Origin of the sequence: Streptomyces sp. PR69, from assembly GCF_026420845.1 — a bacterium.
Lineage (GTDB): Bacteria > Actinomycetota > Actinomycetes > Streptomycetales > Streptomycetaceae > Streptomyces.
The window spans coordinates 112,416-168,232 of the sequence record NZ_JAOWCB010000014.1 but is presented as its reverse complement, the minus strand read 5'-3'; the positions used below and the strand labels follow the sequence as shown (position 1 = coordinate 168,232).

55 protein-coding genes (2 of these 55 cut by a window edge) are annotated in these 55,817 nt (G+C 71.8%); 23 read left to right on the top strand and 32 right to left on the bottom strand.

Annotated features, from left to right (window positions below; translation table 11 throughout):
* The 4 genes from proC to OF819_RS16325 form a co-directional block, all read right to left on the bottom strand.
* Positions 1 to 355, bottom strand: partial view of a pyrroline-5-carboxylate reductase gene (proC, locus tag OF819_RS16340; RefSeq protein ID WP_267244255.1) — the beginning only. It extends 455 nt beyond the left edge of the window; 355 of the gene's 810 nt are visible here — the first part of the coding sequence; the start codon lies at positions 353 to 355; its stop codon lies off the left edge, out of view.
* A 266-nt stretch (positions 356 to 621) separates the two neighbouring features.
* The gene (locus OF819_RS16335; RefSeq protein WP_267244254.1) at positions 622 to 1,212 is read right to left on the bottom strand and encodes an SMI1/KNR4 family protein; all 591 of its coding nucleotides are present in this window, start codon (positions 1,210 to 1,212) and stop codon (positions 622 to 624) included.
* A 4-nt stretch (positions 1,213 to 1,216) separates the two neighbouring features.
* Complete coding sequence (locus OF819_RS16330) at positions 1,217 to 1,744, bottom strand: hypothetical protein (protein ID WP_267244253.1); 528 nt, start codon at positions 1,742 to 1,744, stop codon at positions 1,217 to 1,219.
* Positions 1,741 to 2,361 (bottom strand): DNA/RNA non-specific endonuclease, encoded by a 621-nt coding sequence (locus OF819_RS16325; protein WP_267244252.1) that lies wholly within the window; start codon positions 2,359 to 2,361, stop codon positions 1,741 to 1,743. The genes OF819_RS16330 and OF819_RS16325 overlap by 4 nt, the downstream gene beginning before the upstream one ends.
* A 420-nt stretch (positions 2,362 to 2,781) precedes the next feature.
* On the opposite strand from OF819_RS16325, the gene OF819_RS16320 reads away from it, so the two are divergent.
* From OF819_RS16320 to OF819_RS16305, 4 genes are all read left to right on the top strand, one after another.
* A complete protein-coding gene (locus OF819_RS16320) occupies positions 2,782 to 3,186 on the top strand; it encodes a hypothetical protein (protein WP_267244251.1) in 405 nt (134 codons plus the stop codon).
* 211 nt (positions 3,187 to 3,397) lie between these two features.
* Positions 3,398 to 4,582: a transposase gene (locus tag OF819_RS16315; RefSeq protein ID WP_267244250.1), complete on the top strand. Its 1,185-nt coding sequence runs from the start codon at positions 3,398 to 3,400 to the stop codon at positions 4,580 to 4,582.
* Between the two features lie 91 nt (positions 4,583 to 4,673).
* On the top strand, positions 4,674 to 5,744 hold the full coding sequence (pdhA, locus tag OF819_RS16310; protein WP_267244249.1) for a pyruvate dehydrogenase (acetyl-transferring) E1 component subunit alpha: 1,071 nt from the start codon (positions 4,674 to 4,676) through the stop codon (positions 5,742 to 5,744).
* Positions 5,744 to 6,769, top strand: a complete 1,026-nt coding sequence (locus OF819_RS16305; protein ID WP_267244248.1) for an alpha-ketoacid dehydrogenase subunit beta — start codon at positions 5,744 to 5,746, stop codon at positions 6,767 to 6,769. Before pdhA ends, OF819_RS16305 begins: the two co-directional genes overlap by 1 nt.
* A gap of 60 nt (positions 6,770 to 6,829) precedes the next feature.
* On the opposite strand, the gene OF819_RS16300 is transcribed toward OF819_RS16305, so the two are convergent.
* The 4 genes from OF819_RS16300 to OF819_RS16285 form a co-directional block, all read right to left on the bottom strand.
* Positions 6,830 to 7,732: a LysR family transcriptional regulator gene (locus tag OF819_RS16300; RefSeq protein WP_267244247.1), complete on the bottom strand. Its 903-nt coding sequence runs from the start codon at positions 7,730 to 7,732 to the stop codon at positions 6,830 to 6,832.
* A 63-nt stretch (positions 7,733 to 7,795) separates the two neighbouring features.
* Entirely contained in the window at positions 7,796 to 8,383 is a 588-nt protein-coding gene (leuD, locus tag OF819_RS16295) for a 3-isopropylmalate dehydratase small subunit (protein WP_267244246.1), read from the bottom strand.
* 25 nt (positions 8,384 to 8,408) lie between these two features.
* Positions 8,409 to 9,809, bottom strand: coding sequence for a 3-isopropylmalate dehydratase large subunit (gene leuC / locus OF819_RS16290; protein ID WP_267244245.1), 1,401 nt, complete (start codon positions 9,807 to 9,809; stop codon positions 8,409 to 8,411).
* Positions 9,810 to 9,811: 2 nt separating this feature from the next.
* Positions 9,812 to 11,764 (bottom strand): FAD/NAD(P)-binding protein, encoded by a 1,953-nt coding sequence (locus OF819_RS16285; protein ID WP_267244244.1) that lies wholly within the window; start codon positions 11,762 to 11,764, stop codon positions 9,812 to 9,814.
* Between the two features lie 363 nt (positions 11,765 to 12,127).
* On the opposite strand from OF819_RS16285, the gene OF819_RS16280 reads away from it, so the two are divergent.
* From OF819_RS16280 to OF819_RS16260, 5 genes are all read left to right on the top strand, one after another.
* Positions 12,128 to 12,721, top strand: a complete 594-nt coding sequence (locus OF819_RS16280; RefSeq protein ID WP_267244243.1) for a cysteine hydrolase family protein — start codon at positions 12,128 to 12,130, stop codon at positions 12,719 to 12,721.
* Positions 12,722 to 12,739: 18 nt separating this feature from the next.
* Positions 12,740 to 13,927: a pyridoxal phosphate-dependent aminotransferase gene (locus tag OF819_RS16275; protein ID WP_267244242.1), complete on the top strand. Its 1,188-nt coding sequence runs from the start codon at positions 12,740 to 12,742 to the stop codon at positions 13,925 to 13,927.
* An 81-nt stretch (positions 13,928 to 14,008) separates the two neighbouring features.
* On the top strand, positions 14,009 to 15,190 hold the full coding sequence (locus OF819_RS16270) for a LeuA family protein (RefSeq protein ID WP_267244241.1): 1,182 nt from the start codon (positions 14,009 to 14,011) through the stop codon (positions 15,188 to 15,190).
* A gap of 152 nt (positions 15,191 to 15,342) precedes the next feature.
* Positions 15,343 to 16,023, top strand: a complete 681-nt coding sequence (locus OF819_RS16265; RefSeq protein WP_267244240.1) for an L-threonylcarbamoyladenylate synthase — start codon at positions 15,343 to 15,345, stop codon at positions 16,021 to 16,023.
* A gap of 4 nt (positions 16,024 to 16,027) precedes the next feature.
* Positions 16,028 to 16,846, top strand: a complete 819-nt coding sequence (locus OF819_RS16260) for a LuxR C-terminal-related transcriptional regulator (protein ID WP_267244239.1) — start codon at positions 16,028 to 16,030, stop codon at positions 16,844 to 16,846.
* Between the two features lie 72 nt (positions 16,847 to 16,918).
* Here OF819_RS16260 and OF819_RS16255 read toward each other — a convergent pair whose 3' ends face one another.
* The 10 genes from OF819_RS16255 to OF819_RS16210 form a co-directional block, all read right to left on the bottom strand.
* A complete protein-coding gene (locus tag OF819_RS16255; protein ID WP_267244238.1) occupies positions 16,919 to 18,202 on the bottom strand; it encodes an MFS transporter in 1,284 nt (427 codons plus the stop codon).
* 97 nt (positions 18,203 to 18,299) lie between these two features.
* Positions 18,300 to 18,689 carry a cupin domain-containing protein gene (locus OF819_RS16250; RefSeq protein ID WP_267244237.1) on the bottom strand — a complete coding sequence of 130 codons (390 nt, stop codon included), beginning with the start codon at positions 18,687 to 18,689 and terminating at the stop codon, positions 18,300 to 18,302.
* A gap of 86 nt (positions 18,690 to 18,775) precedes the next feature.
* Positions 18,776 to 19,789: a TauD/TfdA family dioxygenase gene (locus OF819_RS16245; RefSeq protein ID WP_267244236.1), complete on the bottom strand. Its 1,014-nt coding sequence runs from the start codon at positions 19,787 to 19,789 to the stop codon at positions 18,776 to 18,778.
* 308 nt (positions 19,790 to 20,097) lie between these two features.
* Positions 20,098 to 21,111 carry a type I glyceraldehyde-3-phosphate dehydrogenase gene (gene gap, locus OF819_RS16240; RefSeq protein WP_267244235.1) on the bottom strand — a complete coding sequence of 338 codons (1,014 nt, stop codon included), beginning with the start codon at positions 21,109 to 21,111 and terminating at the stop codon, positions 20,098 to 20,100.
* 258 nt (positions 21,112 to 21,369) lie between these two features.
* A complete protein-coding gene (locus OF819_RS16235; RefSeq protein WP_267244234.1) occupies positions 21,370 to 22,161 on the bottom strand; it encodes an ABC transporter permease in 792 nt (263 codons plus the stop codon).
* The gene (locus OF819_RS16230; RefSeq protein WP_267244233.1) at positions 22,158 to 22,946 is read right to left on the bottom strand and encodes an ABC transporter ATP-binding protein; all 789 of its coding nucleotides are present in this window, start codon (positions 22,944 to 22,946) and stop codon (positions 22,158 to 22,160) included. Before OF819_RS16230 ends, OF819_RS16235 begins: the two co-directional genes overlap by 4 nt.
* A gap of 63 nt (positions 22,947 to 23,009) precedes the next feature.
* A complete protein-coding gene (locus OF819_RS16225) occupies positions 23,010 to 24,176 on the bottom strand; it encodes an NAD(P)/FAD-dependent oxidoreductase (RefSeq protein WP_267244232.1) in 1,167 nt (388 codons plus the stop codon).
* Between the two features lie 45 nt (positions 24,177 to 24,221).
* Positions 24,222 to 25,139 (bottom strand): RNA polymerase sigma factor SigJ, encoded by a 918-nt coding sequence (sigJ, locus tag OF819_RS16220; RefSeq protein WP_267244231.1) that lies wholly within the window; start codon positions 25,137 to 25,139, stop codon positions 24,222 to 24,224.
* Between the two features lie 116 nt (positions 25,140 to 25,255).
* The gene (locus tag OF819_RS16215) at positions 25,256 to 25,756 is read right to left on the bottom strand and encodes a hypothetical protein (protein ID WP_267244230.1); all 501 of its coding nucleotides are present in this window, start codon (positions 25,754 to 25,756) and stop codon (positions 25,256 to 25,258) included.
* A gap of 33 nt (positions 25,757 to 25,789) precedes the next feature.
* Positions 25,790 to 26,113, bottom strand: a complete 324-nt coding sequence (locus tag OF819_RS16210; RefSeq protein WP_416370550.1) for an SH3 domain-containing protein — start codon at positions 26,111 to 26,113, stop codon at positions 25,790 to 25,792.
* A 139-nt stretch (positions 26,114 to 26,252) separates the two neighbouring features.
* On the opposite strand from OF819_RS16210, the gene OF819_RS16205 reads away from it, so the two are divergent.
* Positions 26,253 to 28,436 (top strand): protein kinase domain-containing protein, encoded by a 2,184-nt coding sequence (locus tag OF819_RS16205; protein ID WP_267244229.1) that lies wholly within the window; start codon positions 26,253 to 26,255, stop codon positions 28,434 to 28,436.
* A 262-nt stretch (positions 28,437 to 28,698) separates the two neighbouring features.
* On the opposite strand, the gene OF819_RS16200 is transcribed toward OF819_RS16205, so the two are convergent.
* On the bottom strand, positions 28,699 to 29,958 hold the full coding sequence (locus OF819_RS16200; protein WP_267244228.1) for a helix-turn-helix domain-containing protein: 1,260 nt from the start codon (positions 29,956 to 29,958) through the stop codon (positions 28,699 to 28,701).
* Positions 29,959 to 30,217: 259 nt separating this feature from the next.
* Between OF819_RS16200 and OF819_RS16195 the strand changes: the two genes are divergently transcribed.
* Positions 30,218 to 30,451 carry a hypothetical protein gene (locus OF819_RS16195; protein ID WP_323748931.1) on the top strand — a complete coding sequence of 78 codons (234 nt, stop codon included), beginning with the start codon at positions 30,218 to 30,220 and terminating at the stop codon, positions 30,449 to 30,451.
* Positions 30,435 to 30,779, top strand: a complete 345-nt coding sequence (locus OF819_RS16190; protein WP_267244226.1) for a hypothetical protein — start codon at positions 30,435 to 30,437, stop codon at positions 30,777 to 30,779. The genes OF819_RS16195 and OF819_RS16190 overlap by 17 nt, the downstream gene beginning before the upstream one ends.
* A 354-nt stretch (positions 30,780 to 31,133) precedes the next feature.
* On the opposite strand, the gene ilvD is transcribed toward OF819_RS16190, so the two are convergent.
* From ilvD to OF819_RS16170, 4 genes are all read right to left on the bottom strand, one after another.
* Positions 31,134 to 32,984 carry a dihydroxy-acid dehydratase gene (ilvD, locus tag OF819_RS16185; RefSeq protein WP_267244225.1) on the bottom strand — a complete coding sequence of 617 codons (1,851 nt, stop codon included), beginning with the start codon at positions 32,982 to 32,984 and terminating at the stop codon, positions 31,134 to 31,136.
* Positions 32,985 to 33,102: 118 nt separating this feature from the next.
* Positions 33,103 to 33,831: a TetR family transcriptional regulator gene (locus OF819_RS16180; protein ID WP_267244224.1), complete on the bottom strand. Its 729-nt coding sequence runs from the start codon at positions 33,829 to 33,831 to the stop codon at positions 33,103 to 33,105.
* On the bottom strand, positions 33,828 to 34,664 hold the full coding sequence (locus tag OF819_RS16175) for a sugar phosphate isomerase/epimerase family protein (protein WP_267244223.1): 837 nt from the start codon (positions 34,662 to 34,664) through the stop codon (positions 33,828 to 33,830). The genes OF819_RS16180 and OF819_RS16175 overlap by 4 nt, the downstream gene beginning before the upstream one ends.
* Before the next feature lie 24 nt (positions 34,665 to 34,688).
* A complete protein-coding gene (locus tag OF819_RS16170) occupies positions 34,689 to 35,621 on the bottom strand; it encodes a Ppx/GppA phosphatase family protein (RefSeq protein WP_267244222.1) in 933 nt (310 codons plus the stop codon).
* A gap of 89 nt (positions 35,622 to 35,710) precedes the next feature.
* Here OF819_RS16170 and OF819_RS16165 point away from each other — a divergent pair, with 89 nt between their 5' ends.
* Positions 35,711 to 36,493: a hypothetical protein gene (locus tag OF819_RS16165; protein WP_416370552.1), complete on the top strand. Its 783-nt coding sequence runs from the start codon at positions 35,711 to 35,713 to the stop codon at positions 36,491 to 36,493.
* A 2-nt stretch (positions 36,494 to 36,495) separates the two neighbouring features.
* Here the strand turns inward: OF819_RS16165 and OF819_RS16160 are convergent, their stop codons facing one another.
* Positions 36,496 to 38,607, bottom strand: a complete 2,112-nt coding sequence (locus OF819_RS16160; protein ID WP_267244220.1) for a BACON domain-containing protein — start codon at positions 38,605 to 38,607, stop codon at positions 36,496 to 36,498.
* A 252-nt stretch (positions 38,608 to 38,859) separates the two neighbouring features.
* On the opposite strand from OF819_RS16160, the gene radA reads away from it, so the two are divergent.
* Together radA and disA are read left to right on the top strand one after the other, a co-directional pair.
* On the top strand, positions 38,860 to 40,302 hold the full coding sequence (gene radA / locus OF819_RS16155; RefSeq protein ID WP_267244219.1) for a DNA repair protein RadA: 1,443 nt from the start codon (positions 38,860 to 38,862) through the stop codon (positions 40,300 to 40,302).
* A 44-nt stretch (positions 40,303 to 40,346) separates the two neighbouring features.
* Positions 40,347 to 41,498, top strand: coding sequence for a DNA integrity scanning diadenylate cyclase DisA (disA, locus tag OF819_RS16150; RefSeq protein WP_267244218.1), 1,152 nt, complete (start codon positions 40,347 to 40,349; stop codon positions 41,496 to 41,498).
* An 80-nt stretch (positions 41,499 to 41,578) separates the two neighbouring features.
* On the opposite strand, the gene OF819_RS16145 is transcribed toward disA, so the two are convergent.
* Positions 41,579 to 42,448, bottom strand: coding sequence for a hypothetical protein (locus OF819_RS16145; protein ID WP_267244217.1), 870 nt, complete (start codon positions 42,446 to 42,448; stop codon positions 41,579 to 41,581).
* A gap of 170 nt (positions 42,449 to 42,618) precedes the next feature.
* Between OF819_RS16145 and OF819_RS16140 the strand changes: the two genes are divergently transcribed.
* The 6 genes from OF819_RS16140 (at position 42,619) to cseC (ending at position 48,134) form a co-directional block, all read left to right on the top strand.
* Positions 42,619 to 43,392 (top strand): phosphatase PAP2 family protein, encoded by a 774-nt coding sequence (locus tag OF819_RS16140; protein WP_267244216.1) that lies wholly within the window; start codon positions 42,619 to 42,621, stop codon positions 43,390 to 43,392.
* A complete protein-coding gene (locus tag OF819_RS16135; protein WP_267244215.1) occupies positions 43,340 to 44,338 on the top strand; it encodes an A/G-specific adenine glycosylase in 999 nt (332 codons plus the stop codon). Before OF819_RS16140 ends, OF819_RS16135 begins: the two co-directional genes overlap by 53 nt.
* A gap of 195 nt (positions 44,339 to 44,533) precedes the next feature.
* Positions 44,534 to 45,193 carry a SigE family RNA polymerase sigma factor gene (locus OF819_RS16130; RefSeq protein ID WP_267244214.1) on the top strand — a complete coding sequence of 220 codons (660 nt, stop codon included), beginning with the start codon at positions 44,534 to 44,536 and terminating at the stop codon, positions 45,191 to 45,193.
* On the top strand, positions 45,181 to 45,864 hold the full coding sequence (locus OF819_RS16125) for a hypothetical protein (protein WP_416370549.1): 684 nt from the start codon (positions 45,181 to 45,183) through the stop codon (positions 45,862 to 45,864). The genes OF819_RS16130 and OF819_RS16125 overlap by 13 nt, the downstream gene beginning before the upstream one ends.
* A gap of 70 nt (positions 45,865 to 45,934) precedes the next feature.
* Positions 45,935 to 46,645: a two-component system response regulator CseB gene (gene cseB, locus OF819_RS16120; RefSeq protein WP_267244213.1), complete on the top strand. Its 711-nt coding sequence runs from the start codon at positions 45,935 to 45,937 to the stop codon at positions 46,643 to 46,645.
* Between the two features lie 85 nt (positions 46,646 to 46,730).
* Positions 46,731 to 48,134, top strand: coding sequence for a two-component system sensor histidine kinase CseC (gene cseC, locus OF819_RS16115; protein WP_267244212.1), 1,404 nt, complete (start codon positions 46,731 to 46,733; stop codon positions 48,132 to 48,134).
* A 69-nt stretch (positions 48,135 to 48,203) separates the two neighbouring features.
* On the opposite strand, the gene OF819_RS16110 is transcribed toward cseC, so the two are convergent.
* The 3 genes from OF819_RS16110 to OF819_RS16100 all read right to left on the bottom strand — a co-directional run bounded on the left by OF819_RS16110 (position 48,204) and on the right by OF819_RS16100 (position 49,983).
* Positions 48,204 to 48,650: a VOC family protein gene (locus OF819_RS16110; protein WP_267244211.1), complete on the bottom strand. Its 447-nt coding sequence runs from the start codon at positions 48,648 to 48,650 to the stop codon at positions 48,204 to 48,206.
* A 64-nt stretch (positions 48,651 to 48,714) separates the two neighbouring features.
* On the bottom strand, positions 48,715 to 49,134 hold the full coding sequence (locus OF819_RS16105) for a helix-turn-helix transcriptional regulator (protein WP_267244269.1): 420 nt from the start codon (positions 49,132 to 49,134) through the stop codon (positions 48,715 to 48,717).
* Positions 49,135 to 49,329: 195 nt separating this feature from the next.
* Positions 49,330 to 49,983, bottom strand: a complete 654-nt coding sequence (locus OF819_RS16100; protein WP_267244210.1) for a M23 family metallopeptidase — start codon at positions 49,981 to 49,983, stop codon at positions 49,330 to 49,332.
* Positions 49,984 to 50,608: 625 nt separating this feature from the next.
* Between OF819_RS16100 and OF819_RS16095 the strand changes: the two genes are divergently transcribed.
* The gene (locus tag OF819_RS16095) at positions 50,609 to 50,893 is read left to right on the top strand and encodes a hypothetical protein (RefSeq protein WP_267244209.1); all 285 of its coding nucleotides are present in this window, start codon (positions 50,609 to 50,611) and stop codon (positions 50,891 to 50,893) included.
* Between the two features lie 68 nt (positions 50,894 to 50,961).
* On the opposite strand, the gene OF819_RS16090 is transcribed toward OF819_RS16095, so the two are convergent.
* Positions 50,962 to 53,487 carry an ATP-dependent Clp protease ATP-binding subunit gene (locus OF819_RS16090; RefSeq protein WP_267244208.1) on the bottom strand — a complete coding sequence of 842 codons (2,526 nt, stop codon included), beginning with the start codon at positions 53,485 to 53,487 and terminating at the stop codon, positions 50,962 to 50,964.
* 443 nt (positions 53,488 to 53,930) lie between these two features.
* Between OF819_RS16090 and OF819_RS16085 the strand changes: the two genes are divergently transcribed.
* On the top strand, positions 53,931 to 54,755 hold the full coding sequence (locus OF819_RS16085) for an SCO3374 family protein (protein ID WP_267244207.1): 825 nt from the start codon (positions 53,931 to 53,933) through the stop codon (positions 54,753 to 54,755).
* On the opposite strand, the gene OF819_RS16080 is transcribed toward OF819_RS16085, so the two are convergent.
* From OF819_RS16080 to OF819_RS16070, 3 genes are all read right to left on the bottom strand, one after another.
* Positions 54,734 to 55,069 (bottom strand): histone-like nucleoid-structuring protein Lsr2, encoded by a 336-nt coding sequence (locus OF819_RS16080; RefSeq protein ID WP_267244206.1) that lies wholly within the window; start codon positions 55,067 to 55,069, stop codon positions 54,734 to 54,736. The genes OF819_RS16085 and OF819_RS16080 overlap by 22 nt on opposite strands.
* A 155-nt stretch (positions 55,070 to 55,224) precedes the next feature.
* Positions 55,225 to 55,746: an amino-acid N-acetyltransferase gene (locus OF819_RS16075; protein WP_267244205.1), complete on the bottom strand. Its 522-nt coding sequence runs from the start codon at positions 55,744 to 55,746 to the stop codon at positions 55,225 to 55,227.
* A gap of 9 nt (positions 55,747 to 55,755) precedes the next feature.
* Positions 55,756 to 55,817, bottom strand: the 3' end of a protein-coding gene (locus OF819_RS16070) for a BlaI/MecI/CopY family transcriptional regulator (RefSeq protein ID WP_267244204.1). Its footprint extends 334 nt past the window's final position; 62 of the gene's 396 nt are visible here — the last part of the coding sequence; the start codon falls outside the window, past its right edge; its stop codon occupies positions 55,756 to 55,758.

The following is a 55,817-nucleotide window of genomic DNA, read 5'->3' as shown; positions in this document are numbered from 1 at the left end:
TCGGCATGACGCGGACGACGGGGGTGTCGGGGGCGAGGCGCTCCTCGATAAACGCGGTGGTGATGCCCGCGGCCGCGCTGATGACGAGGCGGTCGCGGGTGACGTGGTGGGCGAGTTCGTCGAGGAGCTTGCCCATGTCCTGCGGCTTGACGGCAAGGATGAGGGTGTCGGCGCGCTTGGCGGCGTCCGCGTTGGTCACGGGCTCGACGCCGTACGTGGCACGGAGCTCTTCGGCGCGTTCCGGGCGGCGGGTGGTGACCAGAAGGTGGGCGGGCGGCCAGCCGGCGCGGATCATTCCGCTGAGAAGCGCCTCGCCGATCTTTCCGGTGCCGAGGACTGCGACTGTCTGGGTCATGCGGGTCACCTCGCCGGTGGGGATGTTCCGTGCAAGAACATCCTCGCACCGGCGGTGACGCGTCGGTGTTTCCGTCCGCCAAGCGGTACGCGGGTCAGAGGGCGCGAGACCTGCGGCCGCGACGGCGGACATGGTGGTGCGGGTACGGCGTGGCATCGGTTCCTCCCCCGGGTCAGCTGAGGTCAGCTGTGCTGATTCGCTCCCTGTACGCAGGGGGGACGAGCCGGATTGCACCCGGGGGTAGGAAATTCCTCGGATTCTTCGGACTACTGCTCCGTCTCGAAGCGGCCGTACGCCTCAAGCCGCTCGGCGGGGCCGCCGAGCCACTCGCCGTCGTCGGGCTCGAAGGGGATCGGCACGTCCTCCTCGGCTTCGGAGAGGAAATGCATCTCGACCGTGTCCCATACATAGGTGTGCAGGAACGCCGCGAAGCCGCCGTCGAAGTAAGCGAAGTCGTCGCCGCGGCCAGGACGCCCGGCGATCGTCCAGCGATCGGGGTCGTCCGAGGACGTCACCCAGTAGACGGCGTCACCGCCTGTGGTGTAACCCCAGGGCAGCCACCCGCCGGGCTCGGGGAACAGCGGAACGCGGGGAGGCAGCTTGAACTGCTCGGCGCGCCGTCGTGCCGCCGTCTGCTCCCGAGCGAGGATCGCGGCGAGTTCCTGCATGCTGTTCTCGACACCCGGCACACAGATGTAGAGGTAGTCCTCGAAGCCGCCGGGGCCGAACCAGTAGACGTACTCCTTGTAGTCCGCCGGAAGCCGGGTTCCGATCTCCGCCTCCGCGCGCTCCCAGTCCACCAGGTAGCGGCGCGGGGCGGAGAGTCCGGCGTCAGCGGCCAGCTGTTCGACGCTCACGGTGTCAGTCAGATTCCACCCTGGGCGTGCGGCCGGGAAAGTCGGGCGGAAGCCCTTCCGGAAGGATCCTCCCTTGCACCAGTCCGGCCAGGTATCCCGTGAGGCTCTCCCCGATCTCGACCCAATCGTCGCTGTGGCCGCTGAGCACGACGGGCCATCGGTCCGGATCGGCATGACCGGTCTTCCAGTACCACGTGTCCCCGTCGCGCGAATCTCCCCAGGGGATGACGCCGCCTTCCTCCGGGTACGGGACATAGCCGTGTGACATGTCGGACTCACGGAGACTTTCCAGATCCGAAAGGAACTCACGGGCCACAGAAATAAACTCGTGCTCCTTTCCGGGATCGGGAATATGCACCGACAGGAAGTCATCCAGGATGACCGATGAGTAGAACTCCGAGAGCTCCATGAAGTCCTGCGGCAGACGCACACCCAGCTCGCGTTCGATGTAGCCCCAGTCGATGCCTCTGGCTCCGGGAAGGCGCAGGTCCAGGAGTGCAGGCAAGGCCGATTCCAATTCTCGCAGAATCAACAGGTCACCTGATTTCCTGGCTTGTTGGCGACATACACGGCCCTGAAGATTTCGCCGGTGGGCGTCTCGGCCGTCATGGTGATGCCCGTGGGCATCTTGTCCACACCGTTTCCATGTTGCAGAACGCCAGAGTACAGGACGGGTTGACCGCTGTTCAGGGCGCTTGCCATGCGGTTTTCACACCGCTTCATCGAGGGGTCGTTCATCTGCCGGTACCCGGTGAAGACGTTTCCGGAAACCCACTCACCACTGAAATGGTCACCGATGATGTGAGTCCTGTGGTACTTCCACGCCTTGCCGTCACGCTCGGACTTCCAGCCGGGCGGCTCAGGGAAGTCCCGCGGACGCGGCGTACGGTTCTTCTTCAGGTCGCTGGGACATATGAGGGCGCCCGCACCGGTGGGGGCTCCGGCGATCGTGGGGCCGTACCGGAACCGCTCCGACCTGGGGCGATTGCAGGGGTTGTCGTCCGAGCCGCTTCCACCGTCTGCCGGGGTGCTGGGCTCCGGCGAGGGAAGCACATCGGAGTCTTCGCCGGTTTCACCGCTCGGCAGCATCTGGAAGTAGCCGCGCAGCTCCTCCAAGTCCATTTCCAGCTCTGCCTGGGACTCGGTCAAGGAGTCCTGGACAGCCGCCTCGTGCTCGGTGTCTGTGCGGGCGGTGCCCGCATCTGCGGGACGGGCATGGATCTGGCTGAGGACGGCCTTGAGGATTGCCGCCCAGGGCGGCGGCGGAGGCGTCTTCGGCTTCTCGGGGATCTTCGGTCCCCTCGGGGGCAGCGGGCCTCGGGGAGGCCACGGGTTGCCGTAGCCGGTGCCGGGGCCGGGGTCTCTGGTCTTCGTTCCGCCGCCTCGCGGCGTGGTGTCCACCGCTGCGGCTGCGGCTGCCGCAGCAGCCGCCTGGGCGGCGATGGCGTTCGAGAGGCTGCCCGTGTTCGTGTAACCGCCGGCGTAGGAGCGCGCGCGGCGGTGGCTTGAGCTGGTGCGCGGGCACCGGGTGGAGGACCGGGTGGCGGGGGCCGGGGCCGGCGTCGGAGGGTGGCCGGGTCGGCCGCCGCCGGAGTCGTGCTGATCGCGGGGGCGGCGATGGGGGTGCCGCCGCTGCTCAAGGACGGCGAGGTCCGCCAGCCGCCCGCGGCCCCGCCGAGCCCGACGGCTCCGGTGACGCCCGGCCCGACCGAACCGGCTGAGACGAGCCGCCAGTCCTATGTGCTCGATCTGGACGAAGGGCTGCTGACCGTGGTGCGGGACGGCCGGCCGACCCGCACGGCGGACACCGGCGGGACGACCTATCTGTATGAGTCCCCGTCCGTGTCGCCGGCATCCGGCGCGATCGGCGTCCCGGCCTCGGACGCCGAGTGGCTGTACGGGCAGCTCCGGGCGGGGATGTCATCACCCTGCGCCAAGCGGGAAATGAGAACCTGTTTACAGAGAGTTTGCTAGGTAAAAGATCTCCGAGGCCGGCGGCCGACCTGCGGACCGCACTGGAAAAGATCCAGCCGCGCAGCCTCAACACACGGCTGACGCCGAACAGTTGTCGGTCTTCAGGGTCGGCTTTCCGCCATGCGCCCGCCTCGTTCAAGGCCCGGGGCGCATATGAGCCGTTCGCTATGGTTCCGATGTCATCGCGGTAGTAATACGGAGGGATGCCGCAATGCGTGTGGAATCGTCGTTCACTGAGACGATCTTCGGGGGACTTACACGGGCGGATCAGCGGCACTGGGCGGGCGTCTACCTGGAGGGGCTGCTCAGCACTCCGGGCAAGAAGTCGATACGGCGGCTGGCCGCCACCCGCTCCGACGAGGAGTCGGCGGTGCTCTCGCTCCAGCAGTTCCTCAATGCGAGCCCCTGGGACTGGGAGCCGGTCCTGGAAGAAACGATCCGGTGGACCGAGCGCCGGGCGACCCCCGAGGCATGGACTGTCGGGGTCGCTCTGCAGCCCAAACGCGGACAGTACTCAGCAGGGGTGCACCGTCGCTTCGTGCCAACCGCCGGACGGAGCGTCAACTGCCAGATGGGCCTTGGCGTCTTCCTCTCCCTGGAGCAGGCCGCAGGGGGCCAGATTCCCGTGGACTGGCGGCTGTTTCTGCCCCGCCCCTGGTGCACGGATGCCAAACTGCGCGAGCGCGCGCGGGTGCCGGAGCAGGCCGGCTGCCGGCCGCCGTGGGCGTATGTGCTCGACCTGGTGGAGACGCTGGCCGCCCGCTCGGCCGGCACTCCGCCGCCGCTGGTCGCGGACCTGCGCGACCTCGACGACGTCGACCCGCTGCTGCGGGAACTGGCCGCGCGGGGACAGGAGTTCGTGATCGCCGTGCCCGACACCCAGCGCGTCGTCCCGCTGCTGGCGGCCGCCGGCCCCCCGGGGTCTCCCGGTGCACCCCCGGCGGCGGGCCCGGCGGGGGTGCGGGAGGTCCTCTCCTCGCCCGCGTGGCAGCGCGGTCGAGGCGGCGCACAGAGGCGGTCCATGGCAGCGGCGCGCCACGGGCGCGGACAGGGCTTCCTGGTGCGCACCGCAAGCGCCCCCGGGACGCCGGAGTCGGCGGGCCGTCACCCGCTGCGGCTGTTCACCGAAGGCTGGGCGCAGGGCGACCGGTCCCGGATCTGGCTGACGAATCTGCTCGACCGGCCCGCCGCCGGACTGCTGCGGCTGACAGCGCTTGCCGACGCGAACCGGCGGACCATGGACGAACTTGAGTCCGACTTCGGGCTGACCGCCTACGAAGGCCGTTCCTACCCCGGGTGGCACCACCATATGACGCTGATGTCCGTCGCCTACGCCTACGCACGGCTCGACGGCTCCCACCCGCGGTGCGCCGCGCCCCGGCTGCTGCCCGCCTGACCTGCCCCCGGCCGGGCCGCCGCACCCGTGACGGGCGGCGGCCGGGCGGCCCCGCGCAGGGCCGTGCCCACCCCTACCCAAGGAGCGATCCGTGGATCTCGTCCAGCTGCTGACCCCGGAAGGCGAGCGAGTCGACCATCCGGACTACCCCCTGCGGGCCGGTCCGCGGGAACTGCGCGGCCTGTACCGGGACATGCTGCTCACCCGGCGCTTCGACGCGGAGGCGGTCACCCTCCAGCGCCAGGGGGAGCTCGGCCTGTGGGCTTCGCTGCTGGGCCAGGAGGCGGCGCAGATCGGCTCCGGCAGGGCCACGCGGCCCGACGACTATGTCTTCCCCTGCTACCGCGAGCACGGCGTCGCCTGGACGCGCGGCGTCGACCCGCTGAATCTGCTCGGCATGTACCGCGGAGTCAACCACGGCGGCTGGGATCCCGACGAGAACAACTTCCATCTGTACACGATCGTCATCGGCCCGCCCCTGCTGCACGCCGTCGGCTATGCGATGGGTCTGACGAGGGAGGGCGCGGGCTCTGCCGTGCTGTCCTACTTCGGCGACGGCGCGTCCAGCCAGGGGGACGTGGCGGAGGCGTTCACGTTCGCCGCGGTGAACCAGGCCCCGGTCGTCTTCTTCTGCCAGAACAACCAGTGGGCCATCTCCACACCGGCCTCGCACCAGACCCGTACGCCGATCTTCCGGCGCGCGGAGGGCTGGGGCTTCCCCGGCGTCCGCGTCGACGGCAACGACGTCCTCGCCTGTCTGGCCGTGACCCGCTCCGCGCTGGAGCGGGCCCGCGCCGGCCAGGGGCCCACCCTGATCGAGGCGTTCACCTACCGGATGGGCCCGCACGCCACCTCCGACGAACCGCGCCGCTACCGCGCGGACGCGGAGGTCGCCCAGTGGGAGGCCAAGGACCCGCTGCTGCGGCTGAAGACCCATCTGCTGGCGCAGGGGCACGCCGACTCCGCGTTCTTCGCGGAACTCGCCGAGGAGGCCGAGCAGTTGGCCAGGCGGGTGCGCGACGGCGTGCGGGCGATGCCCGACCCGGACCCCGATCAGCTGTTCCGCCATGTGTACGTGGACGAGCACGCGCAGGTCCGCGAGGAGCAGCAGACATATCAGGCATACCAGGCGATGTTCGCTGGGGAAGGAGGGCGGGGATGATGCCGGTGACGCCCACGGCACACGCCGTGCGGCCGCAGGAGCGGCCCGCGCCGGAGAAGATGTCCCTGGCGGGCGCGCTGAACGCGGCCCTGCGCGACGCGCTGGACGAGGACCCCAAGGTCCTCGTCCAGGGAGAGGACGTCGGGCGGCTCGGCGGGGTGTTCCGGGTGACCGACGGACTCCAGGAGCGGTTCGGCGCGGACCGCGTCGTCGACGCCCCGCTGGCCGAGTCGGGGATCGTCGGCACCGCGATAGGCCTGGCGCTGAAGGGCTTCCGGCCCGTGGTGGAGATCCAGTTCGACGGGTTCGTCTTCCCCGCCTTCAACCAGATCGTCACTCAGCTGGCCAAGATGCACGCGCGTTCGCTGGGCAAGGTCCGGCTGCCCGTCGTGGTGCGCATCCCCTACGGCGGCGGCATCGGCGCCATCGAGCACCACAGCGAGTCGCCGGAGGCGTATTTCATGCACACCGCGGGGCTGCGGGTGGCCTCGCCGTCGAACGCCGAGGACGCCTACTGGATGCTGCGGCAGGCGATCGCCGCGGACGACCCGGTCGTCTTCCTCGAACCCAAGCGCCGCTACTGGGACAAGGGCGAGGTGGATCTGTCGGCCGCGCCCGCACCGCTGCACAAGGCGCGCGTGGCGCGCCGCGGAGCCGATCTGACCCTGGCGGCGTATGGGCCGTCCGTACGGCTGTGTCTGGAGGCCGCGGAGGCGGCCGCAGCGGAGGGACGCTCGCTGGAGGTCCTCGATCTGCGGTCGCTGTCCCCGCTCGACGCCGACACCGTGGAGTGGTCGGTGAAGCGGACCCGCCGGCTGGTGGTCGTGCACGAGGCGCCGGTCTTCACGGGCGCCGGGGCGGAGATCGCCGCCAGGGTGCAGGAACGCTGCTTCTACCACCTGGAAGCGCCGGTGCTGCGGGTCGGCGGGTTCCACGCGCCTTATCCGCCCTCCCGGCTGGAGGCGGAGTATCTGCCGGGCCTGGACCGCGTCCTGCACGCCGTCGACCAGTCGTTCGCGCACTGAGCGGGTGCGGCGAACTCCGGCGCGGGGAGGCGTCGGGGGCCGCCGAAGCCGACGGGCGCCTCAGACGCCCGTCGGCTTCGGCGGCAGCATCCAGTCCTGCTGGGCCGCCAGCGCCCGCGCCGTGGCGACGAACGCCTTGCTGGCGCGCTGGTCGCGGACCCGGGAGCCGACCGCGATGCCCAGTTCGCGGGTGACGACCGGGGTCAGCGGCAGGGCGCGCAGTTCCTGCGAGAGCACGGGCATGGCCAGCGAAGGCACCAGGGTGAGCCCGTGCCCGGCCGCCACCATGGCCAGCAGGGCGTTGAGGTCATGCACCCGGTGCACGATCCGCGGGGACAGCCCTTCGGCCTCGAACAGCGCCGTGACCATGGCCTCCATGGCCCCGACCGGCAGCAGGATCTCCTCCTGGGCGAGCTGGCGCACGCTCACCGCGGTGCCTGCCAGCAGTGGGTGCGCCGCGGGCAGCACCGCGTACATCCGGTCGTGCAGCAGCGGGATGGTGGTCAGCTCCGGCTTGGGCAGCACCACGATGCCGACGTCGACCTCGTACTCCCGCACCCACTCGGTGATCTGCATGTCGGTGCCGTCGCGCAGCTCGATCTCCAGCGCGGGGAAGCGGTGGCGCAGTTCGGTCAGCAGGGCGGGCAGCAGCCGGCAGGCGAAGCTCTGGCTGGTGCCCAGCCGTACCGTGCCGCGCAGGTCGTCGTGGAATTCCACGGCCACGTTGCGCATGCTCTCCGCGTGCTGGATCACCCCGCGGGCGTGTCGCAGCACCCGCTGGCCCACATCGGTCAGGCGCACGCCGCTGCGGTCGCGCTTCATCAGCCCGACGCCCAGCTCTGTCTCCAGCGTGGAGATGGCATGGCTGACGGCGGACTGGCTGACGTCGAGGACGCGGGCGGCGGCGGTGAAGCTGCCGGTGTCCGCTATCGCCACGAACGCCGCACACTGGGAAAGCTTCATGATTCGGGCAGCCTACCCGCGGGCGCGGAGAGGTCCTGAACCGTCCCGGGCACAGGCTGCCGGTCAGCCGGTGACCGGCAGCGCCGGGCGGCGTGCCGCCTCGTAGCGTGCGATGTCCTCCTCGTGGAGCAGGGTCGCGCCGATCGGGTCGATGCCGTGGAGAATGCGGTGGCGGATCTCGGGGTCAAGGGTGAAGGGAAAGGTCCGCCCGCCCGCCCGGACTTCGAGAAGCTCCAGATCCACGGTGACCGCGGCGGCCGGGTCCGCCTCCGTCAGCTCCCAGAGCCACTCCACGTCAGTCACCGGCAGAACCACCGTGACCAGGCCGTTCATCAGGGAGTTGGCGCGGAAGATATCGCCGTAGCGGGGGGCGATGACGGCCCGGAAGCCATAGTCCTGAAGCGCCCATACGGCGTACTCGCGTGAGGAGCCGGTGCCGAAGTCGCTGCCGGCGATCAGCACGGTGGCTGCGCGGTGCTCCGGCTTGCTCAGCACGAACTCCGGGTCGTCGCGCCAGTCGGCGAACAGCGCGTCGGCGTGGCCGTCGCGCGTGGTGCTGGCGCAGAAGCGGACCGGGATGATCTGGTCGGTGTCGACGTCGGTGCGCCGCAGCGGAGCGGCGGCGCCCTGGTGGACGGTGAACTTCTTCATGGGTGTGCTCCGTTGCTCGCTTTGGTCAGAGGTCGCCGGGCGCGGCCAGCCGGCCGGCGACCGCGGTCGCCGCGGCCACCTGCGGCGAGACGATATGCGTACGGGAGCCCTTGCCCTGGCGGCCCTCGAAGTTGCGGTTGTTGGTGGAGGCGGCGCGCTGGCCGGGGGCCAGCCGGTCCTCGTTCAGCGCGGCGCACATGGAACAGCCCGCGCCCGCCCGGAAGTCGGCGCCCGCCTGCGCGAAGATCCGGTCCAGGCCCTCCTCCTCGGCCTGCCGCCGCACTCGGGCGGAACCGGGGACGATCAGCATATGTATGCCGTCCGCTACCTTGCGGCCGCGGAGCACCCCGGCGGCGGCCCGCAGGTCCTCGATCCGGCCGTTGGTGCAGGAGCCGAGGAAGACGGTGTCCACGGCGATGTCGCGCATCGCCGTGCCGGGGCGCAGATCCATGTACGCGAGTGCGCGTTCGGCGGCCGCGCGTGACGCCTCGCCGGCGAAGTCGCCGGGCGCGGGCACCCGTCCGTCGAGCGGGACGCTCTGGCCGGGGTTGGTGCCCCAGGAGACGTACGGGCTGAGCGCGGACGCATCCAGCACGACCTCCTTGTCGAACACCGCGTCGTCGTCCGAGCGGAGGGTGCGCCAGTGGGCCAGCTCCTCCTCCCAGGCGTCGCCGGCCGGCATTCCGGGGCGGTCCGCGAGGTAGTCGAAGGTGATCTGGTCCGGGGCGATCAGCCCGGCCCGCGAGCCGGCCTCCACCGACATATTGCACAGCGTCATCCGGGCCTCCATCGACAGAGCGGCGATGGCCTCGCCCCGGTATTCGACGATATGGCCCTGGCCGCCCGCCGTGCCGATCTCGGCGATCAGCGCGAGGACCAGGTCCTTGGCGGTGACCCCGGCGGGGAGCCGGCCGTCCACGGTGACGGAGAGGTCCTTCATGGGGCGCATCGGCAGAGTCTGGGTGGCCAGCACATGCTCCACCTGGCTGGCGCCGATGCCGAAGGCCAGTGCGCCGAAGGCCCCGAGGGTGGTGGTGTGGGAGTCGCAGCACACGATCGTCATGCCCGGCCGGGTCAGGCCCAGTTCGGGCGCGATCACATGCACGATGCCCTGCCCGGGGTCCCCCAGGCGGTGCAGCGGAATGCCGAACTCCGCGCAGTTGGCGCGCATCAGCTCGGCCTGCCGCCGGCCCTCGGGGTCCTCGATCCGGCGGCGGATGTCGATGGTGGGGGTGTTGTGGTCCTCGGTGCCCAGGGTGAGGTCGGGGCGGCGCACGGTGCGGCCCGCGGCACGCAACCGGTCGAACGCCTGCGGGGTGTTGACCTCGTGGAGCAGTTGGAGGTCGATATAGAGCAGGTCGTCTCCGGCGTCCCCCTTGCGTACGACGTGGGACGCCCAGATCTTCTGTGCAAGTGTCGAGCCCATGGTCAGCGCGGTACTTCCTGTTCGGCGGCGGGTTCGGCGGCGGGTTCGGCGGCAGGATCCCGGAGCAGCGCATCGGCGGCGATGGCGTCCGCGTCCCGGACGAAGTCGGTCCAGAAGCCGGGGCGGCTGCTGCCCCCCTGCATAAACCAGCGGGTGTGTTCGGTGGGGATGCCCAGCACATACACCCCGGTGTCGGCGAGGCCGTCGCGGCCCACGGGATGGAAGGGGCTGCGGGTGACGTGGACGCCGCCGGTGTCGAAGGCGTCCTCGCCCTTGCCGTTGACGTAGCTGGTCCAGATGCCCTGCTCGACCAGGCTGCGGGTGAGCGGCGAGGGGTCCCGGTGCACGTCGGGCGTCGGGATCCGGGCGTCGATCACGGCGTCCACCAGGACGGCGGAGCCCGCCACCTGGGGGGAGTACACGCGGTAGCGGCCGCTGGCCGGGTCGGGCTCATAGCGCGTGTCAGGGCCTGCGATCCGCAGGCAGCCCGCGCTGATCAGCGCCTGCACCTGGGCCAGGCGCTCAAGCGGCGGGCCCGCGGCGAGGAAGGCGCTGCGCGGCACGTACCAGCCCAGGAAGTCGGTGCGGTGCGAGTCCGGGGCCAGCCCGGAGAAGTCGACCAGCGAGCGCATCACGGCCCGGGTGTCCCGCAGCACGTCGAGCGCGGCCTTGACGGGCGAGCCGACGTTGCCCTGCGCGGCGTGCGCCAGATCGGTGCGCAGCGCCTGGAGCAGATCCGCGGTGAAGGCGTCCGGGCTGGCGTACTCGCGGTGGGCGAAGGGCCGGGCCAGCTGGTCCAGGACGAGGGGCGGCAGCTCGTCGGCGACGCCGTGGCGCAGTGCGATCGCGCGTACGTCCGGCACGCGGGCGGCGGCCTCCGGCGGCTCCCCGTCGCCGGGCGTCGCGGGGCCGGCCGCGGCCAGGACCTCCTCGGTGAAGGCGGCGGCTGCCTGTGCGCCGTGGCGGCGGTTCAGCTCGGTGGCGTAGTAGACCAGATCGACCTCGGCGAGCAGCCAGGGCAGTGCGTCGGCGGTGAAGTCCAGCGGTTCGCCGGAGCGGCCCGCGCGCACCCGCTCCTCGGTGAACAGCAGTGTGGTGTAGCGGTGGTCGTGGTGCTTCTGGTTGCGGCCGCGGGCGGGCAGCGGCATGCCGCTGCGGGACCCTGCCACGATGACCGGCTCGGCGCCGCTGGGGCGGTAGACCAGCGAGCCGTCCGCGGCGGGCTCGAAGACGCCGCCGCGGCCGATGGTCAGCGAAGCCATCACGTCGTAGAAGGACAGCCCGAGGCCCAGCACCCCGGCCAGGGCGCCGGGCGCGATCCGGTCCAGCGGCATGTCCGCCGCCGAGTCCCCTGTGATGTACGTCAGTCCGGGGCGGCCTGCGGCGAACGCGGCGAGCTCGCGCTGCTGTCCAGCGGGCTCCGGCACGGCGTGGCCGGTGGTCAGCACCACCCGGTCTGCGGTCAGCCGCCGTCCGTCGGCGCAGCACAGCAGATACGTTCCGGTCTGCGTGCGCCGCAGGTCGACCACTTCGGCGGGCACGCGGTGCAGCCGGACGCCTTCGGGCAGGTGGTCCTCGACGGCCTTCAGCACGAACTGCATATAGCGGCCGTGCAGGGCGCGCGGGGCGTAGCCGCCCGGGCCGGGGCAGTTCGCCGGGTCGACGTCCTGCCACCACTGGGCGAGCGAGGGTCCGGCGCCGGGACGGGCGGGGCCGCCGTCCGGCTGTCCTGAGAAGGAGGAGACCTCGCCCGCGACGGTGTTCATAAGGAACCAGTCGGGCTGGTCGGTGCGCCAGACCCGGCCGCTGCCGACCTGCACCGGGTCGATCAGCCAGATCCCCACCCGATGCGCGGGCGGGTCGGCGGCCAGGCGGGCCGCCAGGCGCTCCACCACGCTCAGACCACGCGGGCCGCTGCCGACCACGGCGATCCGATGGATGTCCTCGTCCTTCACCCTGTACAACCTCTCAGAAAAGACATGACGAAGCGGCGGCGAACATTTCCGCACCGTTCTTCGCGCCCGTGAAATAAGCGGCTGGACCGCCCAGAGAAATCACCGTAACCCTTCTCAGATAGATGATCAACGCGCGTCCATTCATGCTTTACATGAATGGATCTCATGCATCCGCCGGACGCTAAAACCTGACAAAACAGCAGCTCAGAGCGGATTCAAGGGGCGACCATCAAGGGCCAGCGCGCCGTACACATGCCGCAATCGCATGCCAGAGCACAGATAGTTTGACTCTGCACTAGATGCTCCTATCTACTTTCCTGGCGAGCTGACAGGGGGTCAGTGGTATTTAGCTCGGGAGGGGTCATGGGCAATCGTCCCGCACTTCTTGTACTCGATCTGATAAATGAGATCGCGCACCCTGACGGGAAATACGGCGCGGAGGGGTTCGCCCAGCAGATCGCCGACCGGAGGGTCCTGGAGAACGCCGCAGCGGCGATCGGGCGAGCCCGCACCGCGGGCATCCCGGTGGTCCATGTGATCGTCGGCTTCTCCGCGGGGCACCCCGAATGGCCGTCCGGGTCCCCCGTCTTCCAGGCCGCCAAGCCGGACGACCGGCTCGTCTTCGGAACGTGGGCCACCGAAGTCCATCCGGCGCTCGCACCCGCGCCCGGCGAACCGATCGTGGCCAAGAGCCGGATCAGCCCGTTCTACGGCACCGGCCTCGACCTGCTGCTGCGCACCCAGGGCATCGACACGCTGCTGGTCGCCGGGGTCTCCACGGACATGGTCATCCTCGCTGCGGCCCGAGACGCGCACGACCGTGACTATGCGGTCGAAGTGCTTGAGGACGCCACCGCGGCCGACAGCCCGGAGATGCACGAGGCGGCCCTGAAGGTGATCGCCCGGACCGCTGTGGTGACCACCGCGGCCCAGGCCCTCGACCGCCACACCCGGTAGCGCGGACGGGTGCCGACCATGAAGAACCATGTCGCGACCCGCTTCTCGGGCATCAAGGAGTCCGCCACCTACGCCGTCCTCGAACTCGTTCGTGAACTGCGGGCCCAGGGTCTTCCGGTCCTGGACCTCGGCGGCGGCGAACCCGACTTCGCCACCCCGCGGCACATCGTCGCCGAGGCGAACCTGGCGCTCGACGAGGGGTTCACGCACTACTCGCCCAGCCGGGGCCTGCCCGAGCTGCTGACGGCGATCTCCCGGAAGCTGGCCGAGGACAACGGCATCGAGGCCGATCCCGCCGAGGGCGTCATCGTCACTCCCTCGGCCAAGCACGCGCTGTTCATCACGCTGATGACCCTGCTCGACCCGGGCGACGAGTTGCTTGTGCCCACACCCAGCTGGGTCAGCTACCAGTCCATGGCCCATCTGGCAGGCGCCCGCCCGGTGGCCGTGCCGCTCGGCGCGGACGACGGATTCCGCATCACCCGGAAGGCGCTGGAGGGACAGCTCTCCCCCCGCACCAAGGCGCTCCTCGTCAACAGCCCCAACAATCCGACCGGCCGCACCCTGGACGCCCAGGAGGCCCGCGTCATCGCGGACTTCGTCCAGGAGCACGAGCTGTTCGCGGTCGCCGACGAGATCTACGAGAAGATCCGGTACGCCGGGGCGCCGCATCTGAGCATCGCCGCCCTGCCGGGCTGCGCCGAGCGGACCGTGACCGTCAACGGCTTCTCCAAGGGCTACGCCATGACCGGCTGGCGGCTCGGCTACGCGGCGGGCCCGGCCCGGATCATGACCGAGATGCTCAAGGTCCAGCAGCACAGCGTGGGCTGCGCGGGCTCCTTCGTACAGCGCGGCGGACTGGCCGCGCTCACCGGCCCGCAGGAGCCCGTGGCGGAGATGGCCGCCGCCTACACCCGGCGCATGGAGCTGATCACGGACGGGCTGAACAGCCTGCCGGGCGTCGGCTGTGCCCGCCCCAGCGGCGGCTTCTACGCCTTCCCCGACATCCGCGGCACCGGTTTCGCGTCGTCGGAGGCGTTCGCCGGCTGGCTGCTGCGCGAGGCGCATGTCGCGGTGATGCCCGGCACCGCCTTCGGCCCCGGCGGCGAGGGCCACATCCGGCTCTCCTTCGCCACCTCTGAAGCAGTCATCGAGGAGGCCCTCGGCCGCATGGCGAAGGCGCTCGCCACAGCCCCGCGCCCCTGACCTCACGGCCGTGCGCCATCCGCATCTGACACGTATATCCACCCGTCCCGGCCCCGGGCCGGGACGAGAATCGAGGACGCCATGGCAGACCAGTCCCAGACGCGCCGCGTCTCCTTCTTCGACACCACCCTGCGCGACGGCGAGCAGGCGCCCGCCAACGCCATGGGCCCCAAGGACAAGCTCGACCTCGCCCTGCGCATCGAGGACCTCGGCGTCGACTACATCGAGACGGGATTCCCCGCCTCCTCGCCCAGCGACTTCGAAGCCACCCGCCTCATCGCCAAGCATCTGACCCGCGCCCGCTTCACCACCTTCTGCCGCGCCGTCTCCTCGGACATCGTCACCGCCGTCGAGGCGGGCGGCACCGCCAACCACCAGATCCAGATCGCCGCCACCGGCAGCAAGATGCACTGCGAGCACAAGCGGCGCATCACTCCCCGGCAGGCCGTCGAGGAGGTCGTCGAGGCGGTCGGGCTCGCCCGCTCCTTCGGCGTCGAATCCGTCTCCGTCGGCATCGAGGACGCCAGCCGCGGCGAGGAGGACCTGCTGCGCCCGATGACGGAACGCGCCATCGAGGCCGGAGCCACCTGCTTCGTGGTGGCCGACACCTCGGGCTCGATGACCCCCGGGGAGTACGCCGCCCTCATCCGCACGTTCCGCGCCTGGGCGCCGTCCCCCATCCGCATCGCCACCCACTGCCACGAGGACTTCGGCCTGTCCACCGCCAACGCCCTGGCGGGCCTGGTCGCGGGCGCCGACGAGGTCCAGGCCACCCTCGGCGGCATCGGCGAGCGCGCCGGCAACACCGCGCTGGAGGAGATCGCGGCACTCCTCGCCTACAAGCAGGACGTCACCGGGCTGCACACCGACATCGACTTGCCGAAGATGTATGAGGCTTACGGCGTATTGCGGCGCATCGTGAACCTGCCGGAGCCACGCAACAAAGCCATCTTCGGCACCTACGCCTTCGGCACGGCGGCGGGCATCCACCAGCAGGGGATGCTGCGCAATCCGGCCACCTACGAGTACGTCGAGCCCGAGCGGTTCGGCCGTCAGCGCTCCATCCTGATCGGCCGCCACTCCGGCCGCTCGGTGCTGCGCCATCTGCTGGACAGGATCGGCCACCCGGTCGACGACGGGCAGCTGGACACGCTCTACCGCATCCACATCGCCGAACGCGAAGGAGGCGACTGCGAGGACCTCGACGTCCTCCAGGCACGGCTTCAGCGCGAACTCAAGGGATGCGCCCTGGAGGCGATCTGACCTCAGGCCGAACATCTGGGGGCGCCCGCCCGACGGCGTGCGGGCGCCCCCAGAACGGCCCGTACCATCCCAACCGGGGACACCCGGCGGTCCTGCCCCGGACCCATCGCCGGGGCGCCCTCGCAAGGCTTCAGTACACAGGGGGAAATACCTTGACCCGCATCGTGCGATCCGACGACATCCACGGCCTGGTCTCTGCCGCGGACCGGCTGCGCCGGGGCGCGCTCGTCATCGCTCCCACGGACTCCGGGTACGGGTTGTTCTGCGACCCGTTCAACGACGTCGCCGCCGACAAGCTGCGGGCCGCCCGGCCCCGCTCCGCCGGAGGATCGCTGTCCCTGCTGGTCTCCGCGCCGCCCGAATGGCAGCGCTGGGCCTGCGCCCCGCACCATCCGGGCCTCCAGGCACTGCTCGACGAGGTGTGGCCGGGACCGCTCGGCGTCGTCGCGCCCGCCCGCCCGGTGCTGCCCTCCTGGCTGGTCTCCGGCACGGGCGCCGTGACCGTCGTGCACCACGCGAGCCGCACCCTCAACCTGCTCTCCCTCTACAGCGGGCTGCCCCTCGCCGCCGCCTCCGCCAGCGTGCACGGCCGCGACGGCGTCAGGACGGCCGGCCTCCAGGCCGTCCGGGCCGAACTGGAGAGCGCCGTCGACCTGATCGTCGAGGCCCCGGAAGGAGCCGTGGGCGACCCGCCGCCCACCGTCAGCACCGTCGTCTCGGTGGTCGGCCCCCGGGCGCGCCTGCTGCGTGCGGGAGCGGTCGGCGTCGATGTGCTCAGCCGCCGCCTCGGCGTCCTCGACGGCGACGGGGTCACCTTCGAGAGCGGGAGGTAGCACGATGCTCATCCGGTCACTCGGCGAACACTGGCCAGCCGCCGACGGAGCCGCCGCGCCCCCGGAGGAGCGCAAACCCGGAGTCGTCCTCGCCGAGCACGACCCGATCGCCCGCCGGGTGCTGGGCACGGTCCTGCGCGACGCGCCCCAGCTCGACTACATCTGCTGCGTCGACAGCCACCGGCCCGTCGCCGAGTGGCCGGTCGGCCGCGCCGACGTCGTCGTCATCGCCGTCGGCGCGCAGGACGAATTCGCGGCGGCCGCACGCACACTGGCCGCCGCCCGCAAGGTGCTGCTGGTCGGCACCGGCTGGACCCGGCCGCGCCTGGCGGCCGGGCTGGACGCGGGCGCCACCGGTTTTCTCGTCAAGGACACCGAGATCGGCCGCCTCGCCACCGCCGCGCACGCCGTCGCCGACGGGCACCTCGTGCTCTCGCCCGCCCTCGCCGGCCTGCTCGCCCACAGCCCCGGCGCGTCGTCCGCGCCGACGCCCCGCCAGGCCGCCGCCCCGCCGCGGGCCGCCGTCTCCGGCGTGCCCGGCGCCAGCGCCGGAACCGCCCGCGCCGCACGCCGGCCCGGCCCCGAACGCCTCCTGGAGTCCCTCACCCAGCGCGAGCGCGAGGTCCTCGACCTGCTCGCCGACGGTCTGTCCACCGCCGAGGTCGCGCGGGCCCTCACCCTGTCCCCGGCGACCGTGAAGAGCCATGTCTCCCACGCGCTCACCAAGCTCGACACCCGCAACCGGGTGGAAGCCGTGCTGCTCGTCCAGCGCATCCGCTACGCCACCGGACAACGCGACACCGGACAACGCGACGCGGGCTGACCCGCCCGCCCGGCGACGCTCCCGTGCCCCGCGACGCCGCGCGGGGCATGGGAGTTCCCGGGTCGCGTCACATCAGGTCCGTGCGGGGACCGCCGCCTTGCCCGGCGCCAGCGGCACGGCTGCCAGCGCGGCCACCGCCAGCAGGGCCCACACTGCCGTCCAGGATGTGCCGTCCAGCAGCAGCGGTATGAGCAGCGGGGTCAGAAACGCCCCGGTGAACGCCGTCGTGTTCTCCAGGCCCAGGGCCGTACCGGCCCGCTGCGCCCCGGCCATGGCCGCGATCTCCGTATAGGCGACCCCGTGCCAGGCGTTGGCCAGCAGTCCGCCGACCGCGAGGGCGGCCGCGACCAGCAGCACAGGCGCGGAGCTGAGCGCCGCCGCGCCCGCCATGGCGATGCCCGTGGTCACCCCGATGAACTTCACATAGGTACGCCGGTTCTTCTTGCGGTCGGTGTAGCGACCGCTCCACACGCGGACCGCCGCCCCGCCGATCTGCACCACGAGGATGGTGGCGCTGCCCACGACCAGCCCCGCTCCCTTGGCGTCATGCAGGAAGATGCCGGCGAAGGACAGCACCGCGATCTGCGGCATCGTCAGCAGCGCGCTGGCCAGCGCCAGCCGCCAGCAGTCCCAGCGGCGCAGCGGCGAACGGGTGTCCGCCGGTGCGGCGGCGGTCGCCGCGCCGGCCGTCGCCGGGAGCTCGTCGGGCTCATGCAGCCACCGCCAAGTCGCGGCCAGCGTCACCAGGCAGAAGGCGGCCAGCACCGCGAAGACCGGGCGGAAGCCGTACCCGTCCGCCAGCCATGGCAGCAGCGCCGCGCCGATCGCGCCGCCCGCCGGGATGGCGGTCTGCCGGATGCTCATGGCGAAGCCGCGCTGGCCCTCGTGGAACCAGACCATCACGGCACGCCCTGAGGAACCGTTGACGCTGCCGCCGAGCAGGCCGACCAGCAGCATGCAGAAGGCCAGCAGCGCCACGCCCGGAACCGAGCCGCCCGAGGGCACGGCGAAGACGGCCATGAGGGCCAGCACCGCACCGGTCGACGCCAGTCCGGTCATCAGCACCCGGCGGTCGCCGTACCGGTCGGTCAGCAGGCCCCACAGGATCTCGGAGACGGCGACCCCGAGCAGGATGCCGCCGAGCACGATGCCCAGCTGGCTGGTGGACAGGTGGTACTCGGACCGCATCACCGTGCCGGTGACGGGGATGCCCGCGAACGCGGCGGAGAAACTCGCCTGCGCCGCGACGCCGATGCCGAGCACGGTCCACCGGTGGTTCGGGCCGAACCGGCCGGCGGACCGCACCTCGGGCGCGCCGCCGGGGGCGTCGGTTGCGGTGGGCGGGGAGACGGACACACTCACTCCTTCTGGAGCGCACTTCAAAGCGGGGGAAGTTCAAAGCGCGGGGAAGAGGGCCGCCGGGCGGGATGCGCCCGCCCGGCGGCACGGCTGATCAGACGGGCTGGACGGGCTGTTCCCACACCACGAGCGCGAGACAGCCCTTGGGGCTGCGCGGGGCGTGCACACTGCCCGGCTCCAGCACCAGCAGGCTGCCCGCCGGGTGCAGGCCCCCTTCCGTCTCCAGTTCACCGCTCAGCACATAGATCAGCTCAAAGCCCGGGTGCCGGTGCGACCGGGCCTCTGCCCCCGGCAGATAGCGCACCACCGCGGCGGCCGGGCCCTGCGGCCCGGTCTGCTCGGTGGAGTACAGACGGTGTATCTCGGCGCCGACGCGGCCATCGCTGACCAGGGGCTCGAACTCCAGCTCGGCCAGGCCGAACTCGCCTGACGGCAGGTTCGCGAAGAGCGTCGGCAGCTGCTCGGCAAGGGTGCTTGCGGACATGCGGGGTGGGTTCCTCGGGTGTGCGGTGGTGGTGCGCGCCTGGAGCGACGCGTACGGGGGAATCGGCGGGCGGTGCGGCGGGCTGCTCAGGCGCCGTCGCCGACGCGGCCGGGCACACCGTCGATCCACTTGTCGGAGTGCCGGTCCATGGCCGCCTGGTCCCTGAAGGCATAGGTCTTCAGCAGCCAGCGCTGCCGGGCCGCCTCAGGGTCGTTGATCTCCATCTTGTCCCGGCTGTGCAGGCCGTCCTGGTTGGCGAAGGCGAACAGGTCGCCGGTCAGGATGCGGTGCCGCTGCTTGTCGGCGCGGACCAGGGCGTTCTTCAGGGCGAGCAGCGCGTCCTTGGCGGCCTCGGGCGCCGAGGACGTGACCGTGGTCGTGGTGTCCAGGTAGCGGAAGCTGTGCTCGTTCTCCAGGATGGCGTGGTCGTCAGAGACCGACAGGGCGCCGTTGTTGTCGCGGGAGAAGACGTCGTACGGAGTGTGGAAGTACGGCTGGCGCAGCACCTGCTGCTGCTCCTCGGTGAGGTGCGCGAGCAGCTCGCGGCCGTCCACGAAGCCCGTGTAGATGTAGTCGGTGGCCGGGGTGCGCATGCCCAGCAGCGAGATGTAGTCGGCGCGCACCGGGTGCGCGGTGCGGTCGTTGTGGTAGACCAGCTCGCTGTCGCTGAACCCGGTCTGCATCCCGCTGTACTTGTTGATGGCGATGACGTCGATGAAGAAGTCGCCGTTGAAGCGGGTGCCGTAGGACAGCAGCGGGGTGCCCAGCAGCTGGTTGAAGAGTTCGAGCAGCGCCTCGCCGACGTAGGTCTTCTTCTTCAGGTGCTTGTCCGCGACCGGGTCGTCCAGGTCGAGCACCGGGATCTCCGCGTCCAGGGGCACATTGCGCAGCACATGGGCCTGGCCGACGCCGCTGTGCCGGTCGGCGCGGATGCGCTCGCACACCTCGGCGAAGAAGGCGGGAACCTCGCCGCGGTCGATGACGTCGGTCACCGCACGGCTGAACGCCACATAGTCCTCGTACGGGCTCTTGCCGATGCTCTCCAGCACAGCGAAGAGCTCCCCGCGCTCGGCATCGGACAATGCGTAGATGGGTTCCATCGATAACCAATTCTCTGCGCGTGGCACAAAAATGCGCCGGTGGTTCCGTTCTCCTCGATTCTCGGATTTCGACCGGCCGTCCGGCATCGTCCGGCAGTGGATCTTCCGCGGGCGCATCGTCGGAAAGTGGAGCCGCCACGGCGGAGTCCTCCACCAAAGGTGGAGCCGGTGAAATGAATCGGTGGAATGAATCGGTGGAACCAGCCGGCGGAACCAGTCGGTGGAATCCGGGAAACGGGCCCCGCATACGACGGCGGCCGCTCCCCCGGCGTCAGTGCAGGGGAAGCGGCCGCCGTGTGCGGTGTGTCTCAGAGCGTGTCGCCCACCAGGAGGGCCAGGTCCAGGGTGCGGTGCGAGAAGCCCGTCTCGTTGTCGTACCAGCCCACGACCTTGACGACCGAACCGCCGCCCGGACGGTCGCTGACCATCGTCAGCCCGGCGTCGAAGGTGCAGGAGGCGGGGGAGCCCACGATGTCCGAGGAGACGATCGGCGCCTCGGTGTACTCCAGGAACCCGGCCAGCTCACCCTCCGCGGCCTTGCGGAACGCCTCGTTGACCTCGCCGGCGGTGACGGCGGCCTCCAGTTCGACGGTCAGGTCGACCACCGACCCGTCGATGACCGGCACCCGCATGGACAGGCCGTCGAGCCGGCCGTCGAGCCGGGGCAGCACCTTGCCGATGGCGCGCGCCGCGCCGGTGCTGGTGGGCACGATGTTCGCGGCGGCCGCCCGGGCACGCCGGTAGTCCTTGTGGGGGACGTCCTGGAGCCGCTGGTCGCTGGTGTAGGCGTGGACGGTGTTCATCAGGCCGCGCAGCACGCGGTAGTGGTCGTCCAGCACCTTCGCCAGCATCGCCGCGCAGTTGGTGGTGCAGGAGGCGTTGGACAGCACGGTGTGCTCCGGCCCGACGGCGTCGGAGTTGACGCCCATCACCACCGTCAGGTCCTCGTTCCTGGCCGGGGCGGAGATCAGCACCCGCCGCGCGCCCGCGTCCAGGTGGCGGCGGGCGGCGGCCGCGTCGGTGAAGACGCCGGTCGACTCGACCACCACGTCCGCCCGCAGCTCGGCCCACGGCAGGTCGGCCGGGTCGCGCTGCTGGAGCACCCGTATCCGGCGGCCCGCGACCTCCAGGCAGCCGTCCGCCACCCGAACCGCGTCCGGCAGCCGGCCGTGCACGGAGTCGTACTGGAAAAGATGGGCCAGCAGCTCCGGATCGGCGAGGTCGTTGACGGCGACGACCTCCACATCGGTCCTGCCGAGGGCGGCGCGCGCCACGGTGCGGCCGATGCGGCCGAATCCGTTGATGGCCAAGCGCAGAGTCATCGTCCGGTTTCCCTTCTCGGATTCCGCAGAGCGAATCCTGACGTGTGCGGCGAAGGTCCAGCCGAAATCCAGCAGAAATCCAGCCGGGCATCCACCGAATTGCCGTCGGATTCCCGGCGGGCGATGACGGATGCGGCATGGAAACGGTGGACCAGATTCCGGAGTCTACGCACCGTGCCGGCCGTTGACGCGCAATCGGCGGGGAGGCTGCCGATTCGTTCGCCGACTTCGGCAAGTTGACGGGGAATTCCGGCACGCCTATGCGGTACGGCGGCGCAGCGTGGCCGCGCCCAGGGCGAGGACCAGAACCGCGCAGCCCGCGACGACGAGGACGTCCCGAAGGAAGTCGCCGGTGGCGTCCGGGTGGCGCAGGACCTGGGTCATGGCGTCGACGGCGTACGACATGGGCAGGACGTTCGAGACCGCTTCCAGGACGGGCTGCATGTTCGCGCGGGCGGTGAACAGTCCGCACAGCAGCAGCTGAGGGAAGATCACGGCCGGCATGAACTGGACCGCCTGGAACTCGGAGGCGGCGAAGGCGGAGACGAAGAGGCCGAGGGCCGTGCCGAGCAGGGCGTCGAGGAGTGCCACCAGGAGCAGCAGCCAGGGCGAGCCGATGATGTCGAGGCCCAGGGCCCAGAGTGAGAGTCCGGTGGCGAGGAGGGACTGGACGATGGCGATGAGGCCGAAGGCCAGGGCGTAGCCCGCGATGAGGTCGCCCTTGCCCAGGGGCAGGGCGAGGAGCCGCTCCAGGGTGCCGGAGGTGCGTTCGCGCAGGGTGGCGATGGAGGTGACCAGGAACATCGTGATCAGCGGGAAGATACCGAGCAGCGAGGCGCCGATGGAGTCGAAGGTCTGCGGGCTGCCGTCGAAGACATAGCGCAGCAGGACGAGCATGACGCACGGGACCAGCAGCATCAGCGCGATGGAGCGGGGGTCGTGGCGCAGCTGGCGCAGCACCCGGGCGGCGGTGGCGAGGGTGCGTGCCGCGGAGGGCGCGAGGCCCCCCTGAGGGGAGGCGGCGGAGGGCGCGGAGCGGGTCGTGGTCATCGGCGGTTCTCCCGGGGGGCGGCGGCGTCGCGCGCCGCGGCGTCGGCCTGGTCGACCAGGTGGAGGAAGGCCTGTTCGACGGTGTCGCAGCGGGTGCGGGTACGCAGGGCGTCGGGGGTGTCCTCGGCGAGGAGCTGCCCCTCGCGCATGAGCAGCAGCCGGTGGCAGCGCTCGGCTTCGTCCATGACATGGGAGGAGACGAGGATCGTCGTGCCGCGTTCACCGGCGAGGCGGTGGAAGAGGTCCCACAGGTCGCGGCGGAGTACGGGGTCGAGCCCGACGGTCGGTTCGTCGAGGACGAGGAGTTCGGGCGTACCGAGGAGGGCGACCGCGAGGGAGACGCGGCTGCGCTGGCCGCCGGAGAGCCTGCCGGCCAGGGCGTCGGCGTGTGAGGCGAGGTCGACGTCCTCGATGGCGCGGGTGATGTGCTGACGCCGGATTTCGGCGCGGCGGCGGCCCGGCAGCAGCACGGAGGCGAAATAGTCGAGGTTCTGCCGGACCGTCAGGTCGTCGTAGACGGACGGGGCCTGGGTGACATAGCCGATCCGGCTGCGGAGCGAGGCGTCCCCGGCGGGGCGGCTGAGGACTTCGAGGGTCCCGGTGACTCTGGCCTGGGTGCCGACGAGAGCGCGCATCAGGGTCGACTTGCCGCATCCGGAGGGCCCGAGCAGACCGGTGATACGGCCGGGCCAGACGGTGAAGTCGAGCCCGCGCAGGACGGTGCGGTCTCCGCGTACGACGGTGAGGCCGCGGGCGAGCACGGCAGCACCAGAAGAATTCATCATGTGATGAATAATCCTCCTGGTGCTGCCGGCCGTCAAGCCATGGCAGGCGTCACAGGCCGGGAATCACAGGCCGGGAATCAGCGGAATCGCCGACGGGCGGCGCGCGGCCAGCCGCAGGAAGCGGACCGTGGAGCGGACCACCTGCTCCTTGGCGCGGGCGGCCGTCCGGCCGGTGAGCACCCGGTCGCGGGGCGAGTCGTCCGGCCGTACGAACTGGATCAGCCCGTCATGGCGGCCGAGGCTCACACACTGCGCCGTGAACCCGAAGCTCAGGGGCTTCGGGGTGCGGCCCCGCGCCTCGGCCAGGATCGACGACGCCACATGCGACCCGGTGGGCAGAGCGGTGGCGCAGGCCATGCGCAGCGCGCCGGGCGCGGGCGCGTGGGAGGCGGCCGCGTCCCCGGCCGCGTACACCTCGGGGTGGGTGAGGGAGCGCAGCGAGGCGTCGACCGCGATCCGGCCGGACCCCTCCGGGTCGAGGGCCAGTCCGGCGGCCGCGGCGAGGGCGGTGTTGGGGACCATGGAGGCCGCCCACACCACGGCGTCGGCGTCCACCTCTGACGCGTCCGTGACCCGGCGGCCCTCCTCGACGCGGACGCCCCGCGCGGCGAGCACCGTATGGATGTGGTCCCGGCCGCGGCCGGAGCAGCCGGCGGCGAGCGGACCGGCGGACAGCAGCCGCACCGACCACTCGGGGTACGCCTCGGCCAGCTCGGCGGCCAGCTCCACGCCGGTGAGCCCGCCGCCGACGACGGCCAGGCCGCCGGGGCCGTCCGCGAGCCGCTTGCGCAAGGCCTCCGCGGATTCGGCGCTGTAGGCGCGTTCGTCCGCGGCGTCGCCCTGCGGGCCGAAGGGGCGGCCGGGAGGCTGGCCGGTGCGGCTGCCCAGGGCGTAGACAAGCCGGTCGTACGGAACGATCCGGCCGTCGTCCGTGGTCACCTGACGGGCCGCCGGGTCCAGGGCCGTGGCGCGCGCCGCCAGATGCCGCACGCCGGTGCCGCGCAGCAGCTGTTGCAGGGGGTGCGTGACATCCGGGCGGCCCGCGGCCAGCTCATGCAGGCGGACGCGTTCGGTGAACCGGTCGCTGGGGTCCACCAGGAGCACATCGGCGTGCGGGGCCAGTCGCAGAGCGGCCAGCAGACCTGCGTAGCCCGCGCCGAGCACGACGATCTGCTGCCTGGTCCGCTGCCTGGTCGAGTTCTGCCGTGTGGTGTTGGCGTTGGTGTTCATGCAAGGGGGACGACGCGGGCGCGCCGAGTGTGACAGCCCCGTACGTCACAGACTTCCCAGGCTCCCGAGATCCAGATGGCGGAGCTTGTCCGGGTTGACGACGGCGTCGATCTCGGTGATCCGCCCCCGGTGCACGGTGAAGCCGAAGACTGCCGCCTGACCGCTCGCCGAGTCGGTGAAGACCAGGCCCGGCGCGCCGTTCACCTCGCGGACGACCACCCGCATCGTGGCGGGGTCGAAGCCGCGCATCAGACCGTGGGCGTAGCGGGCCACCTTGTCGCCGCCCAGCACCGGACGCCGCGCGGCCGTGATCTTTCCGCCGCCGTCGGAGCGCCACACCACCTCGGGGTCGAGCACTTCCAGCAGCCCCTCCAGATCCCCGCCCATGACCGCGGCCAGAAAGGTGTCGACGGCCCGGCGGTGCTCCGTGCGGTCGACGGAGCGGCGCGGAGCCTCGGCCCGCACCCGGCGGCGGGCGCGCGAGGCCAGCTGCCGTACGGATTCCGGGGTGCGGCCGACCACCTCGGCGATCTCGGGGAAGGAGACGGCGAAGACGTCATGCAGGATGAAAGCCGTGCGCTCCGCGGGAGTGAGCCGCTCCAGCACGGTGAGCAGCGCGATCCCCACGGATTCATCGAGGGTGACGCGGTCCGCGGGGTCGGACGGGCCCGCCGCGGCCGGGCCGCCGGCGCCCGTCCCCGCCGCGACGACCGGCTCCGGAAGCCAGGGGCCGACATACGCCTCACGGCGGGCACGGGCCGAGCCCAGCTGGTCGTAGCAGATCCGGCTGACCACGGTCGTCAGATACGCGCGCGGGTCGGCGGCCTCGCCGTCCGGCAGGGCCTGCCAGCGCAGCCACGCCTCCTGCACGGCGTCATCGGAGTCGGCGACCGACCCGGTGATGCGGTAGGCGATCCCCCACAGTCGGCTGCGCTGCTCCTCGAATTCGGCCAGCTCGGCCATCTCCTGCCCCTCTCCCTCGTGCGACTGAACGTACTGCGGACAAGGGGATGACGACGCGGCCGCCCGGAGTGTGACGCCGGGGCGGCCCGTGTTCCGGGGCTGCACGTGTGCCGGGGTTACCTGCGCTTGGGCTTCTTGCGCGCCGCGGGGTTCCCGGCGCGGCTGCCGCGCCGCTTCTCGTACTGCCTGCGGGCCGTCTCGTACTCCTCGCGGTGCAGCTTCTCGCCCGGGGCCTCGGCCAGCGAGCGGAGGAAGTAAGCCAGCAGCGAGCCGACGAAGCCGATCGCCTTCAGGCTGCGCAGCGAGTCATCGGCGGGCGAGCCGCTGGGGCGGCGGGTGAAGCCCTCCCACGTCTTGCGGAAGGCGATGGCGCTGCACACCGCGAACATGGCGATGACCAGGCCATTGACAAAGCCGCCGACCTGGGCGATCGACAGCCCTTCATAGGCGAACCGCAGCACCAGACAGCCCGCGACGGCGGCGGCGAGCGAGCCGGCGGCCACACCGATGCGGCGCAGCCCGTAGCCGCCGTCGTGGGCGACCCACGTGACGCCGAAGAAACGGATCGGCTCGGGCTGCGGCCCGGCGGGGCTGGAGTGCTGCTGGTTCTCGCTCACAGGGGCGATTATCCCCTGTGGGCGTCCCGGCTCTCAGTTGCAGCGGACCGCGACATAGCCGTCGCTGCCGGTGTAGACATACGCGTCCGAGACAAACTCGCCGTTGCCGATGTTGTCCCAGATGTTGGAGGTGCCGTACGGGCCGCGGACCCACTCCCCCGGCTTCTGGCAGTTGATCGGCACACGCGCGCCGTACGGAAGCACGCGGACGATGCGGTAGTTGGTGCCGGGGCCGCTGCGGACGTTGAGGCGGACGCCGGGGGCGACCGGATAGCGCTTGGCCGCCAGAGTCTCCGCGGCCATGCCCGCGGCCCCGGCTCCCGCCGCCGCTGCTGCTTCGAAATCTTCGACGGACATCCTTGGTCCCCCCGCTGTCGGCATCCGCGCGGTTCCCTCCGCGCTCGCCGCGAGGCTAGCAAGCGATGGCTGGATCGCACGCGTCATCGACTAGGCTCCGAGCGTCGCGCTTGCGCACGAAACACACGGGGGTGGGCCCATGCCGCCGCGGCGCAGCATCGAGCCGGTCGAGACGGTCAGCGGCTCGTTTCCGGAAGCGGAGCCCTTGCAATACGCCGGGCAGTACCGCCTTGAGGCATGCCTCGGCACCGGCGGCATGGGCGTCGTACACCGGGCCGCCTCCGATTCCGGGCTACGGCTCGCGGTCAAGGTCATTCATGCCGAGCACGCCTCCGACCCGGAGTTCCGCGCACGGTTCCGGCAGGAGGTGACGGCCGCCCGGCGGGTCAGCGGGGCGTTCACGGCCTCCGTCGTCGACGCCGACCCCGACGCCGAACGGCCCTGGATGGCGACGCTGTTCATCGACGGGCCGACCCTCGCCGAGCAGGTGAAGCGGAACGGTCCGCTGGACGCCGAGCAGCTGCGCAGACTCGGCGCCGGGCTCGCGGAGGCGCTGCGCGACATACACCGGGCGGGCGTGGTGCACCGCGACCTCAAACCAAGCAATGTGCTGCTCGCCGAAGACGGACCGAAAGTCATCGACTTCGGGATCTCCCGGCCCGCGGACAGCGAACTCCACACGGAGACGGGAAAGCTGATCGGCACACCGCCGTTCATGGCCCCCGAGCAGTTCCAGCGGCCACGCGAAGTGGGGCCGGAGGCCGACGTCTTCGCGATGGGCGCGGTGCTGGTGCACGCGGCCACCGGGCGTGGGCCGTTCGACTCGGACAGCCCGTACATCGTGGCGTACCAGGTCGTGCACAACGAGCCGGATCTGGCGGGCGTCCCCGCCGGGCTCGCGCCGCTGCTGCGCCGGTGTCTGGCGAAGGACCCCGCCGAACGCCCCACGCCGGGAGAGGTGATGGTCGCGCTGCGGGCCTTCTCGCCCACGGCGGCGCACGACACCCAGGCGTACATCCCGGCGCAGCGGGAACCGGACGGCGCGGGCAGGGCGGACGGAGCGGATTCCGGCGGCCCGGAGCCCGCGCCGCCCGGACCGCGGCGCCGGGCCCGCTGGCTGGCGGCGGCCGCGGCGGCGTTCACCCTCGGTGCGGCCGGGGCGATGGGCCTCGTCGCGCTGCACGGCGAGACGGACGACGGCGCGGCCGCCCACCCCTCGGCCTCGGCTGGGCAGTCGGCCCCCGGGCCGGGCTTCCGGCCCTGGAGCATCACCCTGGGCGGCGACGGCGACGGCGACGGCGACGGAAGCCGGACGCCCGTGTGCTCCGCATCGGGGGATTCGCTCTACTGCGCCGCTCCCGGCGTGAAGGCGGCGCGGCTCAGCACGGCCGACGGGCACGTCCTGTGGTCCGTACGGGCCGACGGCGGCGGGGCGCAGACCGACGAGGGCGGCGCGCCCGTGCGCATGGGCGGACTGCTGCTGGTGACCGCCCCCGGCGGCGGGCGGCTGGAGGCGCTCGACCCGGAGTCCGGCGCGGTGCGCTGGCAGCTGGAGACCGCCTCGTACGCGACCGTCGAGTACGCGGGCGACGACACCGTGCTGCTCGTCGCGGCCGACGGGCTGGTGCGGGCCGTCGACGCGGCGACCGGCCAGGAGCGCTGGGCCCGGCGGCACGGCGGGGTCGGCACACAGTGGACCGCCGCCCCGGCGGGCGGCGGGCCCCTCGTGGCCGCCACCCCGGCCGTGGACGGCGCGTCCACACTCATCACCGCGGTCGACCCGGTCAGCGGGGACCCGCTCTGGCAGCGGCGTGCGCCCGGCGTACTGAGCCCCGCGGGGCGCACCGGCAGCGCGCTGTTCCTGCTGGCAGCCGACAGGGACGGCTTCACCGACGCGGTGGTGCGCGTCGACGTCCCGTCCGAAGGACGGGACATCCGGAGAATCCCGCTCTCCGCCCCGCTCGACCAGGCCCAGGCCGCCGTGGTCGACGACACCGTGTACCTCAGCGGGGCGGGCGGCTCGCTCCTCGCCGTCAGCGGGGAGCGGCAGCTCTGGCGGCGGGAGCTCGGCGTCACCCATCTGTCCCGGCCCGCCGGCGACGGCAACGGCGTGTACGTCTCCGCCGGGGACGGGCGGCTGCTCGCGGTCGACGCGGAGAGCGGGGTGCTGCTCGGACAGACGCGCCCGAGGATGGCGGACGGTCCGCACACCTTCCCCTCCGTGCTTCCGGCCCCCGTCACCGCCGGCCCCGACCGCATCGCCGGGACCGCCCCCGACGGCTCCGTCTTCGCCCAGGAGGCGGGGGACCCCGGGGGCTGGTAGCCGCCGTTCCCCGCGCGTGCGGGTTTCCGGCCCCCGGGCCGGGCGGCCGCCCGTGCGTGCGGGCCGCCCGGGGCCCGGGCGGGCGCCCTTCCCACCCTCCCGCCCGTTTCCAGCACCCCGCCGGGCAGCCGAACAGCAGTCGGCCCACACCGTGGCCGGGGCCGATCATGCTGGGTGGTGTAGGTGCCTCAGGCGGACAGGACCCCACCCCTGATCGCCTCTGGCAAGTTCGCTGAGACCGCCAGTAGCCAAGCAGGCTTATCTACGCGGCAAGCAGGTGCCCATAGTCGTCGAGCAAGCTGCATACGTCCGGTGCGTCCGCGTGCGTTTGCAGGTGCCGCAGCATGACGCGTGAGCGCTCGGCGGTTCGCTCGCTCGCCACCTCGGCGGACAGCACCCGACGCGCCTCCTGGGCAGCCTGCTCAGGCTCATTCGCGTCGGCCAGGGCCACGACAAGCCACGAGCGGTACAGGGCGACTTCCCGCGCGTGCGTCGCGTCGTAGCCAGCCAGGGCGCTGCTGAGCAGCGGCACGGCTCGCAGTGGTCGCCGCAGTTCCGTGTAGACCCGCGCGTCCATGACGCTGAGTTCCTCGTCACTGACCCAGTAGGACCACTGAGGGGCCTCGCCGCTGGCCTCTGCTGAGAGCGCCTCGTGCGCCTCGCCGAGTGCCCGCATCGCCGGTTGGGACTCCCCGGCTCGGGTGTGCGTCCAGGCGATGCGGTCGTAGAACAGCGCCCGCGCCTTCGGATGAGCGTCCGGCCCCGCCTCGTCCAGCGCTGCGCGCGCAAGATCGACGCCTTCCTGTTCCCGGCCGATGTTGCTCCACTGGTAGGCAAGCGAGCCCGCAAGGTGACCGACGAGAGCCCGGTCCCCTGCTTCACGCGCGGCGGAGATGCCCAGCCGGTACGCCTTCTCGGCTCGGTCGTGGTGCCCGGCATCGCTCGCAATCCATCCAGAGATCTGGGCGAGCTCGCCAATCTGGATGAGGAGCCCACGCCCAACATCCTCCGTGTGGCTGCTCTCCCGATAGAGACGCACAGCAGAGCTCAGCTCGCGGAACGCGGGGGCAAGCAGGTCGCCTCCGGCCAGCACATCGTCGGCCAGCCTCAGCCCATGAACCCTGCCCGCAAGACTTGTCACACTGTCCATCGCAATGCGCTGTCCGCCACCGGACTCCAGAGGCAACAGCAGATCGTCCGGCGGCAGCAACTGGCCGAGCGTCTCGGCAGGGCTGAGCGCCTCGGCAGGGCTGAGCGCCTCAACGGGCAGCGGCTCCCCACGCGCGTATGAAGCTGCACGCTCAAGGTCCCCCGCTGGTGCCCCAAGTGCCTGGGCGATCATCAGTAACCAGCCGTCCGGCACTCGTTCGCCGCGCTCCCATCGGGACACCTCATTCCGCGTCAACGTGGACAGCCCCGACAGCGCACACAACTGGTCGGCAAGCTGCCGCTGGCTCTTCCGCGCCTCGCGCCGCAGCCGCGCGAGATAGGCCCCGAACTGCTTCCGTCGTTCGTTGCTCACCCTGGCCCCCTCTCGAATTCCAGTCTGGCCCCTCCCTGGCCCCCTGTCTGGCCCCCTTCACCGATCAACGGAGGCGATTCGATGAGGAAACGCAGTACCCCGGCGACCGCGCGAACGGTCCCGGGGCGTGGCCAACGCTGATTGGAGCGTCAACATGACTGACCTTATCCGTGTGCTCGCCGGGTGGGCGAGAGTGACCTCTGGGCCCCGTGGCGGGGGTCGGCATCGTGCCCGCCGGGCCGTCCGGGCGCATCCCCCCGTGTCCGGCAGTCCGGCGGGGCTTCCTGCGGTGCGGTCGCCCTACGGACTGGATGAGCCGCTAAACGGGAGCGAGACCGCGCTCGTCCGGCCCTATCTGGTGGCGTGGGAGCGTGGGCAGGAGCGGGCCCGGCAGCAGAGGCGGCGGCTGACGCTGGTCCTCGCGGCGGACTTCGGCATCGGCCTTGACGCCCACGTGGTCGGCGCGGGGGTGCCTGATGGCCAACTCCCCTGAGTCCCCTGCGGCAGAGGCGTGTGAGATCTGCGGGTCGACCACGGGCCCGCTCGCCGTGGTGACGACCGGAACGGCGGGTGGTGTGTGGCGCCGCGCGGTGTGTCAGTCGTGCGCGGCGGCCGGTGTCGGCAGGCTGCCGGTGAGGATGTGCGTACGGTGCAACGCGCTGACGTCGCGGCCGGTGGTCGTCTCCGAGGTGCACGCAGGCTCCGGGCCCGGCTTCAACGTCTACACCTGCCCCGAGTGCGCACCGCACTTCCCGGTGCTGCCGGACGCGCTGGACCTGCTGGAGTCCGGATGGCGCAAGCGGATGGAGGGCGGGCGGTGAGCGCGGCTCGTACGGTCGCCCAGGTGCGGGCTGATGCGGAGCGCTCCGGGCGGTCCGGTGAGTGTGAGTTGGGCGAGCACTCCTTCTGCCACCCGCAGGACGTGTACGCCAGCGGCGCCCGCCACCCTGGTGAGCGGCCGCTCTTCACCCTCCGGTGCGCGTGCGCCTGCCACAAGGCCCCTCCGCCGAAGGGCCGGTAGCGGCCCGTGCGGCCGCGCCGTCCAGGAGACCGGGCCCGTCTGGGGCGGCGGGGCCGGGGCACGGGCGGAGGGGCCGTGCAGGGTCGCCCCCGCTGGGGCCCCCACGCCCCCAGGACGGGGAAAGGGCCCGCGCCCCGCGGAGACCGTCTGGGCGTCAGCCCAGCTTCGTAACGTCCCGCACCGCACCCTTGTCCGCACTCGTCGCCATCGCCGCATACGCCCTCAGCGCCGCCGACACCTTCCGCTCCCGCGCCTTCGGCCCGTACACCCCGCCCCGCGTCTCGCGCCGCGCCGCCAGCGTCGTCTCGTCGACGAGGAGCTCGATCGACCGGCCCGGGATGTCGATGCGGATGCGGTCGCCGTCCTCGACGAGGGCGATCGTCCCGCCGGACGCCGCCTCCGGGGAGGCGTGTCCGATGGAAAGGCCGGACGTGCCGCCCGAGAAGCGCCCGTCGGTGATCAGCGCGCAGGTCTTGCCGAGCCCGCGGCCCTTGAGGAAGGACGTGGGGTAGAGCATCTCCTGCATGCCGGGCCCGCCCTTGGGGCCCTCGTACCGGATGACGACCACGTCGCCGTCCTTGACCTGCTTGTTGAGGATCTTCTCGCAGGCCTCTTCCTGGGACTCGCAGACGACGGCCGGGCCCTCGAAGGTCCAGATCGACTCGTCGACGCCGGCGGTCTTCACGACGCATCCGTCCTCGGCGAGGTTGCCCTTGAGGACGGCCAGCCCGCCGTCCTTGGAGTACGCGTGCTCGGCGGAGCGGATGCAGCCGCCCTCGGCGTCGTCGTCGAGGGCCTCCCACCGCTCGGACTGCGAGAACGCCTCGGCGGAGCGCTTGCAGCCGGGGGCCGCGTGCCACAGTTCGACGGCTTCGGCGGAGGGGGAGCCGCCGCGCACGTCCCAGGTCTTCAGCCAGTCGGCCAGCGAGGGGCTGTGGACGGCCTGCACGTCCTCGTTGAGGAGCCCGGCCCGGTGCAGTTCGCCCAGCAGGGCCGGGATGCCTCCGGCGCGGTGCACGTCCTCCATGTAGTACGTGCGGTCCTTCGCCACGTTCGGCGCGACCTTCGCCAGGCACGGCACGCGCCGCGAGACGGCGTCGATCTCGGTGAGGCCGAAGGGGACGCCGGCCTCCTGGGCCGCGGCCAGCAGATGCAGGATCGTGTTGGTGGAGCCGCCCATGGCGATGTCGAGGGCCATGGCGTTCTCGAAGGCCGCGAACGAGGCGATGGAGCGCGGCAGGACGGTGTGGTCGTCCTGCTCGTAGTGGCGGCGGGTCAGCTCGACGACGGTCCGGGCGGCGTTCTCGTACAGCGCGCGCCGTGCGGTGTGCGTGGCGAGGACCGAGCCGTTGCCGGGCAGGGAGAGCCCGATGGCCTCGGTGAGGCAGTTCATCGAGTTGGCGGTGAACATGCCGGAACAGGACCCGCAGGTCGGACAGGCGTTCTCCTCGATACGGAGGATGTCCTCGTCCGAGACGGAGTCGTTGACGGCGTCGGAGATCGCGTCCACGAGGTCGAGCGTGCGGACCGTGCCGTCGACGAGGGTGGCGCGGCCGGACTCCATGGGCCCGCCCGAGACGAAGACGGTGGGGATGTTGAGGCGCAGCGCGGCCATCAGCATCCCGGGGGTGATCTTGTCGCAGTTGGAGATGCAGATCAGGGCGTCGGCGCAGTGGGCCTCGACCATGTACTCGACCGAGTCGGCGATCAGGTCGCGGGAGGGCAGCGAGTAGAGCATGCCGCCGTGGCCCATGGCGATGCCGTCGTCCACGGCGATGGTGTTGAACTCGCGCGGCACGGCCCCGGCCGCCTTGACGGCCTCCGAGACGATCCGGCCGACCGGCGCGAGATGCGTGTGCCCGGGCACGAACTCCGTGAAGGAGTTGGCGACGGCGACGATCGGCTTGCCGATGTCCTCGCTCGCTACGCCCGACGCCCGCATAAGGGCGCGGGCGCCCGCCATGTTGCGGCCGTGGGTGACAGTGCGGGACCTCAGCTCGGGCATCGCGCTCGCTCCTTAGACGGACCTTGCCTTGGACGGACCCGGGAGAGAAGGGTCCTAGTCGAGCCTACGCCCCACGCCCAAGATCTGGACAGCGCGTCCGGTATACGGGATGCCGGACTCACTCCTCGGTCAGATACCGCTGCAGCGTCGGCGCGACCATCCGCACGATCTCCTCCGTGTCCGCGGACGCCAGCGGCTCCACCTGCACCACATACCGCAGGATCGAGATGCCGATCATGTGGGAGGCGGCCAGCTCCGCGCGGAACCTGGGGTCCGGCACGTCCAGCTCCGCCGCCACCCGCTCCAGCAGGCGGCGCAGCACGAAGGTGCGGAGCACCTTGGCCGCCGCCTCATGGGTCAGCGCGGAGCGCAGCACGGCCAGCATCGGGCCGCGGGTCGCCGGGTTCTCCCATACGCCGATGAAGAAGCGGGCCAGCCGCTCGCCGAGGCCCTCCGGGCCCTGGCCCAGCACGGCCGGGACGACCAGGGCGGGCTCGAAGGAGACCTCGATGGCGGCGGCGAAGACATCGTCCTTTGCGCCGAAGTAGTGGTGGACGAGGGCGGCGTCGACCCCGGCGGCCCTGGCGATGCCGCGCATCGTGGTCTTGTCGTAGCCGCGCTCGGCGAATTCCGTGCGCGCGGCTTCGAGGATCCGCTCACGCGCGCCGGGTCCGCTGGCCGCCTCCGTACGGGCGGGCCGGCCGCGCCGCCGGGGCGCCCGGGGACTGCCCCGGTCTGCGCTCCGGTCATGGCCCCGGTCTTCGCTCCGGCGCCCTCCGGGGTCTTCGCCCAGCCCGTCACCCCGGCCCTCACCCCGGCCCTCGCCCCGGCCTTCGCCGCCGGTCATGAGCGCGGGACCCGTGCCGTGGACGCCAGGTGCAGCCGGGTGAAGGCGAGGGCTTCGGCGAGGTCGGCCTCGCGCTCCGCCGCCGACATGGCGCGCCGGGTGTTGACCTCGATGACGACGTGCCCGTCGAAGCCGGTGCGGGCCAGCCGCTCCAGCAGCTCCGCGCACGGCTGGTCGCCGCGCCCCGGCACCAGGTGCTCGTCCTTGGCGGAGCCCTTGCCGTCGGCGAGGTGGACATGGGCGAGCCGGTCGCCCATCCGGTCTGCCATCGCCAGGGTGTCCGTGCGGGCGGTCGCGGTGTGGGACAGGTCGACGGTGAAGTGCCGGTAGTCGTCCTTGGTGACGTCCCAGTCGGGGGCGTACGCGAGCATCTCGCGGTCGCGGTAGCGCCACGGGTACATGTTCTCCACGGCGAACCGGACGTCCGTCTCATCCGCCATGCGCCAGATGCCGGAGACGAAGTCACGGGCGTACTGGCGCTGCCAGCGGAACGGCGGGTGCACGACCACGGTCGACGCGCCGAGCTTCTCGGCCGCCGCCTGGGCGCGCTGCAGCTTGACCCACGGGTCGGTGGACCACACCCGCTGGGTGATCAGCAGACAGGGCGCGTGGATGGCGTGGATGGGCACCTGGTGGTAGTCGGACAGCCGGCGCAGGGCCTCGATGTCCTGGCTGACGGGGTCCGTCCACACCATGATCTCGATGCCGTCGTAGCCGAGGCGCGCGGCGATCTCGAACGCGGTCGCCGTGGACTCCGGATAGACGGAGGCCGTCGAGAGGACGACCTTCGCGTCCGGGATGCGCACCGCTGGGTCTGCCGCTGGTTGAGCCACGGGAGACAGATTACGGGTCCCGCGTCATTCGACCGGGAGGTGGTCGAGACGCCGCAGGATGACGCCCTCGCGCAGCGCCCAGGGGCAGATCTCCAGGGAGTCGGCCCCGAAGAGGTCCATGGCGCCCTCCGCGACCACGGCCCCGGCCAGCAGCTGGCGGGCCCGGCCCGCGGAGACGCCGGGCAGCTCGGCGCGCTGCTCGGCCGTCATCGCGGCGAGCCGGGGCACCCAGTCCTCCAGCGCGGAACGGCTCAGTTCACGCTGTACGTACAGACCCTCGGCGGAGCGGGCCGCGCCCGCGATCCTGGCGAGCTGCTTGAACGTCTTCGAGGTGGCCACGATGTGGTCCGGTCTGCCGAAGCGGCTGAACTCGCCGACCGTGCGCGCGATCTCGGCGCGTACATGGCGGCGCAGGATACGCACCTCCTGCGGGTCGGGCGGGTCGCCGGGCAGCATGGCCGCGGTGAGCCGGCCCGCGCCGAGGGGGAGGGAGGCGGCGGCGTCGGGCTCCTCGTCGGTGCCGTACGCGATCTCCAGCGAGCCGCCGCCGATGTCGAGCACGAGGAGCCGGCCCGCGGACCAGCCGAACCAGCGGCGGGCGGCGAGGAAGGTGAGCCGCGCCTCCTCCTCTCCGCTGAGGACGGTGAGGTCGACGCCGGTCGCGTCCAGGACCTGGTCGAGTACGTCGTCGGCGTTGGTCGCCTCCCGGACGGCGGAGGTGGCGAAGGGCAGGACCTCCTCGCAGCCCTTGTCCTCGGCCGCCTGAAGGGCGTCGCGGACGGTGCCGATGAGCCGCTCGACGCCGGCGGGGCCGATCGCGCCGTGCTCGTCGAGCAGCTCGGCCAGGCGCAGCTCCGCCTTGTGGGAGTGGGCGGGCAGCGGACGTGCGCCCGGGTGGGCGTCCACCACCAGCAGATGAACCGTGTTCGAACCGACGTCGAGGACTCCGAGTCTCATGGACCGAAACGCTACTGCGGTTGCGCGCTTAGGCTGGACTCGTGCCTAAGACGAAAAAGACGAAGCGGGGCAAGGTCCCCCAGCAACCTGTGCATGATGTGACTGCTGAGCAGGTTGAGCAGGTTGAGGAGGACGAGAAGGGCGGGTTGGACTTTCCGCGCGCCTGGGTGGAGTTCGCGGACCCGGAGGACGACGAACAGGTCTTCCGCTGCGATCTGACATGGCTCACCTCACGGTGGAACTGCATCTTCGGCAGCGGCTGCCAGGGGATCCAGGCGGGCCGTGCGGATGACGGCTGCTGCACGCTGGGCGCGCACTTCTCGGACGAGGACGACGAGCAGCGGGTCGCCGGGCATGTGGCACGGCTCACACCGGACCTGTGGCAGTTCCACGACGTGGGCACACAGTCCGGCTGGGTCCAGACGGACGACGACGGCGAGCGCCAGACGCGCCGCTGGAAGGGCTCCTGCATCTTCCAGAACCGCCCCGGCTTCGGGGCGGGGGCGGGCTGCGCGCTGCACATCCTGGCGGTGCGGGAGGGGCGGGAGCCGCTGGAGACGAAGCCGGACGTCTGCTGGCAGCTGCCGGTCCGGCGTACGTACGAGTGGATCGACCGCCCGGACGACACGCGTGTCCTGCAGATCTCGATCGGCGAGTACGACCGGCGGGGCTGGGGGCCGGGCGGGCATGACCTCCACTGGTGGTGCACGTCGGCGGCGTCGGCACATGGGGCGGGGGAGCCGGTGTATGTGACCTACCGCCCGGAGCTCACCGAACTGATGGGCAAGGCGGCGTACGACGTCCTCGCCTCCCTCTGCGAGGCCCGCCTGGCCCCCTCGCTCCCCCTGGTGGCCCCGCACCCGGCGGACTGACCTCAGCCCGAGGCGGACGGCTCGGACGCGGGCGGGGAGTCCGACGACGGTGCGTCCGAGGACGGCGGAGGCGTCGGCTCCGGGTCGGAAGACGGCGAGGAGGAGGACGGCGGGTCCGAAGCCGGCGGGGGCGTCGGCTCCGGGTCCGGGGCAGGAGAGGAGGACGGCGGCGGGTCCGAAGCCGGCGGCGGCGTGGGATCCGGATCCGGGGCAGGAGAGAAGGACGGCGGCGGGGTCGAGGGAGCCGGGCGCGCCCGACCGCGGCCGTCGATCTCCACCACCGCGCCCGACGGGTCCACCCCCACCCGTGCACTCCACGGCCCCTCCGGCTCCAGTCGCCGGTCCACCGTGACGTACACGGTGACCGGCTCCCCCGGCCGCAGCACCCCGGACGCCCGGCTGACCTGCAGCCAGGGCGCGTCCGACCACAGCGACCAGGACACCGGCGCGCCGCCCGACGCCCTGAGGGTGATCCGGGTGGAGTCCCCGGCAGGCTGCGCCTCGACGGTGAGGCGCCCGGGCGCCGCCTGTCCCGGCCGGGTCGGCGGTGCGGGCGTGCCCGAGCTGATGACCTCCACCGACACATCGGGGGACGCCCCGCCCGCGGTGAACCGGTGGTCCGGCTGCGACTGGGCGTTGCCCGCGTTCTCGTAGTGGTCGTAGTGGTCGTACGGATCGCCGTCCAGGCCCCGCGGCCCGTCCGCCTCCCGCGCGGAGACCGTCGTCCCGCCGTGGCTCTCGCCGGTCAGCGGTGCGCCCCGGTACGCGGCCCACAGCGCCAGCACCGGCGCGGCGACGACGGTCGCCACGACGGTGGTGGTCAGGGCACGCGCCCGCAGCCGCTCCCGCCGGGCGGCGCAGTCCTTGGGGTCCATGGGGTACCCGCCGGGGCCGAAGCGCGGGGCGCTCGCGCGTGCCCGGGGGACCCGCAGCATCGCCGCGTACACCGCGGCGCGGGGCGCGGCGGCCAGCGGCAGCGTGGCCGGGGTGACGGCGGTGCCCGGCCATGGGCCGCCCGCGCCCACCCGCTCGGCGACGCGGCGGCAGCGCGGGCAGTCGTCGACGTGCCGCACCAGCTCCTGGCGGAGCGCGGCGGACAGCACCACCCGGCTGTCGCCGGTGAGCCGGGCGATGGACGGGCAGTTCCCGCTCTCGACGACGGCGAGCGCGGCACGCGTGCGTTCCACCTCGCAGGCGGCCGTCGCCAGCAGCTCGCGCGTCGCCAGCGGATCCATGCCGAGGACCGCGGCGACCTCGCGCGGCGCGAGGCCGTGCCGGATGGCCAGTTCGAGCGCCTCTCGCTGCTCGGGGCTGGTGCCGGCCGCCTCCGGCCAGGCCAGCAGCGCCAGTTCCTCGCGACGGCGTGCCGCGGTCTCGCCCCTCTCCGCCGCCCTGCCGCCGCCCTGTGCCCGCCCATCGCGGGCGTCCCGGCCATCGCGACGAGCCCGGCCGTCCCGGGGGCCCGGGGCGCCCTGACTGCCGGGAGCGTCCCAGGCATCCCGGCCGCCCCGGGCGTCCTGGCCACCCCGGCCGCCCCGGTCGTCGCAGGCGTCTCGGCCGACGCCGTCGCCCCCGGCGCCCTGGTTGTCGCGGGCGCCCCCGCAACCCCAGCCGCCCCGACCGTCGCGGCTTCGCGCGCTGCCGCCGGCGGCGGCCTCCGACAGCCCGCCTGACCCGGCGGCGGCCCGCCGGGCGTCCCGGTCACCCGGGACCCCGCCGACGGGGCGCCCCGGGCGCCGTCCGGCGTGCGGCCCTTGGCGTCCCGCCCCCGCCTGCCGCTGCCGTTCGCGCCGTTGCTCGGCGAGCCGGCGCAGACAGACCCAGCGCGCCAGCGCGTACAGCCATGCCTTCCGCCCCGCCTCGTCGGACGGACAGCGGCTCCGTTGGCGCTCGGCGATGGCGAGCACATCGCCGAGCAGCGCCGTCGCGGCGTCGTGGTCGCACATGACGGAGAGGCAGTAGGTGAACAGGCCGTCCAGATACGGGTCATAGCGCTCGTGACACTCGCGCCGCGCCGCCGTGGACGACCGCTGCCCCCTGGTGCGGCTCGCGCGTCCGTGCGCCCGGTGTGCGCCGGTGGTGTGCGTGGGTGGTTCCAGCCTGCTGCTTGTCACGCCGCGACCGTAGGGCCAGAAGCACACCCGCTTCACACCCCTTGAATGCTTTTAATCATTACGGGTGAACAGGTCCCCCAAAGGAGTAACGCGAATTTGCTCTCGGCTCGTGCGCCACGCGGTTGCCCGCAGATGCCGGCGTCATCCGCTGCCGCTCGCGCCCCGGCCGCGCCCCCGTCCGCGCCCCGCCGCACCACGGCCACGCCCCGTCCGCGCCCTGGCCTGTCAGTGGGGCCCGCTACGGTTTGGCGCATGGCTGCCCGTACGAAATCCGCGAAGGACCGGCCGTCCTACCGCTGCACCGAGTGCGGTTGGACGACCGCCAAATGGCTCGGCCGCTGCCCCGAATGCCAGGCCTGGGGCACGGTCGAGGAGTACGGCGCGCCCGCCGTCCGCACCACCGCCGCGGGGCGCGTCACCTCCGCCGCGCTCCCCATCGGCCAGGTCGACGGCCGCCAGGCGACCGCCCGCTCCAGCGGCGTGCCGGAGCTCGACCGGGTCCTCGGCGGCGGCCTGGTGCCCGGAGCCGTGGTGCTGCTCGCCGGCGAGCCGGGCGTCGGCAAGTCCACCCTGCTGCTCGACGTCGCGGCGAAGGCCGCCGCCGAGGACCACCGGACGCTGTATGTGACGGGCGAGGAGTCCGCGAGCCAGGTCCGGCTGCGCGCCGACCGGATCGGCGCGCTCCACGACTGTCTCTATCTGGCGGCGGAGACGGACCTGTCCGCCGTCCTGGGACACCTCGACGCGGTCAAGCCGTCCCTGCTGATCCTCGACTCGGTGCAGACCGTCGCGTCCCCGGAGATCGACGGCGCGCCGGGCGGCATGGCCCAGGTGCGCGAGGTCGCGGGCGCGCTGATCCGCGCCTCCAAGGAGCGCGGGATGGCCACGCTCCTGGTGGGCCATGTCACCAAGGACGGCGCGATCGCGGGGCCGCGGCTGCTGGAGCACCTGGTGGATGTGGTGCTCTCCTTCGAGGGCGACCGCCATGCGCGGCTGCGCCTCGTCCGCGGTGTGAAGAACCGGTTCGGGACGACGGACGAGGTGGGCTGCTTCGAGCTGCACGACGAGGGCATCACCGGGCTGGCCGACCCCTCGGGCCTCTTCCTCACCCGGCGCGACGAGCCCGTCCCCGGCACCTGTCTCACGGTCACGCTCGAAGGCCGCCGCCCCCTGGTGGCCGAGGTGCAGGCGCTGACGGTCGACACGCAGATCCCCTCCCCGCGGCGGACCACCTCCGGCCTGGAGACCTCGCGGGTGTCGATGATGCTGGCCGTGCTGGAGCAGCGCGGCCGGATCACCGCCCTGGGCAAGCGGGACATCTACAGCGCCACCGTCGGCGGGGTGAAGCTCTCCGAGCCCGCTGCGGATCTCGCCGTGGCGCTCGCGCTCGCCTCGGCCGCCAGCGACACCCCGCTGCCGAAGAACCTGGTGGCGATCGGCGAGGTGGGCCTCGCGGGGGAAGTGAGACGCGTCACGGGCGTCCAGCGGAGGCTGGCCGAGGCGCACCGGCTGGGCTTCACCCACGCCCTGGTGCCGGCCGATCCGGGCCGGGTCCCGCCCGGGATGAAGGTGACGGAAGTCGCCGACATGGGAGACGCGCTCCGAGTGCTCCCGCGCGGCCGGAAAGCCGGATCCCGGGCCTCCGCGCGCACCGAGCACGCAGAGGCCCCCCTCCAGGCGGATGCGCGCCGGTAGACTTTGCCCTGGTCTCGCCTGTCCGTACGAGCCGGAGGAGCGCAGTGGCAGCCAACGACCGGGCAGCAGCACCCGGAAAGTCCGGCGGAGGCTCCGGCAATGAAGCGCTGATCCGCGCCGCCCTGAGCGCGGTCGCCCCTGGCACGGCGCTGCGGGACGGCCTGGAGCGCATCCTCCGCGGCAACACGGGCGGACTGATCGTCCTGGGCATGGACAAGACCGTCGAGTCGATGTGCACAGGCGGCTTTGTGCTGGATGTGGAGTTCACCGCGACGCGGCTGCGCGAGCTGTGCAAGCTGGACGGCGCGCTGATCCTCGACAAGGACATCACCAAGATCCATCGCGCCGGGGTGCAGCTGGTGCCGGACGCCTCCATTCCGACCGAGGAGACCGGCACCCGCCACCGCACCGCGGACCGCGTCTCCAGGCAGTGCGGCTTCCCGGTCGTCTCCGTTTCGCAGTCGATGCGGCTGATCGCGCTGTACGTGGACGGGGAGCGCCGGGTCCTGGAGGAGTCCGCCGCGATCCTCTCCCGGGCCAACCAGGCGCTGGCCACCCTGGAGCGCTATAAGCTCCGTCTGGACGAGGTCGCCGGCACGCTCTCCGCGCTGGAGATCGAGGACCTGGTCACCGTCCGGGACGTCTCGGCGGTGGCGCAGCGGCTGGAGATGGTGCGCCGGATCGCCACCGAGATCGCCGAGTATGTGGTCGAGCTGGGCACGGACGGCCGTCTGCTCGCCCTCCAGCTCGATGAGCTGATCGCCGGGGTGGAGCCCGAGCGGGAGCTCGTCGCCCGCGACTATGTGCCCGAGCCGTCCTCCCCCAGAGCCGCGCCCGGGAGGGGCCCCCAGCGGTCCCGTACGGTCTCCGAGGCGCTCGCAGAGCTGGACTCGCTCACCCATGCCGAGCTGCTGGAACTGCCGATAGTGGCCCGCGCGTTGGGCTACAGCGGTTCGCCGGAGACGCTGGACTCGGCGGTCTCCCCGCGCGGTTACCGGCTGCTGGCCAAGGTGCCGAGACTGCCGGGCGCGATCATCGAGCGGCTGGTGGAGCACTTTGGCGGACTGCAGAAGCTGCTGGCCGCGAGCGTGGACGACCTCCAGACGGTCGACGGCGTGGGGGAGGCGCGGGCGCGGAGCGTGCGGGAGGGGCTGTCGCGGCTGGCGGAGTCCTCGATCCTCGAGCGTTACGTCTGATCGGCAACCGGGGGTCCGCCCCCAGGCCCCCGGTCCTCAAACGCCGGACGGGCTCCATGTGGCTGCGCCCCCAGTTCGCGCTAGTCCTTCTCCAGACGGAACGGCGCCGGCAGCAGCTTCGCTCCACCGACCTCCGCCTCCACCAGATAGTTGCCGGGCGGCGCCGTCCCCGGCGGCGGGGTCGCGCACTGCGGTGCGGTGCGCTTGCGGTCCCAGTCCACGGTGTGGGTGATGCTCGCGTGCGCGGGCACCTTCAGCAGCAGGCTGCCGGGCTCCAGACCCGCGCGGCTCGGGCAGTCCTTCGTGGACCACACCGTGTCGTTCTTGCCGTCGGTGGCGTCGACGACCGTGATCACAGCCGCCCGCGGTCCGAAGTCCTGCTTGCAGGTTGTTCCCGAGGTGTTCGAGGCGACCAGCTGGAAGCGGGGCTTCTCGCCTGGCTCGTACGCGACCTTGACGCTGCGGAGCGTCAACTTCAGTGCTCCCTGGGCGCAGTCGGGCAGACTGGAGCCCGCCGGGACACGCTCGCCCGCCGCGCCGCCGCCCTGGCCGCCCGCGCCACCGCCGCCGCCCTGGCCGGAACCGGAGCTCGAACCAGAACCGGAACCGGAGCCGTTCGAACCATTTGAGCCGTTCGCGCCGTCAGCGCCGGCCGTATCTCCCGTGTCTCCCGCGTCCCCCGTGTCGCCGGACTCGTCCCGCCCGCCCGGCTGCTGGCTGATCGCGGGACCGGAACCGGAGGGGCCCGGCGTGATCGTCGAGGGAGTGGGCTCCCCGGCGCCTCCCGCCTTGCTGTCGTTCTTGCTTCCGTCGCCGCCTCCGCCCCCGAAGGAGCTGACGGCCCATACGGCCAGCAGCACGACCAGCGCGAGCAGCGCCGCCGCGACTGCCCTCCGTCGCCAGTAGATGGAGGAGGGAAGCGGCCCGATCGGATTGCGCAGAGATCCCACGGTCAAACTCTACGAGAGATCTGTGGCAACTCCGTTCCCACCCGCCGCCTGACTTTCCACGGAACTCCGTTTCCCCGCCCCGGCTTTCATCGCCTCCGGCTTTCGTCAAGGGCTGTTCCAGCCGATGGCGCGCGACAAGCGGCCGCGGCTACCGCGTACGGTCATTGACCATGGACAGCAGCATCACGCGCGGCCTCTACCGCGACATCGCCGACTTCGCCCACAGCACTCCCGGGTGGGTGCAGCAGTTCGCCGAGATCTTCACCGATGCGGGACTGCTGCTGCTCGCGGTGCTGTTCGTCGTCGCCTGGCAGCGGGCGCGCCGGTCCGACGCACGGGCGTTCGCCGTCGCCGTCCTCGCGCCGCTCGCCACCGCCGTCGGCTATGTGGTCAGCGAGTCGCTGAAGTCCCTGGTGAACGAGGAGCGTCCGTGCCGCACGGTCGTCGAAGCGGCCGGTTCGCTGGCGACCTGCCCGCCGTACGGCGACTGGTCCTTCCCCAGCAATCACGCGGCGATCGCCGGCGCGGCCGCGGCGGCGATCGTCCTCGCCTGGCCGCGCAGGCTGCGCATCGCGCTGCTCACCGTGCCGCTGGCGCTGCTGCTGGCGTTCTCCCGGGTCTTCGTCGGGGTTCACTATCCGCACGATGTGGCGGTGGGCCTGCTGGTGGGCGCGGCGGCGGCCGCCGGCTGCGTCATGGCGCTGACCGGCCCCGCGACCGCGCTGGCGACGACGATGCGGACGAGCCGCACGGGGATCGTGCTCTGGTTCGCCGGACCCGGCGAGGCCGCGCACGGCGTTCCGGCCCGCACCGCATCCCGTACGGCGTCGGACGGGGCCTCCGCGCGGCAGCAGGCGCACGCTCCCGCGGGCATGCCAGGATCGGAAGGCCATGAACGCCACGAACGCCACGACTCACTCCACCGTGACTCACTCCACCGCTGAGGCCGCCGGCACACCCGCCGGCACACCCGCCGTGACACCCGTGGGCACACCCGTCGGCGCGGCCGCCGCCGACCATGCGCCCCTGCACGCCTCCGTCATCGCCTGGTTCGACCGGCATGCCCGCGATCTGCCCTGGCGCCGCCCCGAGGCGGGCGCCTGGGGCGTGATGGTCAGCGAGTTCATGCTCCAGCAGACGCCGGTCGCCCGTGTGCTGCCGGTGTACGAGCAGTGGCTCGCCCGCTGGCCGCGCCCCGCCGACCTGGCCGCCGAGCCACCCGGCGAGGCCGTGCGCGCCTGGGGCAGGCTCGGCTATCCGCGCCGCGCCCTGCGTCTGCACGGCGCCGCGCAGGCGATAGCGGAACGCCACGGCGGCGATGTTCCGCGCGACCACGCGCAGCTGCTGGCGCTGCCCGGGATCGGCGAGTACACGGCGGCCGCCGTGGCCTCGTTCGCGTACGGCCAGCGGCATCCGGTCCTGGACACCAATGTGCGCCGGGTGTTCGCGCGGGCCGCGACGGGCATCCAGTACCCGCCGAACGCGACGACGGCCGCAGAACGCAGGCTCGCCCGCGCGCTGCTCCCCGACGACGAGGCCACCGCGGCACGCTGGGCGGCGGCCTCCATGGAGCTGGGCGCACTGGTGTGCACGGCGAAGAACGAGGACTGCGGGCGCTGCCCGATCGCCGAGCGCTGCGCCTGGCGGCTGGCGGGCAAGCCCGCCCACGAGGGCCCGGCCCGCCGCGGCCAGACCTACGCCGGCACGGACCGGCAGGTCCGCGGCCGGCTGCTGGCGGTGCTGCGGGAGGCGACCGAGCCGGTCCCGCGCTCGGCGCTGGACGCCGTCTGGAACGAGCCGGTGCAGCGCGCGCGGGCGCTGGACGGGCTGGTCGCGGACGGTCTTGTGGAGCCCCTGGACGGCGGCCGCTACCGCCTTCCGCTGACCTGAGCCAGCGCCCTCGGCACGGGCCTCGCCGGGCCCGTCGCCGGGCCTGTTACACAACCGATGGACTCCCGTGCGTCCGCCGACGGCTGCCCCGCACAGCCTCGTGACAACGCCTCCGTAACTTCTTCCCCAGGTAAGCGAACGGCAGCGACGGCCGGCGAGCGGCACGGCTTGTCGCAGGGGACGGAGGCGGTTGGAATGGCGCAGGCCCACGGTGAGGTGCTCGAGTTCGAGGAGTACGTACGCACCCGGCAGGAGGCCCTGCTGCGCAGCGCCCGCCGTCTGGTCCCCGACCCGGTCGACGCCCAGGATCTGCTCCAGACCGCGCTCGCCCGCACATACGGCCGCTGGGACGGCATAGCGGACAAGTCGCTCGCCGACGCCTATCTGCGCCGCGTGATGATCAACACGCGCACCGAGTGGTGGCGTGCCCGCAAGCTGGAGGAGGTGCCCACCGAGCAGCTCCCGGACGCGAGCGTGGAGGACGGCAGCGAGCAGCGTGCCGACCGCGCCCTGCTGATGGATGTGCTGAAGGTGCTGGCGCCGAAGCAGCGCAGCGTGGTGGTGCTCCGCCACTGGGAGCAGATGAGCACCGAGGAGACCGCCGCGGCTCTGGGGATGTCGGCCGGTACGGTGAAGAGCACGCTGCACCGGGCGCTGGCGCGGCTCCGGCAGGAGCTGGAGCGCCGGGAGCTGGAGCTGGACGCCCGGGTCGTGGAGCGTGGCGGCGCCGGCGATGTGCCGCGCGTCCGCAGGCAGGGCGGCGCCCGCCGGCAGGGGCCGGCGCGTGGACAGGCAGACGGGCAGGGGCGTGATCGGATGCTGGGCGAGACGGGGCGGGAGCGGTGCGCGGCCTAGTGGACGGCGGCTCAAGGTCTGAGACGGCGAGATGGGCGGCGGGCAGTGCGGCGACGGCCGGGCTCGCCGCCGTCGTCCTGTTCGCCGCCGGCTGCTCCACAGGGGGCACCGGCGTGCAGGACGAGGGAGCGGCGCCCTCCGACGCCGCGACCGCCACCCCCTCCCCCGACGCCACGCCGTCGTTCGGGACGGGCAAGGCGACCAAGACCGTGGACGCGGTGGCGCTGCTCAAGGCGGATCCGAAGGTCAGCGCCCGGGTCAAGGCGGATCTGCGGCCCTGCGCCCGCGATCTGTTCCCTGTGGACACGGCGTACGGCAATCTCACAGGCGGCTCGTCACCCGATGTGGTGGTCAATGTGCTGACGTGCGGTGACGCGGTCGGCCTCGGCACGTATGTGTACCGCGAGAAGGGCGAGAAGTACGAGAATGTCTTCGCCGCGGAAGAGCCGGCGGTGTACGCCGCGATCGACCGGGGCGACCTGGTGGTGACCCGGCAGGTGTATGCGAAGGGCGACCCGGTGGCCCAGCCGTCCGGCCAGGAGGTGACCACATACCGCTGGACGGACGGCAAGTTCGCGCAGCAGCACTGGGTGCGCAACGAGTTCAGCACGGCGGTCGGCGGCGGCGAGGTGATCGCCACCGAGCCGACGCCCCAGCCGGACGACCTCTGACCCGCCCGACGGCGCACCCAGCCCCGACAACCGACCCATCGAGAGACCGAGAGAAGCAGAGAGCAGCGGGATGGCCGAGACCCATGTCCTGTTCGTCGAGGACGACGACGTCATCCGCGAGGCCACCCAGCTCGCGCTGGAGCGGGACGGCTTCGTGGTCACCGCCATGCCCGACGGGCTGCGGGGCCTGGAGGCCTTCCGGGCGAACCGGCCCGACATCGCCCTGCTCGATGTGATGGTGCCGGGCCTGGACGGGGTCAGCCTCTGCCGCCGTATCCGCGATGAGTCGACCGTGCCCGTGATCATGCTGTCGGCCCGTGCGGACTCCATCGACGTCGTCCTCGGCCTGGAGGCCGGGGCCGACGACTATGTCACCAAGCCCTTCGACGGCGCGGTGCTGGTCGCCCGCATCCGCGCGGTGCTGCGGCGCTTCGGGCACGCGGGCGGCCCGGCGGGCGGCGAGCAGGACGCGGCGGGGCGGCAGAGCGGCCAGGGCGGGGTGCTCGTCTTCGGCGACCTGGAGGTCGACACCGAGGGCATGGAGGTGCGCAAGGGAGGCGAGCCGGTGGCGCTGACGCCGACCGAGATGCGGCTGCTGCTGGAGTTCTCCGCCGCGCCGGGCACGGTGCTGTCGCGGGACAGGCTGCTGGAGCGGGTCTGGGACTACGGCTGGGGCGGCGACACCCGTGTGGTGGACGTCCATGTCCAGCGGCTGCGCGCCAAGATCGGCCAGGACCGGATCGAGACGGTCCGCGGCTTTGGCTACAAGCTCAAGGGATGAGAGCGATACGGCCGCGCCCGGCCGCCCCTCGGAGCCGTACGGCTGCTGTACGGAGGCGCATGACTGCCGCACGGAGGCGTACGGCATGAGGAGGCCCGCCCTGCGCACCGGTGTCCGCTGGAAGATCAGCATCGCGATCGCGGGCGTCGGCGCGCTGATCGCCATGGCTCTGAGCCTGGTCGTGCACAACGCCGCCCGCGTCTCCATGCTCGACAACGCGCGCGATGTCCAGATGGACCGGGTGCTGCTGGCGCAGCGCTGGTACGAGCAGTCCAAGAACAAGGACCCCCGCTTCAACACCAAGATCAACGATCCTGCCATCCCCAAGGATCTGCAGAAGCTCGTACGGCAGGGGCGGCGCGGCTCCTATGTGCATGAGCCGGCCGAGGGCCCGCCCGAGATCTGGGCGGCGGTGCCGCTGTCCAATGGGGATGTGCTCTCGCTGCACAGCCAGTTCTCGGGCCGCAGCGCCACGATCATCCAGGCGCTCGACCGGGCGCTGATCATCGGCTCGGTCTCGGTGGTGTTCGGCGGCTGTGCGCTCGGCGTGCTGATCGGCGGATCGCTGTCACGGCGGCTGCGGAAGGCCGCCGCAGCAGCCGGGAACGTCGCCCAGGGCAATACGGATGTACGGGTGCGGGACGCGATCGGCGGTGTCGTCCGCGATGAGACGGATGAGCTGGCCCGCGCCGTCGACGCGCTGACCGACGCGCTCAACGCGCGCATCGAGGCTGAGCGCCGGGTCACCGCGGATATCGCGCATGAGCTGCGGACTCCGGTGACCGGCCTGCTGACCGCGGCGGAGCTGCTGCCGCCCGGCCGCCCGACCGAGCTGGTGCGGGACCGGGCACGGGCCATGCGCACGCTGGTCGAGGACGTGCTGGAGGTGGCCCGGCTGGACAGCGCGTCGGAGCGGGCCGAGCTCCAGGAGATCGCGCTGGGCGAGTTCGTCACCCGCCGGGTGGCGGTGCTGGACCCGGACGCCGCGGTCAGGGTGGTGCACGAGTCGTATGTGAACACCGATCCCCGGCGGCTGGAGCGCATCCTCGGCAATCTGCTGGCCAATGCCGCCAAGCACGGCAAGCCGCCGGTCGAGGTCGCGGTCGAGGGCCGTGTGGTGCGGGTGCGCGACCACGGGCCCGGCTTCCCCGAGGAGCTGCTGGCGGAGGGGCCGAGGCGGTTCCGCACCGGCGCCAGCGACCGGGCCGGGCAGGGCCATGGCCTGGGGCTGACGATCGCGGAAGGCCAGGCACGCGTCCTGGGGGCGCGGCTGACCTTCCGCAACGCCGCCCCGGAGGGGGCGGCGGCGCAGGAGGGGGCGGGCGGCGCGGTCGCGGTGCTGTGGCTGCCGGAGCATGCGCCGACGAACACGGGCAGCTTCCCGGTGCTGTCGCCGGACGCCGACACCGATGGCGTGTACGGCGTCGGCATGGACGGCGGCGGACAGCAGCGGCGGCGGCGATGGCGCGGGGGCCGTGGACGGCCGTGAGCGGCCGTGACGGGCCGTGACGGGCCGTGACGGGCCGCCCGGAGCCGTGAGCCGCCCGGAGCCGTCAGCTCAGCAGCCCCACTCCTTGTCGAGGTCGAGGCCGCCCTCGCGGGCCTGGGTGAAGGAGAACCAGTTCCCCGAGTCGTCCCGGAAGATCGCCTCCGTGCCGTACGGACGCTCCTGCGGCTCCTGCAGGAACTCCACCCCACGGGCCTTGAGCTTCTCGTAGTCGCCGTGGATGTCGTCGGTCGCCAGCGCGCCCGCGCCGAGGACGCCCTTCGAGATGAGCTTGCGCACCGCCTCGGCGGACTCGGGGTCCATACCGGGCCCGTCCGGCGTCATCAGGGTGAGCTGCACCTCCGGCTGGTCCTTGGCGCCGACGGTGAGCCAGCGCATGCCGCCCTCCCCCACGGTCATATCGGTGCGGACCTCAAGGCCGAGCTTCTCGGTGTAGAACTCCTTGGCCCGGTCCTGGTCGAGGACCCAGACGGTGGAGATGGCCAGTCCCTTGATCATTTCCTGCTCCCGGTGGGCTGTGGGCTGGGATGTGCTTGCCCAGCCACCGTAGGCAGCGCCGGATTCACTCCGCTTCTTCAGAATTGCGGTCCTGCGAATCGCGGTCCCGGGAATCGCGGTCCTGGCCGGCGGGCCGCGCCGGGAATCCGCCAGCCCACAGCATCGCGTAGCAGCCCGGTATCAGCGCGGCCCCGCGCCCGACATGCCGGGCGCGGTACTCGCTCGGGGTGAGGCCCGTCTGCTTCTTGAAGCGGGCGGAGAAGGTGCCGAGGCTGCTGAAGCCCACGAGGCCGCATATCTCGGTGACCGACAGATTCGCCGTACGCAGCAGCTCCTCGGCCCGCTCGATGCGGCGGCGGGACAGATACTGGCCGGGAGTCTGGCCGTACACCGCCTTGAAGGCGCGGACGAAGTGGTAGCGCGAGTAGCCGGCGTGGGCCGCGACCGCGTCCAGGTCGAGCGGCTCGGCCCAGTCGCGGTCCATGGCGTCCTTGGCGAGGCGCAGCTGCCGCAGATGGGCGAGGTGCGCCGCCGCCGAGGCCGCCGCAGGCGCCGATGGCGGTGGGGCCGCAGGCGCCGATGGCGGTGGGGCCGCGGGCGCCGCCGCTGGTGTCGTCTCCACGCTTTCGATGCTGGCACGCGCCACTGACAGCGGCGTCTCTCCGATGGTCGGAGAGGGTCAGATGGTGACGCCCTCGGAGCGCAGATGGCTGACCGGGTTCACGGCGGAGCCATAGTTCGGGGTCGTACGGATCTCGAAGTGCAGATGCGGGCCGCTGGAGTTTCCGGTGTTGCCGGAGAGGGCGATGCGCTGCCCGGCCTTCACCTTCTGGCCCGGCTTCACATCGACGCGGGAGAGGTGCGCGTACTGGGAGTAGGTGTTGTTGTCGTGCTTGATGACGACGGCGTTGCCGTACGCGGGGCCGTCACCGGCGCCGTTCGGACCGGCCTTGACGACGGTGCCGCTGTGCACGGCGCTGACCTTGGTGCCCACCGGCACGGCGAAGTCCTGGCCGGAGTGGTTGCTGCTCCACATGTTGCCGGCCTTGCCGAAGGTGGCGGTCAGCGTGTACTTGCTGACCGGCTTGTGCCAGGCCTTCTCAGCGGCGGCCTTGGCCTTCTTGGCGGCCTCGGCGGCCGTCTTCGCGGCCTTCGCCTGGGCCTCGGCCTGAGCGGCGACGGCGCCGGCGGCAGCGGCGCTGACGGGCGAGCCGCCGCTCACCGCGGACTCCCCGGCGAACGCGACCCCGCTCCCCAGCACGGCCGACACGCCCATGCCTGCGGCAAGGGCGGCGATGGCGGTACGGGCGGGATTCGTGACGCGCTTCGACATACGGGAAGACCTCCGGGCATAAGCGGGCCCGGCGCGTGGGTACGCCGGGCGGGTTGGCCATCCCTTGGTAACCCGTACCTCCGCTATGTCCCAAACACCCCATCTACGACGTTCCGTCGTAGCGAGAGGCGGGGTAATCCACGCCCTTGACACCGTGGGGCCATGCCTTCGCCCCATAAGGGAGAACCCTGAAAAATCCCCACTCTCTGAGGTTTAAACCCCTGCCAGGGCTGCCTGAGAAGGACATCCGGGGCGGATCGGCTTCGGTCCACCCACGGGATTCGCAGGCTGCGCCCGCACCGCCCCCGAAAGCCTCTGACGAACGGCGGCCAGGCGCACTATTCCCGCTAGTAGGCCGTCGCCGGCCTGTGCGCCTTGTCACGGATTCGCCCCGTGCCCGGCCACCGGCGATCCCGGTATGACAGCCAGCGGCCCTCGGGCAGTACACGGTGCCGTACTGTGCGCGATGGGATGGTTACGGGACACCCTTGACGCATATCTGCCGCGCACCGCTGTGAAGGGCTGTCCGCCTTTGCAGACATCGCCGACCGCTCGCGGACACACCGGAGCATCTGCCCTCACCCGTGAATGGCGCCCCGGGCCATTCACGGCGGCACTGGCAAGAGTGGGCCCGCCCCTGCTCCATCCGCAGCTGAAGAAGCTGAAGATCGGGAAGTTCAACGGCCACGAATTAGGCCTGACGCCGCTGCGCGGCATACCGGGTCTGTCCGTCGAGAACCACCCGCGGAACCGCCAGCCGCTCGACTTCGAAGCCGGCGATATCCAGACGGAGTCCACGCCGGAACTCCGCAAGAAGATCAAGGGCGGAACGAACGGCCGTTCAGCGTCGGCAAGCGGCTCACGGCCGGCGTCTCCGGTTTGCGCGCGGGGCGCGGTGAACCCCGAATAGGGGCTGCCCCGGACCGTCCAAGACGGTCCGGGGCAGCCCCTATCTGTCAGCCGCTCAGCGGCCGGGCGTCATGCGTCCTTCGAGAGGTTCGGGCCCGTGCCGCCCGCCGCCTGCTCAATCGGGGGGACGTCCGGGAGCGCCGACTTCTCCTCGCCGCGGAAGGTGAACTTCTTCTCCTCACCCTCGCCCTCGGTGTCCACGACCACGATATGACCGGGGCGCAGCTCGCCGAAGAGGATCTTCTCGGAGAGCACGTCCTCGATCTCGCGCTGGATCGTGCGGCGCAGCGGGCGGGCGCCCAGGACCGGGTCGTAGCCGCGCTTGGCGAGGAGGGACTTCGCCTCGCCGCTCAGCTCGATGCCCATGTCGCGGTCCTTCAGCCGCTCGTCCACCTTGGCGATCATGAGGTCGACGATCTGGATGATGTCGTCCTCGGTGAGCTGGTGGAAGACGACCGTGTCGTCCACACGGTTGAGGAACTCGGGCCGGAAGTGCTGCTTCAGCTCTTCGTTGACCTTCGCCTTCATCCGCTCGTAGCCGGTCTTGACGTCGCCCTGGGCGGCGAAGCCCAGGTTGAAGCCCTTGGAGATGTCCCGGGTGCCGAGGTTGGTGGTCATGATGATGACCGTGTTCTTGAAGTCCACGACCCGGCCCTGGGAGTCGGTCAGCCGACCGTCCTCCAGGATCTGCAGCAGCGAGTTGAAGATGTCCGGGTGGGCCTTCTCCACCTCGTCGAAGAGGACGACGGAGAACGGCTTGCGGCGCACCTTCTCGGTGAGCTGGCCGCCCTCTTCGTAGCCCACGTATCCGGGCGGGGAGCCGAAGAGACGCGACACCGTGTGCTTCTCGCTGAACTCCGACATGTCGAGGGAGATCAGCGCGTCCTCGTCGCCGAAGAGGAACTCGGCGAGCGTCTTGGACAGCTCGGTCTTACCGACGCCGGACGGGCCGGCGAAGATAAACGAGCCGCCGGGGCGCTTGGGGTCCTTCAGGCCGGCGCGGGTACGGCGGATGGCCTGCGAGAGGGCCTTGATGGCGTCCTTCTGGCCGATGACGCGCTTGTGGAGCTCGTCCTCCATGCGCAGCAGCCGGGAGGACTCCTCCTCGGTGAGCTTGAAGACCGGGATGCCGGTGGCGGTCGCCAGGACCTCGGCGATCAGCTCCTCGTCCACCTCGGCGACGACGTCCATGTCGCCGGCCTTCCACTCCTTCTCGCGCTTCGCCTTGGCGGCCAGGAGCTGCTTCTCCTTGTCGCGCAGCGAGGCGGCCTTCTCGAAGTCCTGCGAGTCGATCGCGGACTCCTTGTCGCGGCGGACGCCGGCGATCTTCTCGTCGAACTCGCGCAGGTCCGGCGGCGCGGTCATCCGGCGGATGCGCATCCGGGAGCCGGCCTCGTCGATCAGGTCGATCGCCTTGTCCGGCAGGAAGCGGTCCGAGATGTACCGGTCGGCCAGGGTCGCGGCGGCGACCAGCGCGGCGTCGGTGATGGAGACGCGGTGGTGGGCCTCGTAGCGGTCGCGCAGACCCTTGAGGATCTCGATGGTGTGCGGCAGCGACGGCTCCGCGACCTGGATGGGCTGGAAGCGGCGCTCCAGCGCGGCGTCCTTCTCCAGGTGCTTGCGGTACTCGTCGAGCGTCGTCGCGCCGATGGTCTGCAGCTCACCGCGGGCCAGCATCGGCTTCAGGATGCTCGCGGCGTCGATCGCGCCCTCGGCGGCGCCCGCACCCACCAGGGTGTGGAGCTCGTCGATGAACAGGATGATGTCGCCGCGGGTGCGGATCTCCTTGAGGACCTTCTTCAGCCGCTCCTCGAAGTCACCGCGGTAGCGGGAGCCGGCGACCAGCGCGCCCAGGTCGAGGGTGTAGAGGTGCTTGTCCTTGAGGGTCTCGGGCACCTCGCCCTTGACGATGGCCTGCGCCAGCCCCTCGACGACGGCGGTCTTGCCGACGCCGGGCTCGCCGATGAGGACCGGGTTGTTCTTGGTACGGCGGGACAGCACCTGCATGACCCGCTCGATTTCCTTCTCGCGCCCGATGACCGGGTCGAGCTTGGACTCCCGTGCGGCCTGGGTGAGATTCCGGCCGAACTGGTCGAGGACGAGGGAGGTCGAGGGCGTGCCCTCGGCCGGGCCGCCCGCGGTGGCGGCTTCCTTGCCCTGGTAACCGGAGAGCAGCTGGATGACCTGCTGCCGCACCCGATTGAGATCGGCGCCGAGCTTCACGAGGACCTGGGCGGCCACGCCCTCGCCCTCGCGGATCAGGCCCAGCAGGATGTGCTCCGTGCCGATGTAGTTGTGGCCCAGCTGGAGGGCCTCGCGGAGCGACAGCTCCAGAACCTTCTTGGCACGGGGAGTGAAGGGGATGTGCCCGGACGGGGCCTGCTGGCCCTGGCCGATGATCTCCTCCACCTGCTGGCGGACCGCCTCGAGCGAAATCCCGAGGCTCTCCAGGGCCTTAGCGGCGACACCTTCACCCTCGTGGATCAGGCCCAGGAGGATGTGCTCGGTGCCGATGTAGTTGTGGTTGAGCATCCGGGCTTCTTCCTGAGCCAGGACGACAACCCGCCGCGCGCGGTCGGTGAACCTCTCGAACATCGTTAATCGCTCCTCAGAGCGGTCAGTCAGTAAAGGGGTCGATCCCCTCCCTGTCCTTCCGCAGCTTAGTCCCGCGAGCGGGGACCGCTCATTCCAACTGCCGACACCCGTCTGTGGCCTCCTGACCCCTGAACGCCGACAACTGCTCCAACCTGATGGTGCGAGACGATGTTCCCGCAGGCCAAGCGGTTAGCCTCACCATCAGTACGCCGATGGCGAACGCAAGACGGCCCTGCGGGTCTGTCGCCCCTCCCCACTAGGAAAGTCTTACCCGTTCGCACTGACAGTCCATGCGGCGCACACCCGTTCCCTCCGCTACGGGCGAACAGCCTTGCGCCTGCCGGTCTGCCGTCGGACACCTCCCCTCCCTCCCGGACGGACACCCTGAGCGACGCTATCCACACCCTCCGTAACCAACGAGGAGCTGTGAGAGTTCCCGGAGTATGACTTTCACCGTTCCACTGCCCCGCACGCCCGCTGCCGCGAGCGGCTTCGGCGGCCCCTCCCGCCAGCCCCAGCGGACGCGGCAGCCGCAGCGAACGCAGCGGCCACAGCAGGCCCGGCGGACTCAGCACGCCCGGTGGTACGAGAGCGAGCTGGGCTGGGCCGTGGAGCCCGCGGAAGACGGCCCGGTGCACCTGGTCACCGGGCGGCGCTTCGACGTCCTGGAGCTGCCCTCGGACGCCGGGAAGGCCCTGCTGGACCGGACGGGCCTGCCGGGACCGGTCGCCCTCGCCGGGGACCGTATGCGGCTGCTGGTGGCCGCGGGAGCGGCCGAGGAGCTGCCAGGGCTCCTCGACTGGCTGGAATGGAACGGCGTCGACCTGGGTCTGACCGCGCTGGGAGCGGGCGGGCGGATGACCGCTCCCCCGCCGCCCGGCTGGCCCGCGCCGTCGGAGCGGGCCGTTTCACGGGGGGCCGCCGTATGGCTGCGGCCCCCCGAACCTGGACGTGCCGTGGAGCCTCTGCTGCCGGCCCTCGCCCCGTTCGGGCTCGGCGGCGGGGCCCCGGGCGGCCGCGCGGGCGTGGGGGCCCGCGGCGAAGCCGCCACTGCGCGCCGCCCCGGCCGCGCCGGGGCTGTCGACCTCACGTGGGCGCCCGATCTCGTACGCGTGGTGGGCATGGCGGCCACGGAGTGCTGCCGGGCCCGATTGCGGCGTACGGGGAACAGCGCCGTGGGGGGTGGTGCTTCCCGGGGTGCAAGCCGTGCGAATACACCCCGCGGAAATGGTCAGCCGCGGGCTGTTCAGCCGTTGGCCTTCTCGTAGGCCTCGCGGATGTTGGCGGGGACCCTGCCGCGGTCGTTGACCTCGTAGCCGTTCTCCTTCGCCCAGGCGCGGATTGCGGCGGTGTCGTTGCTCGCGGAGGCAGAGCTGCTGCGCGCCTTACCCCGGCCGCCGCTGCGGCCACCGGTCTTGCGGCCCGCCTTCACGAAGTCGGCCAGCGACTCACGGAGCTTGTCCGCATTCTCGGTCGTGAGGTCGATCTCGTAGCTCTTGCCATCCAGCGCGAACGTCACCGTCTCGTCCGCCTCGCCGCCGTCGAGGTCGTCGACAAGAAGGACCTGAACCTTCTGTGCCACCGGATTTCCTTTCATCGAAAATGCAGTACGAGGAAAGGAAACCGCTTTTTCCGGGAAAACTCAAACCCCCGGGGGAGGTTCAGAACCCGGGGAACGCGGGAAACATACGCGATTCGGACATAGGGTTCCGAGTCGCACCGCTTCCGGCGGGGCGATCACAGATGCAGAAGCATGCGGCTGTTGCCCAAGGTGTTCGGCTTCACTCGTTCGAGCCCGAGGAACTCGGCGACACCCTCATCATAGGAACGCAGCAGCTCGCTGTAGACATCTCCGTCGACCGGCGCATCGCCGATCTCGACGAAGCCGTGCTTGCCGAAGAAGTCCACTTCGAAGGTGAGACAGAATACCCGCCGCACTCCGAGCCAGCGGGCGGTTCGCAGCAGCTTGTCGAGCACCTGATGGCCGATGCCGTGCCCCTTGTGGCCGGGGTCCACGGCGAGTGTGCGGACTTCCGCGAGGTCTTCCCACATGACGTGCAGCGCCCCGCAGCCGACGACGGCGGCGTCCGCGTCGCGTTCCGCTACCCAGAACTCCTGGATGGACTCGTAAAGCGTGACGGTCGCTTTGTCGAGCAGGATGCCTTCACGAACGTACGGATCGACGAGCCGGCGCACGGCCGGCACATCGCTGGTCCGGGCCCGCCGGACGGTGATGGCATTTGCCGGGTCATATGACATGCCCCGACGCTATCGCTCCTGCGCATCCGCGCCGTGGGCGGGCTCGTCGCCCTGAACGATGCGCAGCGCGG

Excerpts from the sequence above, each read along its gene's own strand:
- OF819_RS16315 (WP_267244250.1), top strand. The coding sequence starts at position 3,398 with ATGCGTGTGGAATCGTCGTTCACTGAGACGATCTTCGGGGGACTTACA.
- OF819_RS16305 (WP_267244248.1), top strand. The coding sequence starts at position 5,744 with ATGCCGGTGACGCCCACGGCACACGCCGTGCGGCCGCAGGAGCGGCCC.
- OF819_RS16300 (WP_267244247.1), bottom strand. The coding sequence starts at position 7,732 with ATGAAGCTTTCCCAGTGTGCGGCGTTCGTGGCGATAGCGGACACCGGC.
- leuD (WP_267244246.1), bottom strand. The coding sequence starts at position 8,383 with ATGAAGAAGTTCACCGTCCACCAGGGCGCCGCCGCTCCGCTGCGGCGC.
- leuC (WP_267244245.1), bottom strand. The coding sequence starts at position 9,809 with ATGGGCTCGACACTTGCACAGAAGATCTGGGCGTCCCACGTCGTACGC.
- OF819_RS16280 (WP_267244243.1), top strand. The coding sequence starts at position 12,128 with ATGGGCAATCGTCCCGCACTTCTTGTACTCGATCTGATAAATGAGATC.
- OF819_RS16275 (WP_267244242.1), top strand. The coding sequence starts at position 12,740 with ATGAAGAACCATGTCGCGACCCGCTTCTCGGGCATCAAGGAGTCCGCC.
- OF819_RS16270 (WP_267244241.1), top strand. The coding sequence starts at position 14,009 with ATGGCAGACCAGTCCCAGACGCGCCGCGTCTCCTTCTTCGACACCACC.
- OF819_RS16260 (WP_267244239.1), top strand. The coding sequence starts at position 16,028 with ATGCTCATCCGGTCACTCGGCGAACACTGGCCAGCCGCCGACGGAGCC.
- OF819_RS16250 (WP_267244237.1), bottom strand. The coding sequence starts at position 18,689 with ATGTCCGCAAGCACCCTTGCCGAGCAGCTGCCGACGCTCTTCGCGAAC.
- OF819_RS16245 (WP_267244236.1), bottom strand. The coding sequence starts at position 19,789 with ATGGAACCCATCTACGCATTGTCCGATGCCGAGCGCGGGGAGCTCTTC.
- gap (WP_267244235.1), bottom strand. The coding sequence starts at position 21,111 with ATGACTCTGCGCTTGGCCATCAACGGATTCGGCCGCATCGGCCGCACC.
- OF819_RS16235 (WP_267244234.1), bottom strand. The coding sequence starts at position 22,161 with ATGACCACGACCCGCTCCGCGCCCTCCGCCGCCTCCCCTCAGGGGGGC.
- OF819_RS16230 (WP_267244233.1), bottom strand. The coding sequence starts at position 22,946 with ATGATGAATTCTTCTGGTGCTGCCGTGCTCGCCCGCGGCCTCACCGTC.
- OF819_RS16225 (WP_267244232.1), bottom strand. The coding sequence starts at position 24,176 with ATGAACACCAACGCCAACACCACACGGCAGAACTCGACCAGGCAGCGG.
- sigJ (WP_267244231.1), bottom strand. The coding sequence starts at position 25,139 with ATGGCCGAGCTGGCCGAATTCGAGGAGCAGCGCAGCCGACTGTGGGGG.
- OF819_RS16210 (WP_416370550.1), bottom strand. The coding sequence starts at position 26,113 with ATGTCCGTCGAAGATTTCGAAGCAGCAGCGGCGGCGGGAGCCGGGGCC.
- OF819_RS16205 (WP_267244229.1), top strand. The coding sequence starts at position 26,253 with ATGCCGCCGCGGCGCAGCATCGAGCCGGTCGAGACGGTCAGCGGCTCG.
- OF819_RS16190 (WP_267244226.1), top strand. The coding sequence starts at position 30,435 with ATGGCCAACTCCCCTGAGTCCCCTGCGGCAGAGGCGTGTGAGATCTGC.
- ilvD (WP_267244225.1), bottom strand. The coding sequence starts at position 32,984 with ATGCCCGAGCTGAGGTCCCGCACTGTCACCCACGGCCGCAACATGGCG.
- OF819_RS16180 (WP_267244224.1), bottom strand. The coding sequence starts at position 33,831 with ATGACCGGCGGCGAAGGCCGGGGCGAGGGCCGGGGTGAGGGCCGGGGT.
- OF819_RS16170 (WP_267244222.1), bottom strand. The coding sequence starts at position 35,621 with ATGAGACTCGGAGTCCTCGACGTCGGTTCGAACACGGTTCATCTGCTG.
- radA (WP_267244219.1), top strand. The coding sequence starts at position 38,860 with ATGGCTGCCCGTACGAAATCCGCGAAGGACCGGCCGTCCTACCGCTGC.
- OF819_RS16140 (WP_267244216.1), top strand. The coding sequence starts at position 42,619 with ATGGACAGCAGCATCACGCGCGGCCTCTACCGCGACATCGCCGACTTC.
- OF819_RS16135 (WP_267244215.1), top strand. The coding sequence starts at position 43,340 with ATGAACGCCACGAACGCCACGACTCACTCCACCGTGACTCACTCCACC.
- OF819_RS16130 (WP_267244214.1), top strand. The coding sequence starts at position 44,534 with ATGGCGCAGGCCCACGGTGAGGTGCTCGAGTTCGAGGAGTACGTACGC.
- cseB (WP_267244213.1), top strand. The coding sequence starts at position 45,935 with ATGGCCGAGACCCATGTCCTGTTCGTCGAGGACGACGACGTCATCCGC.
- cseC (WP_267244212.1), top strand. The coding sequence starts at position 46,731 with ATGAGGAGGCCCGCCCTGCGCACCGGTGTCCGCTGGAAGATCAGCATC.
- OF819_RS16110 (WP_267244211.1), bottom strand. The coding sequence starts at position 48,650 with ATGATCAAGGGACTGGCCATCTCCACCGTCTGGGTCCTCGACCAGGAC.
- OF819_RS16105 (WP_267244269.1), bottom strand. The coding sequence starts at position 49,134 with ATGGACCGCGACTGGGCCGAGCCGCTCGACCTGGACGCGGTCGCGGCC.
- OF819_RS16100 (WP_267244210.1), bottom strand. The coding sequence starts at position 49,983 with ATGTCGAAGCGCGTCACGAATCCCGCCCGTACCGCCATCGCCGCCCTT.
- OF819_RS16090 (WP_267244208.1), bottom strand. The coding sequence starts at position 53,487 with ATGTTCGAGAGGTTCACCGACCGCGCGCGGCGGGTTGTCGTCCTGGCT.
- OF819_RS16085 (WP_267244207.1), top strand. The coding sequence starts at position 53,931 with ATGACTTTCACCGTTCCACTGCCCCGCACGCCCGCTGCCGCGAGCGGC.
- OF819_RS16075 (WP_267244205.1), bottom strand. The coding sequence starts at position 55,746 with ATGTCATATGACCCGGCAAATGCCATCACCGTCCGGCGGGCCCGGACC.